This window comes from Pseudomonas sp. KBW05, from assembly GCF_003852405.1.
GTDB lineage: Bacteria > Pseudomonadota > Gammaproteobacteria > Pseudomonadales > Pseudomonadaceae > Aquipseudomonas.
Genome location: NZ_QAJM01000024.1, coordinates 1 through 56,665, shown reverse-complemented (window position 1 = coordinate 56,665; position 56,665 = coordinate 1). Strand labels below are relative to the sequence as shown.

The 56,665-nt window shown below is 61.4% G+C and carries 53 protein-coding genes (1 of these 53 cut by a window edge); 22 read left to right on the top strand and 31 right to left on the bottom strand.

Annotated features, from left to right (window positions below):
- From topA to DBR46_RS22860, 5 genes are all read right to left on the bottom strand, one after another.
- Positions 1–1,813, bottom strand: the 5' portion of a protein-coding gene (gene topA / locus DBR46_RS22885) for a type I DNA topoisomerase (RefSeq protein ID WP_124528033.1). Its footprint begins 809 nt before the window's first position; 1,813 of the gene's 2,622 nt are visible here — the first part of the coding sequence; its start codon is at positions 1,811–1,813; the stop codon falls past the left edge of the window.
- A 114-nt stretch (positions 1,814–1,927) separates the two neighbouring features.
- A complete protein-coding gene (locus DBR46_RS22880) occupies positions 1,928–2,164 on the bottom strand; it encodes a DUF1653 domain-containing protein (protein WP_124528032.1) in 237 nt (78 codons plus the stop codon).
- Positions 2,165–2,261: 97 nt separating this feature from the next.
- Positions 2,262–3,437, bottom strand: a complete 1,176-nt coding sequence (gene fadA / locus DBR46_RS22875) for an acetyl-CoA C-acyltransferase FadA (protein ID WP_026136849.1) — start codon at positions 3,435–3,437, stop codon at positions 2,262–2,264.
- A gap of 29 nt (positions 3,438–3,466) precedes the next feature.
- Positions 3,467–5,614, bottom strand: a complete 2,148-nt coding sequence (gene fadB, locus DBR46_RS22870; RefSeq protein ID WP_124528031.1) for a fatty acid oxidation complex subunit alpha FadB — start codon at positions 5,612–5,614, stop codon at positions 3,467–3,469.
- Positions 5,615–6,107: 493 nt separating this feature from the next.
- Positions 6,108–6,545: a hypothetical protein gene (locus DBR46_RS22860; protein ID WP_124528030.1), complete on the bottom strand. Its 438-nt coding sequence runs from the start codon at positions 6,543–6,545 to the stop codon at positions 6,108–6,110.
- A gap of 105 nt (positions 6,546–6,650) precedes the next feature.
- On the opposite strand from DBR46_RS22860, the gene DBR46_RS22855 reads away from it, so the two are divergent.
- The gene (locus DBR46_RS22855; protein ID WP_124528029.1) at positions 6,651–7,091 is read left to right on the top strand and encodes a universal stress protein; all 441 of its coding nucleotides are present in this window, start codon (positions 6,651–6,653) and stop codon (positions 7,089–7,091) included.
- Positions 7,092–7,215: 124 nt separating this feature from the next.
- On the opposite strand, the gene DBR46_RS22850 is transcribed toward DBR46_RS22855, so the two are convergent.
- Complete coding sequence (locus tag DBR46_RS22850) at positions 7,216–9,135, bottom strand: ATP-binding cassette domain-containing protein (protein ID WP_017737329.1); 1,920 nt, start codon at positions 9,133–9,135, stop codon at positions 7,216–7,218.
- Between the two features lie 213 nt (positions 9,136–9,348).
- On the opposite strand from DBR46_RS22850, the gene DBR46_RS22845 reads away from it, so the two are divergent.
- The gene (locus DBR46_RS22845) at positions 9,349–11,277 is read left to right on the top strand and encodes a transglycosylase SLT domain-containing protein (protein ID WP_026136848.1); all 1,929 of its coding nucleotides are present in this window, start codon (positions 9,349–9,351) and stop codon (positions 11,275–11,277) included.
- Positions 11,278–11,340: 63 nt separating this feature from the next.
- On the opposite strand, the gene DBR46_RS22840 is transcribed toward DBR46_RS22845, so the two are convergent.
- Positions 11,341–13,116 (bottom strand): ABC transporter transmembrane domain-containing protein, encoded by a 1,776-nt coding sequence (locus DBR46_RS22840; RefSeq protein ID WP_124528028.1) that lies wholly within the window; start codon positions 13,114–13,116, stop codon positions 11,341–11,343.
- Positions 13,117–13,371: 255 nt separating this feature from the next.
- Here DBR46_RS22840 and DBR46_RS22835 point away from each other — a divergent pair, with 255 nt between their 5' ends.
- The gene (locus tag DBR46_RS22835) at positions 13,372–13,551 is read left to right on the top strand and encodes a PA1571 family protein (RefSeq protein WP_017737326.1); all 180 of its coding nucleotides are present in this window, start codon (positions 13,372–13,374) and stop codon (positions 13,549–13,551) included.
- Positions 13,552–13,602: 51 nt separating this feature from the next.
- Here the strand turns inward: DBR46_RS22835 and pdxB are convergent, their stop codons facing one another.
- Positions 13,603–14,745, bottom strand: a complete 1,143-nt coding sequence (gene pdxB, locus DBR46_RS22830; RefSeq protein ID WP_124528027.1) for a 4-phosphoerythronate dehydrogenase PdxB — start codon at positions 14,743–14,745, stop codon at positions 13,603–13,605.
- A 281-nt stretch (positions 14,746–15,026) separates the two neighbouring features.
- On the opposite strand from pdxB, the gene DBR46_RS22825 reads away from it, so the two are divergent.
- On the top strand, positions 15,027–16,421 hold the full coding sequence (locus tag DBR46_RS22825) for an MATE family efflux transporter (protein WP_124528026.1): 1,395 nt from the start codon (positions 15,027–15,029) through the stop codon (positions 16,419–16,421).
- On the opposite strand, the gene tusA is transcribed toward DBR46_RS22825, so the two are convergent.
- Together tusA and rlmM are read right to left on the bottom strand one after the other, a co-directional pair.
- A complete protein-coding gene (gene tusA, locus DBR46_RS22820; protein WP_017737323.1) occupies positions 16,418–16,669 on the bottom strand; it encodes a sulfurtransferase TusA in 252 nt (83 codons plus the stop codon). The two genes, DBR46_RS22825 and tusA, sit on opposite strands and share 4 nt — an antisense overlap.
- A 159-nt stretch (positions 16,670–16,828) precedes the next feature.
- Positions 16,829–17,905, bottom strand: a complete 1,077-nt coding sequence (gene rlmM / locus DBR46_RS22815; protein WP_124528025.1) for a 23S rRNA (cytidine(2498)-2'-O)-methyltransferase RlmM — start codon at positions 17,903–17,905, stop codon at positions 16,829–16,831.
- 190 nt (positions 17,906–18,095) lie between these two features.
- Here rlmM and acnA point away from each other — a divergent pair, with 190 nt between their 5' ends.
- Positions 18,096–20,837, top strand: coding sequence for an aconitate hydratase AcnA (gene acnA, locus DBR46_RS22810; RefSeq protein WP_124528024.1), 2,742 nt, complete (start codon positions 18,096–18,098; stop codon positions 20,835–20,837).
- A gap of 132 nt (positions 20,838–20,969) precedes the next feature.
- Here acnA and DBR46_RS22805 read toward each other — a convergent pair whose 3' ends face one another.
- Together DBR46_RS22805 and cysK are read right to left on the bottom strand one after the other, a co-directional pair.
- Positions 20,970–21,905: an aspartyl/asparaginyl beta-hydroxylase domain-containing protein gene (locus DBR46_RS22805; RefSeq protein ID WP_124528023.1), complete on the bottom strand. Its 936-nt coding sequence runs from the start codon at positions 21,903–21,905 to the stop codon at positions 20,970–20,972.
- A gap of 85 nt (positions 21,906–21,990) precedes the next feature.
- The gene (cysK, locus tag DBR46_RS22800) at positions 21,991–22,965 is read right to left on the bottom strand and encodes a cysteine synthase A (RefSeq protein WP_124528022.1); all 975 of its coding nucleotides are present in this window, start codon (positions 22,963–22,965) and stop codon (positions 21,991–21,993) included.
- 124 nt (positions 22,966–23,089) lie between these two features.
- Between cysK and DBR46_RS22795 the strand changes: the two genes are divergently transcribed.
- The 3 genes from DBR46_RS22795 to DBR46_RS22785 all read left to right on the top strand — a co-directional run bounded on the left by DBR46_RS22795 (position 23,090) and on the right by DBR46_RS22785 (position 26,424).
- Complete coding sequence (locus DBR46_RS22795; RefSeq protein WP_124528021.1) at positions 23,090–24,166, top strand: DUF748 domain-containing protein; 1,077 nt, start codon at positions 23,090–23,092, stop codon at positions 24,164–24,166.
- Between the two features lie 234 nt (positions 24,167–24,400).
- Positions 24,401–25,246: a MoxR family ATPase gene (locus tag DBR46_RS22790; RefSeq protein ID WP_003210690.1), complete on the top strand. Its 846-nt coding sequence runs from the start codon at positions 24,401–24,403 to the stop codon at positions 25,244–25,246.
- Entirely contained in the window at positions 25,246–26,424 is a 1,179-nt protein-coding gene (locus tag DBR46_RS22785) for a VWA domain-containing protein (protein WP_017736274.1), read from the top strand. Before DBR46_RS22790 ends, DBR46_RS22785 begins: the two co-directional genes overlap by 1 nt.
- 150 nt (positions 26,425–26,574) lie before the next feature.
- On the opposite strand, the gene DBR46_RS22780 is transcribed toward DBR46_RS22785, so the two are convergent.
- The 3 genes from DBR46_RS22780 to DBR46_RS22770 are packed head-to-tail and all read right to left on the bottom strand — an operon-like array spanning position 26,575 to position 28,921.
- Entirely contained in the window at positions 26,575–27,483 is a 909-nt protein-coding gene (locus DBR46_RS22780) for a biotin-dependent carboxyltransferase family protein (RefSeq protein ID WP_124528020.1), read from the bottom strand.
- Complete coding sequence (pxpB, locus tag DBR46_RS22775) at positions 27,480–28,184, bottom strand: 5-oxoprolinase subunit PxpB (protein ID WP_124528019.1); 705 nt, start codon at positions 28,182–28,184, stop codon at positions 27,480–27,482. Before pxpB ends, DBR46_RS22780 begins: the two co-directional genes overlap by 4 nt.
- A complete protein-coding gene (locus tag DBR46_RS22770; RefSeq protein WP_124528018.1) occupies positions 28,181–28,921 on the bottom strand; it encodes a 5-oxoprolinase subunit PxpA in 741 nt (246 codons plus the stop codon). The genes pxpB and DBR46_RS22770 overlap by 4 nt, the downstream gene beginning before the upstream one ends.
- A gap of 175 nt (positions 28,922–29,096) precedes the next feature.
- Here DBR46_RS22770 and DBR46_RS22765 point away from each other — a divergent pair, with 175 nt between their 5' ends.
- The gene (locus tag DBR46_RS22765) at positions 29,097–30,017 is read left to right on the top strand and encodes a LysR family transcriptional regulator (RefSeq protein WP_124528017.1); all 921 of its coding nucleotides are present in this window, start codon (positions 29,097–29,099) and stop codon (positions 30,015–30,017) included.
- A gap of 111 nt (positions 30,018–30,128) precedes the next feature.
- Here DBR46_RS22765 and DBR46_RS22760 read toward each other — a convergent pair whose 3' ends face one another.
- From DBR46_RS22760 to DBR46_RS22750, 3 genes are read right to left on the bottom strand one after another with little or no spacing between them, the layout of a single operon-like run.
- Positions 30,129–30,671, bottom strand: coding sequence for a DUF2937 family protein (locus DBR46_RS22760; protein ID WP_124528016.1), 543 nt, complete (start codon positions 30,669–30,671; stop codon positions 30,129–30,131).
- 11 nt (positions 30,672–30,682) lie between these two features.
- Positions 30,683–31,459 (bottom strand): class II glutamine amidotransferase, encoded by a 777-nt coding sequence (locus tag DBR46_RS22755; RefSeq protein WP_026136743.1) that lies wholly within the window; start codon positions 31,457–31,459, stop codon positions 30,683–30,685.
- Positions 31,460–31,480: 21 nt separating this feature from the next.
- On the bottom strand, positions 31,481–32,014 hold the full coding sequence (locus DBR46_RS22750) for an MFS transporter (protein WP_124528015.1): 534 nt from the start codon (positions 32,012–32,014) through the stop codon (positions 31,481–31,483).
- 24 nt (positions 32,015–32,038) lie between these two features.
- On the opposite strand from DBR46_RS22750, the gene DBR46_RS22745 reads away from it, so the two are divergent.
- Both DBR46_RS22745 and DBR46_RS22740 read left to right on the top strand, forming a co-directional pair.
- Positions 32,039–34,081, top strand: a complete 2,043-nt coding sequence (locus DBR46_RS22745; RefSeq protein ID WP_124528014.1) for a S9 family peptidase — start codon at positions 32,039–32,041, stop codon at positions 34,079–34,081.
- A 69-nt stretch (positions 34,082–34,150) separates the two neighbouring features.
- Positions 34,151–34,624: a cyclic nucleotide-binding domain-containing protein gene (locus tag DBR46_RS22740; RefSeq protein ID WP_124528013.1), complete on the top strand. Its 474-nt coding sequence runs from the start codon at positions 34,151–34,153 to the stop codon at positions 34,622–34,624.
- Here DBR46_RS22740 and DBR46_RS22735 read toward each other — a convergent pair.
- Positions 34,621–34,905, bottom strand: coding sequence for a hypothetical protein (locus DBR46_RS22735; RefSeq protein WP_124528012.1), 285 nt, complete (start codon positions 34,903–34,905; stop codon positions 34,621–34,623). The genes DBR46_RS22740 and DBR46_RS22735 overlap by 4 nt on opposite strands.
- A gap of 78 nt (positions 34,906–34,983) precedes the next feature.
- On the opposite strand from DBR46_RS22735, the gene DBR46_RS22730 reads away from it, so the two are divergent.
- The 4 genes from DBR46_RS22730 to DBR46_RS22715 all read left to right on the top strand — a co-directional run bounded on the left by DBR46_RS22730 (position 34,984) and on the right by DBR46_RS22715 (position 37,116).
- Positions 34,984–35,670, top strand: a complete 687-nt coding sequence (locus DBR46_RS22730) for a spermidine synthase (RefSeq protein WP_122487050.1) — start codon at positions 34,984–34,986, stop codon at positions 35,668–35,670.
- A 59-nt stretch (positions 35,671–35,729) separates the two neighbouring features.
- Positions 35,730–36,104 (top strand): YajD family HNH nuclease, encoded by a 375-nt coding sequence (locus tag DBR46_RS22725; RefSeq protein ID WP_017736286.1) that lies wholly within the window; start codon positions 35,730–35,732, stop codon positions 36,102–36,104.
- Positions 36,105–36,290: 186 nt separating this feature from the next.
- Positions 36,291–36,758, top strand: a complete 468-nt coding sequence (locus DBR46_RS22720) for an RNA methyltransferase (protein ID WP_014717486.1) — start codon at positions 36,291–36,293, stop codon at positions 36,756–36,758.
- 67 nt (positions 36,759–36,825) lie between these two features.
- Positions 36,826–37,116, top strand: coding sequence for a DUF2892 domain-containing protein (locus tag DBR46_RS22715; protein ID WP_124528011.1), 291 nt, complete (start codon positions 36,826–36,828; stop codon positions 37,114–37,116).
- Positions 37,117–37,260: 144 nt separating this feature from the next.
- Here DBR46_RS22715 and DBR46_RS22710 read toward each other — a convergent pair whose 3' ends face one another.
- Both DBR46_RS22710 and DBR46_RS22705 read right to left on the bottom strand, forming a co-directional pair.
- On the bottom strand, positions 37,261–38,481 hold the full coding sequence (locus DBR46_RS22710) for a hypothetical protein (protein WP_124528010.1): 1,221 nt from the start codon (positions 38,479–38,481) through the stop codon (positions 37,261–37,263).
- A gap of 13 nt (positions 38,482–38,494) precedes the next feature.
- Positions 38,495–38,944 (bottom strand): YcgN family cysteine cluster protein, encoded by a 450-nt coding sequence (locus DBR46_RS22705; RefSeq protein WP_110624195.1) that lies wholly within the window; start codon positions 38,942–38,944, stop codon positions 38,495–38,497.
- Between the two features lie 153 nt (positions 38,945–39,097).
- Here DBR46_RS22705 and DBR46_RS22700 point away from each other — a divergent pair, with 153 nt between their 5' ends.
- On the top strand, positions 39,098–39,682 hold the full coding sequence (locus DBR46_RS22700; protein WP_124528009.1) for a nitroreductase family protein: 585 nt from the start codon (positions 39,098–39,100) through the stop codon (positions 39,680–39,682).
- A 62-nt stretch (positions 39,683–39,744) separates the two neighbouring features.
- Here the strand turns inward: DBR46_RS22700 and DBR46_RS22695 are convergent, their stop codons facing one another.
- The 7 genes from DBR46_RS22695 to cynR form a co-directional block, all read right to left on the bottom strand.
- On the bottom strand, positions 39,745–42,681 hold the full coding sequence (locus DBR46_RS22695; protein WP_256659374.1) for a hypothetical protein: 2,937 nt from the start codon (positions 42,679–42,681) through the stop codon (positions 39,745–39,747).
- A gap of 700 nt (positions 42,682–43,381) precedes the next feature.
- Positions 43,382–44,314, bottom strand: coding sequence for a D-2-hydroxyacid dehydrogenase (locus tag DBR46_RS22690; protein WP_124528008.1), 933 nt, complete (start codon positions 44,312–44,314; stop codon positions 43,382–43,384).
- Positions 44,315–44,421: 107 nt separating this feature from the next.
- Entirely contained in the window at positions 44,422–44,715 is a 294-nt protein-coding gene (locus DBR46_RS22685) for a YcgL domain-containing protein (protein WP_017736294.1), read from the bottom strand.
- Positions 44,712–45,845, bottom strand: coding sequence for a ribonuclease D (gene rnd, locus DBR46_RS22680; protein ID WP_124528007.1), 1,134 nt, complete (start codon positions 45,843–45,845; stop codon positions 44,712–44,714). Before rnd ends, DBR46_RS22685 begins: the two co-directional genes overlap by 4 nt.
- 123 nt (positions 45,846–45,968) lie before the next feature.
- The gene (locus DBR46_RS22675) at positions 45,969–46,568 is read right to left on the bottom strand and encodes a class I SAM-dependent methyltransferase (RefSeq protein ID WP_124528006.1); all 600 of its coding nucleotides are present in this window, start codon (positions 46,566–46,568) and stop codon (positions 45,969–45,971) included.
- A 101-nt stretch (positions 46,569–46,669) separates the two neighbouring features.
- On the bottom strand, positions 46,670–48,040 hold the full coding sequence (locus DBR46_RS22670; protein WP_124528005.1) for a glutamine synthetase family protein: 1,371 nt from the start codon (positions 48,038–48,040) through the stop codon (positions 46,670–46,672).
- A gap of 246 nt (positions 48,041–48,286) precedes the next feature.
- Positions 48,287–49,150 carry a transcriptional regulator CynR gene (cynR, locus tag DBR46_RS22665; protein WP_124528139.1) on the bottom strand — a complete coding sequence of 288 codons (864 nt, stop codon included), beginning with the start codon at positions 49,148–49,150 and terminating at the stop codon, positions 48,287–48,289.
- Between the two features lie 112 nt (positions 49,151–49,262).
- Here cynR and DBR46_RS22660 point away from each other — a divergent pair, with 112 nt between their 5' ends.
- Genes DBR46_RS22660 through DBR46_RS22650 form a run of 3 tightly spaced genes read left to right on the top strand, consistent with a single transcriptional unit; the run spans position 49,263 to position 51,291 of the window.
- Positions 49,263–49,895 (top strand): carbonic anhydrase, encoded by a 633-nt coding sequence (locus DBR46_RS22660; RefSeq protein ID WP_124528004.1) that lies wholly within the window; start codon positions 49,263–49,265, stop codon positions 49,893–49,895.
- Positions 49,896–49,926: 31 nt separating this feature from the next.
- The gene (gene cynS, locus DBR46_RS22655; RefSeq protein ID WP_124528003.1) at positions 49,927–50,397 is read left to right on the top strand and encodes a cyanase; all 471 of its coding nucleotides are present in this window, start codon (positions 49,927–49,929) and stop codon (positions 50,395–50,397) included.
- A gap of 54 nt (positions 50,398–50,451) precedes the next feature.
- Complete coding sequence (locus tag DBR46_RS22650) at positions 50,452–51,291, top strand: cache domain-containing protein (protein ID WP_124528002.1); 840 nt, start codon at positions 50,452–50,454, stop codon at positions 51,289–51,291.
- Between the two features lie 83 nt (positions 51,292–51,374).
- Here DBR46_RS22650 and pobA read toward each other — a convergent pair whose 3' ends face one another.
- A complete protein-coding gene (gene pobA, locus DBR46_RS22645) occupies positions 51,375–52,559 on the bottom strand; it encodes a 4-hydroxybenzoate 3-monooxygenase (RefSeq protein ID WP_177414117.1) in 1,185 nt (394 codons plus the stop codon).
- 189 nt (positions 52,560–52,748) lie between these two features.
- Between pobA and DBR46_RS22640 the strand changes: the two genes are divergently transcribed.
- Positions 52,749–53,627 carry a helix-turn-helix domain-containing protein gene (locus DBR46_RS22640; protein WP_124528000.1) on the top strand — a complete coding sequence of 293 codons (879 nt, stop codon included), beginning with the start codon at positions 52,749–52,751 and terminating at the stop codon, positions 53,625–53,627.
- 161 nt (positions 53,628–53,788) lie between these two features.
- Here DBR46_RS22640 and DBR46_RS30360 read toward each other — a convergent pair whose 3' ends face one another.
- Positions 53,789–53,965: a hypothetical protein gene (locus tag DBR46_RS30360; protein WP_177325328.1), complete on the bottom strand. Its 177-nt coding sequence runs from the start codon at positions 53,963–53,965 to the stop codon at positions 53,789–53,791.
- A 100-nt stretch (positions 53,966–54,065) separates the two neighbouring features.
- Positions 54,066–54,971: a LysR family transcriptional regulator gene (locus tag DBR46_RS22635; RefSeq protein ID WP_124527999.1), complete on the bottom strand. Its 906-nt coding sequence runs from the start codon at positions 54,969–54,971 to the stop codon at positions 54,066–54,068.
- Between the two features lie 107 nt (positions 54,972–55,078).
- On the opposite strand from DBR46_RS22635, the gene DBR46_RS22630 reads away from it, so the two are divergent.
- Together DBR46_RS22630 and DBR46_RS22625 are read left to right on the top strand one after the other, a co-directional pair.
- The gene (locus DBR46_RS22630) at positions 55,079–55,945 is read left to right on the top strand and encodes an MBL fold metallo-hydrolase (RefSeq protein ID WP_124527998.1); all 867 of its coding nucleotides are present in this window, start codon (positions 55,079–55,081) and stop codon (positions 55,943–55,945) included.
- A gap of 34 nt (positions 55,946–55,979) precedes the next feature.
- Positions 55,980–56,594, top strand: a complete 615-nt coding sequence (locus DBR46_RS22625; protein ID WP_124527997.1) for an NAD(P)-dependent oxidoreductase — start codon at positions 55,980–55,982, stop codon at positions 56,592–56,594.
- Positions 56,595–56,665: the final 71 nt, after the last annotated feature.

The window sequence follows — 56,665 nt, the reverse complement described above, 5'->3', positions numbered from 1 at the left end:
GGCACGGGATGTCCGTCATCACCGGCTGGTTGGCGCGCATACCGTGTTCTGGGCTTTCGGCCACTTCGAGCTTCTTCTTGAAGTCGCCGTAGAACTCGTCCAGCACGCTTTTCCAATCACGCTCGCCCTGGGCCACGTCATCGAGGTTCTCTTCCATGCCGGCGGTGAAGCCGTAGTCCATCAGGTTGGAGAAGCTCTCGGACAGACGCTCGGTAACGATGTCGCCCATCTTTTCCGAGTAGAAACGACGGTTATGCAGCGCCACGTAGCCACGATCCTGAATGGTCGAGATGATCGCCGCATAGGTCGAAGGACGACCGATACCGCGTTTTTCCATCTCTTTCACCAGGCTGGCTTCCGAGTAACGGGCCGGCGGCTTGGTGAAGTGCTGGGACGGATCCAGCTTGATCAGTTTCAGCGTGTCGCCCTGGGCCATGTCCGGCAGCACGTCGTCGTCGCCTGGCTTGGCGATTTGCGGCATCACGCGGGTGTAGCCGTCGAACTTGAGGATACGGCCCTTGGCACGCAGCTCGAAGTCGGAAGCCGCCACGGTCACCGTGGTGGACAGGTATTGCGCTGGCAGCATCTGGCAGGCCAGGAATTGGCGCCAGATCAGCTCGTAGAGGCGCTCAGCGTCGCGCTCCATGCCGGTCAGCTTGGCCGGCGCGGTGTTGGCGTCAGAAGGACGAATCGCTTCGTGAGCCTCTTGTGCGCCTTCCTTGCTACTGTAGACGTTCGGGTTCTCCGGCAGGTACTTCTTGCCGAACTCGCCTTCAATATAAGTACGTGCCATCGCCACCGCGTCTTGCGACAGGTTGGTGGAGTCAGTACGCATATAAGTGATGTAGCCGGCTTCGTACAAGCGCTGGGCCATCATCATGGTTTTCTTCACACCGAAGCCCAGGCGGTTGCTCGCGGCCTGTTGCAGGGTGGAGGTGATGAACGGCGCCGACGGCTTGCTGCTGGTCGGTTTGTCTTCACGCTTGACGATGTTGTAGCTGGAAGACTTGAGCTTCTCCAGCGCGGCCATGGCCTGGGCTTCGTTCAGCGGCTTGAAGGCCTCACCGTTCTCACGGGCCACTTCGAAGCGCACATTGGCGCCCTTGGCGGTGCCGAGGTCGGCGTGGACTTCCCAATATTCTTCAGGGATGAACGCACGAATCTCGCGCTCACGCTCCACCACCAGCTTCACCGCAACCGATTGCACACGGCCAGCGGACAGGCCACGGGCGATCTTCGCCCACAGCAGCGGCGAGACCATGTAGCCCACGACGCGGTCGAGGAAACGCCGGGCCTGCTGGGCGTTGACGCGGTCGATGTCCAGCTCGCCCGGCTTGGAGAAGGCTTCCTGGATGGCTTTCTTGGTGATTTCGTTGAACACCACACGCTTGTAGCGGCTGTCATCACCGCCGATGGCTTCCCGCAGGTGCCAGGCAATGGCTTCCCCTTCGCGGTCCAAGTCCGTTGCGAGATAGATGGTGTCGGCATCTTTGGCGAGCCGGCGCAGCTCTTCGATGACCTTTTCCTTGCCCGGAAGGATTTCGTACTTGGCCTTCCAGCCATGGTCCGGGTCCACACCCATGCGCGAAACCAGCTGCTTGCGCGCTTTCTCTTTAGGCGTGAGCACCGGACCTTCGCCCGCAGCAGCCTTGCCGCGCTTCGCGGCAGGCTCCTTGCTGGCGCTAGCCGAACCGCTGGTGGGCAGGTCTCGGATATGGCCGATACTCGACTTCACCACGTACTCGTTACCCAAGTACTTGTTGATGGTCTTGGCCTTAGCCGGGGATTCCACAATGACCAGCGATTTGCCCATGGATCGGAAAATTCCTGAATTCGAGAAGTGAGAGGCAGTTGGCGCCTGTCGCGGCAACGCTATATATAGTGGCAACAAGGTGAGGTCAAGCGCAGCATTCTGCGCGACCCGCCGTTATTGCCCTGAAAAAAGACTGGCTTCGGCCTGCACCAAAGCAAAGCGCGGGACCTGCTCGCCGTCAACTTCGACGGTCTCCAGGAACATGCTCAGAGGGCGCACCCAAAAGCCGTATTCGCCATACAGTGCTTGGTAGAACACCACTTCTTCTTCGGTTTCGGAGTGCCGCGCCACACTGAAAACACGGTACTGCGGACCTTTATAATGCTGGTAGAGCCCTGGTTCGACTTGCATGCTCTGGCCCTCTTACAAAATTTGTTAAAAAAAAAATACAAAACCACCCAAAAACAAAAACCGGGGCACTGGGCCCCGGCTTCCGTCAACTCAACGCTTAGACGCGTTCGAAGACGGTGGAAATGCCTTGGCCGAGACCAATGCACATGGTTGCAACCCCAAGGTTGCCGCCATTTTGCTTCATCACGTTAAGCAAAGTGCCGGAGATACGTGCACCGGAGCAACCGAATGGGTGGCCCAGGGCAATCGCACCGCCGTGCAGGTTAACCTTCTCGTTCATCTTGTCGAGTACTTTCAAATCTTTCAGCACTGGCAGGGCCTGTGCAGCGAAAGCTTCGTTGAGCTCGAAGAAGTCGATATCGGAGATGGTCAGGCCCGCGCGCTTCAAGGCTTTTTGTGTGGCCGGTACTGGACCATAGCCCATGATCGCCGGGTCCACACCCGCCACGGCCATCGAACGGATCACCGCCAGCGGCTGGATACCCAGGTCCTGGGCACGCTGCGCCGACATCACGATCATGCACGAAGCACCGTCGGTGATTTGCGACGAAGTGCCCGCCGTCACGGTGCCGCCCTTCGGATTGAACGCTGGCTTCAAGGCCGCCAGGCTTTCCAGGGTGGTGTCCGGACGAATGGTTTCGTCGTAGTCGAACAGTTTCAGGAAACCGTTCTCGTCGTAACCGTTCATCGGGATGATCTCATCCTTGAACTTGCCTTCCACGGTCGCCTTGTGGGCGAGCTGGTGGGAACGCACGCCGAACGCGTCCTGGGCTTCGCGGGTGATGCCGTGCATTTTGCCGAGCATTTCCGCGGTCAGGCCCATCATGCCCGAGGCTTTCGCCGCGTACAGCGACATGTGCGGGTTAGGATCGACGCCGTGCATCATGCTGACGTGGCCCATGTGCTCCACGCCGCCGACCACGAACACATCACCGTTACCGGTCATGATCGCTTGCGCAGCAGTGTGCAGCGCGCTCATCGACGAGCCACACAGGCGGCTGACGGTCTGGCCGGCAGCGGTGTGCGGGATCTGGGTCATCAGCGACGCCATGCGCGCGATGTTCCAGCCCTGCTCCAGGGTCTGGTTGACGCAGCCCCAGATCACGTCTTCGACTTCGTTCGGATCGACCTTGACGTTACGTTCCAGCAATTTGCTGATCAGGTGCGCCGACATGTCTTCGGCGCGGGTGTTGCGGTGCATGCCGCCCTTGGAGCGGCCCATTGGCGTGCGACCGAAGTCGACAATCACCACGTCTCTTGGATTCAAGCTCATAAATATTCTCGCTCTAGTCGTCTGGGCGCTTAACCGAAGAAGCTCTGGCCGTTCTTGGCCATCTCACGCAGCTTCGCGGTCGGGTGGTACAGCGGGCCCAAATCAGCGTATTGATCAGCCAGGGCAACGAACTCGGCCACACCGATCGAGTCGATGTAACGCAGCGCACCACCACGGAATGGAGGGAAACCAATACCGTACACCAGGCCCATATCGGCCTCGGCGGCGGTTTCGACGATGCCGTCTTCCAGGCAACGCACGGTTTCCAGGCACAGGGCGATCATCATCCAGTTGATGATGTCTTCGTCCGACACCTCACGCTGCTCATAGATGACAGGCGCGAGTACTTCGTGAACCGATGGATCGGCCACTTTCTTCTGCTTGCCCTTCTTGTCGGCCTCGTAGGCGTAGAAACCCTTGCCGTTCTTCTGGCCCAGGCGCTTGGCCTCGTATAGCGCGTCGATCGCCGAGCGGCGGTCGTCTTTCATGCGGTCCGGGAAGCCTTCAGCCATCACGTCGCGACCATGGTGGCCGGTGTCGATGCCGACCACGTCCATCAGGTACGCCGGGCCCATCGGCCAGCCGAATTTTTCCATGACTTTGTCGATGCGCACGAAGTCCACACCGGCGCTGACCAGCTTGGCGAAACCGCCGAAGTACGGGAACAGCACGCGGTTGACCAGGAAGCCCGGGCAGTCATTGACCACGATCGGGTTCTTGCCCATTTTCTTCGCGTAGGCAACGGTGGTGGCAACGGCCAGCTCGCTGGACTTCTCGCCACGGATCACTTCCACCAGCGGCATCATGTGCACCGGGTTGAAGAAGTGCATACCGACGAAGTTTTCCGGACGCTTGAGGGCCTTGGCCAGCAGCGAGATGGAAATGGTCGAGGTGTTCGACGCCAGAATGGTGTCTTCCTTCACGTGGCCTTCGACTTCAGCCAGTACGGCCTGCTTGACCTTCGGGTTCTCGACAACCGCTTCGACCACCAGGTCGACGTGGCCGAAATCGCCGTAGGACAGCGTAGGACGAATGCCGTTAAGCACCTCAGCCATCTTCGCCGCGGTCATGCGACCTTTGTCCACGCGGCCGACCAGCAGCTTGGCGGCTTCCGCCAGGCCTTGCTCGATACCGTGCTCGTTGATGTCTTTCATCAGGATCGGCGTGCCTTTGGACGCCGACTGATAGGCGATACCGCCGCCCATGATACCGGCACCGAGAACGGCAGCCTGTTTCACGTCGCGAGCGATTTCGTCGTAGGCCTTGGCCTTTTTCTTCAGTTCCTGATCGTTCAGGAACAGGCCGATCAGGCTCTGGGCTGCCGAGGTTTTCGCCAGTTTGACGAAGCCTGCCGCTTCCACTTCCAGGGCTTTGTCGCGACCGAAGTTCGCCGCCTTCTGGATGGTCTTGATCGCTTCAACCGGCGCCGGGTAGTTCGGGCCGGCCTGGCCAGCCACGAAACCTTTGGCGGTTTCGAACGACATCATTTGTTCGATGGCGTTGAGCTTGAGTTTTTCCAGCTTCGGCTGACGCTTGGCCTTGTAGTCAAATTCGCCGCTGATGGCGCCCTTGATCAGGTTCAGTGCGGCTTCGGCCAGTTTGTCCGGGGCAACCACGGCATCGACGGCACCGACTTTCAGCGCGTCTTCAGCACGGTTTTCCTTGCCGGCAGCAATCCACTCGATGGCGTTGTCGGCACCGATGATGCGCGGCAGACGGACGGTGCCGCCAAACCCTGGGTAGATGCCCAGTTTGACTTCAGGCAGGCCGATCTTGGCCGTGGCCGACATGACGCGGAAGTCCGCCGCCAGGCACATTTCCAGGCCGCCGCCCAACGCGATGCCGTTGATCGCAGCGACGGTCGGTACGTTGAGGTCTTCGAAATCGCTGAAAATCTTGTTGGCTTCGAGGTTGCCAGCCACCAGCTCGGCATCGGGCAGCTTGAAGTTGTCGACGAATTCGGTGATGTCCGCGCCGACGATAAACACGTCCTTGCCGCTGGAAACGATCACACCCTTGACCGAGGCATCTGCTTTGATGGTGTCTACGGCCTGACGCAATTCATTCAGGGTTAGACGGTTGAACTTGTTGACGGACTCACCCTTGAGGTCGAATTTCAATTCGACGATGCCACTTTCAAGAGCCTTAACCGTGATGGCTTTACCTTCGTAAATCATCAACTGATCTCCACGATATGGACGCTGAACAGTACACATTGGACGCTGGCCTATTGGTTGGACATTGAGGTTTTCGTCAACGTTCAGGCCAATCCGCCAGGCACACCCGCCAATGCGATAGTCGGGGTTCTGTATGAGCGGTCTGACAGACAAACGCTCAATTCATACGCCCGTTTGATTTGGGTACGCCACCTTCATCCAATTCCGGGCAATTGTCAATCGCTCGAAAGGCTAGGAAAAACGCGACTTTCCAGTCACTTCAGAACCCGAACCACAGGCACGCGCCTCGTCAATATTCAAATATTCAAATATTCACGAAATCAATAAGAGAAAAGTTGTGGAAAAGGGCTGTACAGAACGGGATATGCGGCTAGGCTAGCCGCAACCGTAAAGCGTCTGGATGAATATCCGACGCGTGCAACACGAAATTACCGGCCTGCCTGGCCAACTCCAGCCCGATGATGATGTCGGGCTTTTTATTGCCTGTTGTTTATCAGGCCAGGGCCTTGAGCAGCTTGTCGATGTCCTGCAACACAGTCGCCTCGCCCTTCTCGCCCCAATACAAGGCGATCATCTGCTTGTCGGCCTCGATCTTGTAGACGTTGTCCGGCAGCGTCGAAAAATACGGCAACAACTTCTCATCGATGCAGACTTCACGCCATTGGTTGACCCACACCCCCGGCTCCAACTGCCAGTAGCTCCACAGCGCCGGCGTGCTGCCCCGCCGTGGCCGACAGTACTGCGCACAGGGGCTCGGCGGTTCCTGCTTGAGCCAGTGCGGCCACTCCTGGGGCGACAACTGCATGGCCAGGCCGATGCGGCGCGCCTCCATGCGCAGGGCCATGCGCCCGCTCTGATGGCGCGACGGACGCAGCCATGCCAGAGGGCTCAACACCACCACAAGGATTGACACCACTATCCAGACCGTCATATGTGTACTCCCGAATTTCTAGATGAGCGGATTTGATCTGACGCAACCCCATCCGCTTGAAAGCAGCCATACTGAATTTATTGCAGTCCCTTGGAGGAACGCCTCATGCCCTACCAACATATTCTGGTCGCTGTCGATCTGACCGAAGAGTGCGATCCAGTGATCAAGCGCGCACAGGAATCTGCATTGGCCAATGGCGCCATTCTCTCGCTGGTGCATATCGTTGAGCCCATGGCCATGGCCTTTGGCGGCGATGTGCCGATGGACCTTTCCCAGTTGCAGCAACAACAGTTTGATCAGGCCAAAGAGCGTCTTGACCGTCTGATTCTCAAATACCCGCACTTGAAAAAGGAAGACTGCCACCTGACCTACGGCCAACCGCGCCAGGAAATCCACCACCTGGCCAAGGAAAAGGCCTGCGACCTGATCGTGGTCGGCAGCCATGGCCGTCATGGTTTGGCGTTGTTGCTGGGCTCTACCGCCAATGACGTGCTGCACGGTGCGCCGTGCGACGTGCTGGCCGTCAAGCTGGTCAAAGCCCCTTAAGCCCTACCGAGATCAACCTGTGGGAGCTGGCTTGCCAGCTCCCACATTTTTAGATCGCATTTCATATAAAAAGCCCGGCGCTCATAGGAATGAACGCCGGGCTTTTTTAGTGCAGCAAGATCACTCAGGCATCCAACTCAGCCCAACGTTCAACCAGCACTTCCAACTCCTGGTTCAACGTCTCCAGGGAAGCAATGACCTTGGCCGTCTCAGCCGCCGGACGCAGGTAGAAACCCGCGTCAGCCATGTCCGCTTCAACCGCCGCGATCTGCTGTTCCTTGGCCTCGATATCACCCGGCAAGGCTTCCAGCTCACGTTGCAGCTTGTAGCTCAGCTTCTTCTTGGCAGCCGGTGCAGCTTCGACAGCCGGCTCAGCAGCAGCCACCGGAGTGACCACCGCCGAGTTCAAGTCGGCCTTGCCGGACTTGCTCTCGGTCACGCCCAGCAGGCGCGGCGAGCCGCCCTGGCGCAACCAGTCCTGGTAACCACCGACATATTCACGCACCTTGCCTTCACCTTCAAAGACCAGGGTGCTGGTGACCACGTTGTCGAGGAATGCCCGGTCGTGACTGACCATCAGCACGGTGCCGTTGAAGGTCAGCAGGACCTCTTCCAGCAGTTCGAGGGTTTCCACGTCGAGGTCGTTGGTTGGTTCGTCGAGCACCAGCAGGTTGGCTGGTTTGCTGAACAGCTTGGCCAGCAGCAGGCGCGCACGCTCACCACCGGACAAGGCTTTCACCGGCGTACGCGCACGTTGCGGGCTGAACAGGAAGTCGCCCAGGTAGCTGAGGACGTGGCGGCTCTGGCCGTCGATGTCGATAAAGTCGCGGCCTTCGGCGACGTTGTCGATCACGGTTTTTTCCAGGTCCAACTGGTGGCGCAACTGGTCGAAGTAGGCCACGTCGATGCGCGTGCCCTCTTCCACGGTGCCGCTGGTCGGTTGCAGGCCGTTAAGCATCAGCTTGAGCAAGGTGGTCTTGCCGGTACCGTTGGCGCCAAGCAGGCCGATACGGTCGCCGCGCTGCAGGACCATCGAGAAGTCCTTGATCAGGAACGGGCCGTTCGGGTGATGGAAACTGACGTTCTCCAGCACCATCACCTGCTTGCCCGACTTGTCGGCGGTATCCAGTTGGATATTGGCCTTGCCGGTACGCTCACGACGCTCGCTGCGCTCAACACGCAGGGCTTTCAGGGCACGTACACGGCCTTCGTTACGGGTGCGACGGGCCTTGATGCCCTGGCGGATCCAGACTTCTTCCTGGGCCAGCTTTTTGTCAAACAAGGCGTTGGCGGTTTCTTCCGCCGCCAGCGTGGCTTCCTTGTGCACCAGGAAGCTGGCGTAGTCGCCGTTCCAGTCGATCAGGCCGCCACGGTCCAGTTCGAGGATGCGCGTGGCGAGGTTTTGCAGGAAGGACCGGTCGTGCGTGATGAACAGCACGGCGCCCTGGAATTCCTTGAGGGCTTCTTCCAGCCAGGCGATCGCGCCGATATCCAGGTGGTTGGTCGGTTCGTCGAGCAGCAGCAGGTCCGGCTCGGACACCAGGGCCTGGGCCAGCAGCACGCGGCGACGCCAGCCACCGGACAACTCGGCGAGGGTCTTGTCGGCCGGCAGTTGCAGGCGGCTCAGGGTGCTGTCGACCAATTGCTGCAAGCGCCAGCCGTCACGGGCTTCGAGGTCTTGCTGGACATGCATCAGCTTGTTCAGGTCGTCTTCGGTGACGCAGTTCTGTGCGAGGTGATGGTACTGAGCCAGCAACTCACCGACGCCGTCGAGGCCTTCGGCAACCACGTCGAACACTGTCCGTCCGTCGGCCACCGGCAATTCTTGCGGCAATTCGCCGATCTTGAGGCCCGGGGCACGCCAGACAGAGCCGTCATCGGGCTTCTGGTCGCCTTTGACCAGCTTCATCATGCTGGACTTGCCGGTGCCGTTGCGGCCGATGATGCACACCCGCTCACCACGGGCGATCTGCCAGGACACCTTGTCCAACAACGGCATAGCGCCGAAAGCAAGGGACACATCGCTGAATTTGAGCAGGGTCATACGCTTCTCCAAAAACTGGGCGCGCATTCTACCTGAGTTAGGGGTGGGATGCGGCTGGCATTTTCTATATAGACACGTTCTGTAGGACATTTCCGAGCAACCTGAACGAACCGGCTGGCAAAGCTTTCGCCTGCGTCGAGCAAAAGGCTAAGCTAGGGGCAATCAGTGTCGGCCGCGCCGGCGCTATTCGTGATTTCTCTGCACGGACGTCTCATGCGCAGTCGCCTTTTCAACTTTTTATCTTGTCTGCTTCTTTCCGCCACTGCCGCCCAATCTGCCCAGGCCGTGGACCTCACCACCCAACGCCAGTATTACGATGAAGCCAAGCGCGCCCTGGCCAAGGGTGATTCCGGCCCTTACATGCAATACAGCCAGGCGCTGGCCGACTATCCGCTGACGCCGTACCTGGCCTATGACGAGTTGACTGCGCGCCTGAAAACCGCGAGCAACGAGGAAATCGAACAGTTCCTCGGCAAAAACGGCGACCTGCCCCAGGCCAACTGGATGAAGTTGCGCTGGTTGCGCTGGCTGGCCGACCGTGGCGACTGGCAGACCTTTGAAAAGTACTACGACCCCAAGCTCAATTTCGTCGAGCTGGATTGCCTGCACGGCCAGTTCCAGCTCACCCATAATTTGAAGGCCGAAGGCTACAAGACCACCGAAAAGCTCTGGCTGACCGGCAAGTCCCAGCCTGCCGCCTGTGATGCCACCTTTGCCCAATGGGCCGCCGATGGCCAACTCACCGAGCAGAAGATCTGGGACCGCGCCAAGCTCGCCGCCGAAGCGCGCAACTACGCGCTGGCCAACAGCCTGGTAAAAACCCTGCCCACCTTGGGTGCCCAAGGCCGCTTGATGGTGGACGTGGCGCAAAAACCCGACATGCTCGGCGACCCGTCGCGCTTCCGGCCGGTCAACGAAGCCATGTCTGACGCCGTGGGCCTGGGCCTGCGCCGTCTGGCGCGCCAGGACCCGGACAAGGCCATGGCCCTGCTCGACGGCTACGCCAGCAGCATGCACTTCTCCCGTGACGAAAAAGTGTCGATCGCCCGCGAAATCGGCCTGACTCTGGCCCGTCGCTACGACCCGCGCGCCCTCGACGTGATGACCCAATACGACCCGGAATTGCGCGACAACACCGTGTCCGAATGGCGTCTGCGCCTGCTGTTGCGCCTGGCACGCTGGGAAGATGCCTACCAGCTCACCCGCAAGCTCCCACAGGATCTGGCGACCACCAACCGCTGGCGCTACTGGCAGGCCCGCAGCCTGGAACTGGCCGAGCCGAAAAACCCGCAAGCGCTGGTGCTCTACAAAAACGTGGCCAAGGAGCGTGATTTTTACGGCTTCCTCGCTGCCGACCGCTCCAAATCCCCGTACCAGTTGACCAACCGACCGCTGGTGATGAGCCAGGCGCTGGTCAACAAAGTGCGCAACACCCCAGGCGTACGCCGTGCCCTGGAGTTCTACGCCCGCGGCCAGATCGTCGATGGCCGCCGTGAGTGGTACCACGTCAGCCGCCACTTCAACCGCGATGAAATGGTCGCCCAGGCCAAGCTGGCCTACGACATGAAGTGGTACTTCCCGGCGATCCGCACCATCAGCCAGGCGCAGTACTGGGACGACCTGGACATCCGCTTCCCGATGGCCCACCGCGACACCCTGGTGCGCGAAGCCAAGGTGCGTGGCCTGCATTCGAGCTGGGTGTTCGCCATCACCCGCCAGGAAAGCGCCTTCATGGACGACGCGCGCTCCGGCGTCGGCGCCAGCGGCCTGATGCAACTGATGCCCGGCACGGCCAAAGAGACTGCACGCAAATTCAGCATCCCCCTGGCCTCCCCGGCCCAAGTGCTCGACCCGGACAAAAACATCCAGCTCGGCGCCGCCTACCTGAGCCAGGTGCACAGCCAGTTCAACGGCAACCGCGTGCTCGCCTCCGCCGCCTACAACGCCGGCCCCGGCCGCGTGCGCCAATGGCTGCGTGGCGCCGACCACCTGAGTTTCGACGTATGGGTAGAAAGCATCCCATTCGACGAAACCCGCCAGTATGTGCAGAACGTGCTGTCTTATTCGGTGATCTACGGGCAGAAGCTCAACTCACCGCAGCCGCTGGTGGATTGGCATGAGCGTTATTTTGATGATCAGTAAGGCGTAAAGCAGCAATGAAAATGCCCGCATTGAGAGATGCGGGCATTTTTTATGGGCTGGCGTTTAGTGTGAAACCTGTTCTTCAACCCCATCACTGAACTGCAAGGCCGCCAACCGCGCATACAACGGATTGCTCGCAATCAACTGCTGATGCGTGCCCACCGCCACCAGCTTGCCCTGGTCCATCACCGCAATCCGGTCGGCGTTCTTCACCGTCGCCAGTCGATGGGCGATCACCAGCGTGGTGCGCCCTTGCATCAGTTGCGGCAGCGCTTGCTGGATCAAATGCTCACTCTGCGCATCCAGCGCGCTGGTGGCTTCGTCCAGCAACAAGATCGGCGCATCCACCAGCAAGGCGCGGGCGATGGCCAGGCGTTGGCGCTGGCCGCCGGAAAGGCCCATGCCGCCGTCGCCCAGGTGGGTCTGGTAACCGTCGGGCATTTGCAGGATGAAATCGTGGGCGTGGGCGATGCGTGCGGCGGCTTCGACCTGTTCCTGGGTGGCGGACGGGTTGCCGTAGCGGATGTTCTCTTCGACGCTGCCGAAAAACAGCGCCGGGCTTTGGGACACCAGGGCGAAGTGACGGCGCAGGTCCATGGGGTCTAGCTCGGTCAGCGGCAGGCCTTCGATCAGGATGCGACCGTGCTGGGGGTCATAGAAGCGCAGCAACAGATCGAAGATAGTCGATTTTCCCGCGCCGGACGGGCCGACCAGCGCCAGGGTTTCACCGGGATTGATCGTCAGATTCAGGCCGTCGATGGCGTAGCTGTCGGGCCGCGACGGGTAAGAAAAGCGCAGGTCTTGCAGCTCCATACGCCCGCTGACCCGCCCCGGCAGTTGGACCGTGCCAGTGACCGGCGCCTGGATCTCGTTGCTCGACTGCAGCAATTCACCAATGCGCTCGGCCGCACCGGCGGCGCGCTGCAACTCGCCTAGCACTTCGCTGAGGGTGCCGACCGCACTGCCGACGATCAGGCTGTAGAACACGAACGCCGCCAGCTCACCGCCGGAAATGCGCCCATTGATCACGTCCATGCCGCCAACCCACAGCATCACGCCCACCGCCCCCAGCACCAGCATGATCACCAGGGTAATCAGCCACGCGCGTTGGAGGATGCGCTTGCGCGCCGTGGTAAACGCCTCTTCCACGGTCACAGCGAAGCGCTTTTCGTCCTGTACCTGGTGGTTGTAGGCCTGCACGGTCTTGATCTGGCCAAGGGTCTCGGACACGTAGCTGCCCACGTCCGCGATGCGGTCCTGGCTCTGGCGCGACAGGCTGCGCACGCGGCGGCCGAAGATCAGGATCGGCGCCAACACCAGCGGCAACGCCACCACCACGATGCTGGTGAGCTTGGGGTTGGTGACAAACAGCAACACGATGCCGCCGATCACCATCAAGGCATTGCGCAGGAACAGCGACAGCGAAGAGCCGATTACCGATTGCAGCAACGTGGTGTCGGTGGTCAGCCGTGACTGGATTTCCGAGCTGCGGTTGTTCTCGTAGAAGCCGGGATGCAGGTAGATCAGGTGGTTGAACACTTGGCGCCGGATGTCCGCCACTACCCGCTCGCCGATCCACGACACCAGGTAGAACCGCGCAAAGGTGCCCACGGCCAGGCCCAGCACCAGCAGCATGAACAAGCCGATGGACTGGTTGAGCAGGTGCGGTGACTGGGTCATGAAGCCCTGGTCCACCAGCAGGCGGATGCCCTGCCCCATGGACAAGGTGATGCCCGCCGTGACAATCAGCGCCAGCAAGGCACCCAACGCCTGCCAGCGATAGGGCGCAATAAAGCGGCTGGCCAGGCGAATCGCACGGCGTTGACGGATCGAGAACATGGAGGGCTTCACCTGCGCAAGGAGGATAGGTATCTACACAGCAACATTGGGGGAACTTGGGTAAATAACAATGAGTCAGGTTAATTATGCCCGCCGATATGGGCCCCTAGAGGCTATCGGTCTAATGCCCGGCTGGAAATTTGTAGCGGTTTCTGGTGGACTGAGGGTTCGAACCGGTGATCTTGCAAGGAGTTGTAACAGCGCGGTCACGCGGGGGAATTAGAGTAGGTACACAACCTGATGAGGAGACAGGCCATGACCTTGCACACTAGCAGCACTGACAAAGTAGAAGTCGTCCGCACAGCGCATCAGGCCAACCTGGGTTGCTCGATCATCGACGCCCAAGGCCGCGAAGTGCCGATTACCGAAGACATGATCCAGCAAGCGTGCCGCGAGCTGGAACAGCGACTGGTCACGCCTGCCAAGCAAGGCTGAAGCGCCCAAGCTCTTTCTGACCCGGCCCAGGTGGCCGGGTTTTTTATGGGATTAAATGACCGTCGCGCCCAATGCCGACACGATACTTGCCAGCGCTGCAGACTCCCCATTGATACGCACCTTCAAGCCATCGATCTCGCGGCGTGCCGGGTAATGCTTGCGCAGCAGGTCAAAAGCCTTGCGCTGCTCTTCCACGGTACCTACAAGGCTGCGGCGGAAATCCGCATCATCGCGGCGTGGGTCGTACACACTGCGGCACAAGGTCGCCAGCGCCCAGGCCGGATCGGTTTCGGCATTCAGATGCACCTCGGCCAGCCACAACGGCGGCAGCAGGTCACTCAGTTGAATGCTCGGTTCCTGCCCCAGATGTGCACAGAACGCCTGGTAGATCTGCGCCGTGCCGCGCTGGCGACCTTCCAGGCTGTAACCGGCGATATGGGGCGTGGCCAGCACGCACAGGTCAGCCAGATCGACATCCACCGCAGGCTCGCCCTCCCACACATCGAGCACCGCTTGCAGGTCTTCGCGCTCCAGCAACACCTCGCGCAGGGCCGCGTTGTCCACCACCGGGCCACGGCTGGCGTTGATCAGCCAGGTGCCGGGCTTGAGTTGATCAAGGCGCTGGCGGTCGAACAGGTGCCAGGTGGAGCCCTTGCCGGACTTGGTCAGCGGCGTGTGCAGGCTGATCACATCACACTGCTCGATGATCTGCTCCAGGCTGACGTAATCGCCCCCTTCGGCGCTCTGCCGGGGCGGATCACACACCAGCACGTTCCAGCCCAGGCCCTTGAGCACCTTGACCAGCCGCCCGCCGACTTCGCCAGCACCGACAATGCCGTAAGTGCGCTGATTGAGGTCGGCGCCTTCGATCTCGGCCAGGGTCTGCAGGCTGCCCAGCACGTAGTCCACCACGCCCCGCGCATTGCAGCCGGGGGCGCTGGACCACTGGATGCCGGCCTGCTTGAAGTAATCCAGGTCCAGGTGATCGGTGCCGATGGTGCAGGTGCCGACAAACTTAACCGACGTGCCTTCCAAGAGCGCGCGGTTGACGTTGGTCACCGAACGCACCAGCAGCACATCGGCCTGCTCGACCGTGGCGCGGTCGATGGCACGGCCGGGCACGCGGCGGATCTCGCCAAACCCTTCGAAGAAGGCGTCGAGCAGCGGAATATTTTCGTCGGCAACAATCAACATGGCAGGCTCCTTTCGCGGACCCGCAGTGTACACACATCCCATGTGGGAGGGCTTGTGTGGGAGCGGGCTTGCTCGCGAAGGCGGCGTGTCAGGCGACTGATTTGTTACTGACCCACCGCATTCGCGAGCAAGCCCGCTCCCACACAAGCCCGCTCACACAGGGGATTTGTGGTGTTTGAGACAGCGCTTACAAATCGCTAACACAGGATTTTTCCTGACCATCATGTCAAGGCGTAGAATCCGCCGTCCTTGCGCCTCCCTTTACTCCTGGACACCCGTACGTGAACACTGCCACCGCCGCCCTCACCCGCCCCGCCCGCATCAGCCGGGAAGTGCGCGACCTGCTGACGCTCGCCCTGCCGATCATGATCGGCCAGTTGGCCACGACCGCGATGAGCTTTGTCGATGCGGTGATGGCCGGGCGTGTCAGCCCGCAGGATTTGGCGGCGGTGGGCCTGGGCAATTCGATCTGGATTCCGGTGTACTTGCTGATGAGCGGCACGCTGCTGGCCACTACGCCCAAAGTCGCCCAGCGTTTCGGCGCCGGCCACTTCAGCGAGATCGGACCGTTGGTACGTCAGTCGCTGTGGCTGGCAGTCGTAGTCGGGATCATGGGGGCGCTGTTGCTGTTGTGCGCCGAACCGATCCTGCACGCCATGAAGGTCGAAGCCGACCTGATCGCGCCGTCCATGGGCTACCTGCACGGTATCGCCGCTGGCATGCCGGCCATCGCGCTGTACTACGTGCTGCGCTGTTTCAGCGATGGCCTGGGGCGCACGCGGCCGAGCATGGTCATGGGGCTGTTCGGCCTGGCGCTGAATATTCCGATGAACTACATCTTCATCTACGGTCACCTCGGCCTGCCGGCCATGGGCGGCGTAGGCTGCGGCTGGGCCACGGCCATTTCGATGTGGGCGATGGCGATTGGCCTGGCCGTATGGACACGTTTCGGGCCGGCCTACCAGAGCAGCGAACTGTTCAAGCGCTTCGACTGGCCGCAATGGGCGGTGATCAAGCGTGTACTGGGCATCGGTCTGCCGATTGGCATCGCGATCTTTGCCGAATCGAGCATTTTTGCGGTGATTGCGCTGCTATTGGGCAGCCTCGGGGCCACCGTGGTGTCCGGCCATCAAATCGCCCTGAACGTCAGCTCGCTGGTGTTCATGATCCCCTACTCCCTGAGCATGGCCGTCACCGTGCGCGTCGGCCAGGCCCTCGGGCGCGGCGAGCCGCGTGAGGCACGCTTTGCCGCCGGGGTCGGCATGGGCACCGCGGTGGCCTACGCCTGCCTGTCGTGCAGCCTGATGCTGGTGTTTCGCGAGCAGATTGCGGCGATCTATACCCCGGACCCGATCGTGATTCACCTGGCATCGACGCTGATCGTATTTTCCGCGCTGTTCCAGTTTTCCGACTCGATCCAGGTCACGGCTGCCGGCGCACTGCGCGGCTACCAGGACACCCGGGTGACCATGGTGCTGACGCTGTTTGCCTATTGGGGCGTCGGGCTGCCGGTCGGCTATGCGCTGGGGCTCACCGACTGGCTCGGCGCAGCAAGCGGCCCGAGCGGTTTGTGGCAGGGCCTGATCGTCGGCCTGAGCTGTGCGGCGGGGATGTTGCTGGTGCGCCTGGCGCGCAGTGCACGCCGACGCATTCGCGCGGCCAAGGCCGTGGGTTAAGCGGACTTCTTGCGGATCCAGTACAGGTACGTACCGGCCTGTTCCTGCTGATCCACCAGCTCGTGGTCAAGGAACACGCAGAACTTGGGGATATCGCGACGGGTCGACGGATCGGTCGCGATCACCTTGAGCAAGCCACCGGGCGGCAGGTCGCGGATGTGCTGGTGCAGCATCATCACCGGCTCGGGGCAGTTGAGGCCGGTGGCGTCGAGGATGCCGTCGACCGGCAGATCCTGGGATTGGCTCATATCTCACTCCTGAAAACGGCCCGCTCTTGTGTGGGAGCGGGCTTGTGTGGGAGCGGGCTTGCTCGCGAATGCGGTTTACCAGTCACTGATGATTTGACTGAACCACCGCTTTCGCGAGCAAGCCCGCTCCCACAGGGGTTTTGTGGTCATTTCAAGTATTCAGCGGTTCTTGGGCTTCTTGGCGGTTTCCAGGCGACGCAGGTGGCACGTCACTTCCTCGCGGTCGTGGTAAAGCTGCTTACAGCCAATCTCCACCCGAATGCCGCGCGCCTTGAAGCCTTCTTCAATGCGTTCCAGCAAACGCTTCACTTCAGCATAACGCTGCTTCATCGGCAGCTTCAGGTTCACCACCGCCTCACGGCAATGCCCCTCGCCAATCCAGGTTTCCAGCAACGCCGCGTTGCGCGCAGGTTTCTCGACGATGTCACACACCATCCAGTCCACCGGCTGCTTGGGCACGAAGGTGAAACCGTCGGCCATCAAGTGTTGCACCAGGCCGGTGTCCATCAGGCTTTCGGCCATGGGGCCGTTGTCGATGGCGGTCACCAGCATGCCACGGTTGACCAGTTGCCAGGTCCAACCGCCCGGCGCGGCGCCGAGGTCGACGCCGGTCATGTCGCCGTGCAGGCGCTCGTCCCACTGGTCGCGGGGGATGAAGTGGTGCCAGGCTTCTTCCAGCTTGAGGGTCGAACGGCTTGGCGCGTCACGCGGAAATTTGAGGCGCGGGATGCCCATCGGCCACATCGCCGAGTTGTTCGACTCGGCCAGGCCCATGAACACTTCGCGGCCGCTCTTGAAGGTCAGCAGCAGGCGCGGCTTGCTGGGGTCGTCCACCAGCTTGCCGGCGTTGAGCAACGCCTTGCGCAGGTGCACTTCGAACTTCTTGCAAAAGTTAGACAGCTCTTTGCCGTCATTGGTATCGACCATCTCCAGCCACAGGCTGCCGCACACCGGGAATTCGCGCAGGTGGGCGAGGATCACGCTGATGCGGTCGGTTTCCGGCAGGTCGATGAAAACCCCGCGCGCCCACTGCCGCGGGAAGATCAGCTCGGCAAAACGCTGGCCGTGCATCAGGCGCTGGGCGCCGTCTTCTTCGGTGCAGACAAATTCGGCGCAGGCGCTGCCGGTCTTGGCCTTGGCGTAGCCGGAAACGTTCAGGCGCGCGGCGTGTTCCGCGATCTCGGAACAGACTTCGCCTTCAAAACCCGGGCGGCAGTGCATAAAAAGGGTGTTCATCAACTCTCCTGGCAACTGGCTTGCTGTAGCGCAAGGCCTGTCATGAAAACGCGCGCATGATAACTGAGTTCGGAACCTTGGACTTAACCATAGAGTCCAGTTATTAGCCTGCTAATGAAAACAGGGCTAGCTTTAAAGCTCTGTCCGTCCCGTCAGGTCCGTAGCCGTGCGGATCATAAGGAGTCGCGTCATGTCATCGCTTGATAGCCTGAAAACCCTTAAAACCCTGGAAATAGACAACAAGACCTACCACTACTTCAGCCTGCCCGAAGCCGCCAAGCGCCTGGGCGACCTGGATAAGCTGCCGATGTCGCTCAAGGTGCTGCTGGAAAACCTGCTGCGCTGGGAGGACGACAAAACCGTCACCGGCGCCGACCTCAAGGCCATCGCTGCCTGGCTCAAGGAGCGCCAGTCCGATCGCGAGATCCAGTACCGCCCCGCCCGGGTATTGATGCAAGACTTTACCGGCGTCCCCGCCGTGGTCGACCTGGCTGCCATGCGCGCCGCCGTGGCCAAGGCCGGTGGCGACCCGCAGCGCATCAACCCGCTGTCGCCGGTGGACCTGGTGATCGACCACTCGGTGATGGTCGACAAATTCGGCAACGCCGACGCGTTCGAACAGAACGTCGATATCGAAATGCAGCGCAACGGCGAACGCTACGCCTTCCTGCGCTGGGGCCAGAGCGCCTTCGACAACTTCAGCGTGGTGCCGCCGGGCACCGGCATCTGCCATCAGGTCAACCTCGAATACCTCGGCCGCACCGTGTGGACCAAGGAGGAGGACGGCCGCACCTACGCGTTCCCCGACACACTGGTGGGCACCGACTCCCACACCACCATGATCAACGGCCTCGGCGTACTCGGCTGGGGCGTGGGCGGCATCGAAGCGGAAGCGGCAATGCTCGGTCAGCCGGTGTCGATGCTGATCCCGGAAGTCATTGGCTTCAAGCTCACCGGCAAACTGAAGGAAGGCATCACCGCCACCGACCTGGTGCTGACGGTAACGCAGATGCTGCGCAAGAAAGGCGTGGTGGGCAAATTCGTCGAGTTCTATGGCGACGGCCTGGCCGACCTGCCGTTGGCCGACCGCGCCACCATCGCCAACATGGCCCCGGAATACGGCGCTACGTGTGGCTTCTTCCCAGTGGATGAAGTGACGCTGGACTACCTGCGCCTGTCGGGCCGTCCGTCAGCCACCGTCAAACTGGTGGAGGCCTACACCAAGGCCCAGGGCCTATGGCGCAACGCCGGCCAGGAACCGGTTTTCACCGACAGCCTGGCCCTCGACATGGGCAGCGTCGAAGCCAGCCTGGCCGGGCCGAAACGCCCGCAGGACCGGGTCTCGCTGCCGAATGTCGGCCAAGCGTTCAGCGACTTCCTCGACCTGCAATTCAAACCGGCCAACAAAGAGGTCGGGCGCCTGGAAAGCGAAGGCGGTGGCGGTGTTGCTGTAGGCAATGCCGATTTGGTGGGTGAGGCCGATTACGACTACGAAGGCCAGACCTATCGCCTGAAAAACGGCGCCGTGGTCATCGCCGCGATCACTTCGTGCACCAACACTTCCAACCCGAGCGTGATGATGGCGGCCGGGCTGGTGGCGAAAAAGGCCGTGGAAAAGGGCCTCACACGCAAACCCTGGGTCAAGACTTCCCTGGCGCCGGGTTCCAAAGTGGTCACCGACTACTACAAGGCTGCGGGCCTGACCCAATACCTCGACAAGCTCGGCTTCGACCTGGTGGGTTATGGCTGCACCACCTGCATCGGCAACTCCGGCCCGCTGCCCGAGCCGATTGAAAAAGCCATCCAGAAAGCCGACCTGGCTGTGGCCTCGGTGTTATCCGGCAACCGCAACTTCGAAGGCCGCGTGCACCCGCTGGTGAAAACCAACTGGCTGGCCTCGCCGCCGCTGGTGGTCGCCTACGCGTTGGCCGGCACCGTGCGCATCGACATCAGCAGCGAGCCGCTGGGCAACGACAAGGACGGCAAGCCGGTGTACCTGAAAGACATCTGGCCAAGCAGCAAGGAGATTGCCGACGCGGTGGCTCAGGTCAGCACCGGTATGTTCCACAAGGAATACGCCGAGGTGTTTGCCGGTGATGCGCAGTGGCAAGCCATTGAAGTGCCACAGGCCGCGACTTACGTGTGGCAGAAGGACTCGACCTACATCCAGCATCCGCCGTTCTTCGATGATATTGCCGGGCCTTTGCCGGTCATCAAGGACGTCCAGGGCGCCAACGTGCTGGCCCTGCTGGGCGATTCGGTGACCACCGACCACATCTCCCCCGCTGGCAACATCAAGGCCGACAGCCCGGCCGGGCGTTACCTGCGCGAGCAAGGCGTGGAGCCGCGTGACTTCAACTCCTACGGCTCACGCCGGGGCAACCATGAAGTGATGATGCGCGGCACCTTTGCCAACATCCGCATCCGTAACGAAATGCTCGGCGGTGAGGAAGGCGGCAACACACTGTATATCCCTACCGGCGAGAAAATGGCGATCTACGACGCGTCGATGCAGTACCAGGCGGCGGGTACGCCCTTGGTGGTGATCGCGGGGCAGGAATACGGCACGGGCTCAAGCCGCGACTGGGCGGCCAAGGGTACGAACCTGCTGGGGGTGAAGGCGGTGATTGCCGAGAGTTTCGAGCGCATCCACCGTTCCAACCTGGTGGGCATGGGCGTGCTGCCGTTGCAGTTCAAGCTGGATCAGAACCGCAAGACGCTTAAGCTCAGCGGCAAGGAGCAGATCGATATTCTCGGGCTGACGGGTGCGGAGATCGTACCGCGGATGAACCTGACGCTGGTGATTACGCGGGAAGATGGCAGCAGCGAGAAGGTTGAGGTGTTGTGTCGGATTGATACGCTTAACGAAGTGGAATACTTCAAGGCGGGGGGCATCTTGCACTACGTCCTGCGCCAGCTGATCGCCAGCTAAAGAGCAGTGGAGATCAAATGTGGGAGCGGGCTTGCTCGCGAATGCGGTATGTCAGTCACAGATATTTCGACTGATCCACCGCATTCGCGAGCAAGCCCGCTCCCACATTTGGACCATATTCACAAATTCAGATCAGAACAACCACTTCCAGAGCAGCAGCAATACCACCACAGCCAACACCGGCCGCGCAATCCGGTAAGCCTTGGGATGCTTGCGCTTCCACTGCTTCACCACACCACTGAACTTGTCGCTGAAGGTCTTGCTCCAGGCATACGCCTGGTTGATCCCGCCGACGCGCTCGTCATCCAGGTTCTGCGGCGCCGTGGCGCGGCCCAGTTGCTTGCTGACCCAACGGTTGACGCGGGTCATGAAGCCATTGCTCAGCGGCCGTTCGATGTCGCAGAACAGGATCACGCGGGTCGTTTCAGTCTCGTTCTTCACCCAGTGCACGTAGGTTTCGTCGAACATCACGTCGTCGCCATCACGCCAGGCGTACTCCTGGCCGTCGACAAAGATGCGGCAGGCGTCGGAGTTCGGCGTGGACAAGCCCAGGTGATAGCGCAACGAACCGGCAAACGGATCACGGTGCGGGTTGAGGTGGCTGCCGCCCGGCAACAGCGCGAACATCGCGCCCTTGACGTTGGGAATGCTGCTCACCAGCGCCACGGTTTTCGGGCAGAGCGCCTCGGCCGAGGGCAGTGGCTTGTCGTACCACTTGAGGTAGAAACGCTTCCAACCCTTCTTGAAGAACGAACCGAAACCGGCGTCGTTGTTCTTTTCGGCGGCACGGATGTAACCCTCGTCGAACAGGTGCATGGCCTCTTCGCGGATCACTTCCCAGTTGTCCTTGAGCACATCCAGTTCCGGGAACTTGCTGCGGTCCAGGTACGGTTTGGACGGCACGGCCGAGAACAAGTACATCAAGGCGTTATACGGAGCGAACAGCGCCGAATGGTTGACGAACTGGCGCAACAGCGGCAGGCGGGCCTTGCCACGCAGGTGCACGTACAGCGTGCTGCCGATAAATAACAGCAACACCGACAGTTTGGCGGCCAAAGAAAAGGTCATGCAGCAACTCCTGGAAAAATGCGCCGGGCATCATAAACACTTGGGCCATTATGCAGAAGGCCCAAGGTACCGGCGCTGACACACATCAAGCCTGGTTTTCCTGATCGGTAAACAGATCGCTGAACAGCATGCTCGACAGGTAACGCTCACCGGAGTCCGGCAGGATCACCACGATGGTCTTGCCCTGCATCTCCGGTTTTTGCGCCAGGCGTACGGCCACGGCCATCGCCGCACCGCAGGAGATACCGCACAGAATCCCCTCTTCCTGCATCAGGCGCAGGGCCATGGCCTTGGACTCTTCATCACTGGCCAGCTCCACGCGGTCCACCATCGACAGGTCGAGGTTTTTCGGGACGAAACCGGCGCCGATGCCCTGGATCTTGTGCGGGCTCGGCTTGATTTCTTCACCGGCCAGCGCCTGGGTGATCACCGGCGACACAATCGGCTCCACGGCCACCGACAGGATCTGCTTGCCCGCGATGTTCTTGATGTAGCGCGACACGCCGGTGATGGTGCCACCGGTGCCCACGCCGGCCACCAGCACATCCACGGCGCCATCGGTGTCGTTCCAGATTTCCGGGCCAGTGGTTTTTTCGTGGATCGCCGGGTTGGCCGGGTTTTCGAACTGGCCCGGCATAAAGTATTGGGCCGGGTCGCTGGCGACGATTTCTGCGGCTTTTTCAATCGCGCCCTTCATGCCCTTGGCCGGTTCGGTCAGCACCAGTTCGGCGCCGAGGGCCTTGAGTACCTTGCGGCGCTCGATACTCATGGACGCCGGCATGGTCAGCAGCAGCTTGTAGCCACGAGCGGCGGCGACAAACGCCAGGCCGATGCCGGTGTTGCCCGACGTCGGCTCGACAATGGTCATGCCCGGCTTGAGCTTGCCGGTGCTTTCCGCGTCCCAGATCATGTTCGCGCCAATGCGGCACTTCACCGAGTAACCGGGGTTACGCCCTTCGATCTTGGCCAGGATGGTCACGCCACGCGGGGCGATACGGTTGATCTGCACCAGGGGCGTGTTACCGATGGAGTGCGCGTTGTCTGCAAAAATGCGGCTCATGACGGGTCCTATGTGGGCGGTATTCAGGAAGGCCCCAAGGGTATGCCTCGTGTCGCAACGCGTCCAGTCGAGGAACGTTGCGCGCCCCACAACAGTCCATCTCCTACAGACATGGAGAATGCCAATGAAACGTCGCTACAGCTGGCTGCTATGGACCGTTGCCGGGCTGGTGGTGCTGCTGGTCGCCCTGGACCTCGCGCTACCCTATCTGGTGCGCAACTATTTGAATGACAAGCTCGCCGACATGGGCGACTACCGTGGCCAGGTCAGCGACGTGGACGTCGCCCTGTGGCGCGGCGCCTACAAGATCAACGGCCTGGAGATCATCAAGGTCGATGGCAAGGTGCCAGTGCCGCTGCTCAAGGCGCCGTTGATCGACTTGTCAGTCAGCTGGCCAGCGCTGTGGGCCGACCATGCGGTGGTGGCCAAGGTGCGCTTTGTCAGGCCTGAGGTGAATTTCGTCGATGGCGGCGCCAACAAACAGGCATCCCAAACCGGTAAAGGCACCGACTGGCGCGCGCAACTGAGCAAACTGGCACCGATCACCCTCGACGAAGTGCGCATCGAAGACGGCAAGATTGCCTTCCACAACTTCAGCTCCAAACCACCGGTGAAGATCGACGCCACCGCGGTCAACGCCAGCTTCTACAACCTGACCAACATCGTCGACGTCAAAGGCAAGCGTGATGCGCGCTTCGAAGGCAAGGCCCTGCTGCAAGGCCAGGCGCCGCTGGAAGCCAGCGCGACCTTTGATCCGCTGAGCAATTTCGAAAACTTCGAGTTCCGTTTCCGCGCCAAGGATTTGCAACTTAAACGCATGAACGCTTTCGCCTCGGCCTACGGCAAGTTCGACTTCAAGGCCGGCACCGGTGACGTGGTGATAGAAGCCCAGGCGGAAAAAGGCCAACTCACCGGCTATATCAAGCCGCTGCTGCGGGACGTGGAAGTGTTCGATTGGCAGCAGGACGTGGAAAACAAGGACAAGAACATCTTCCGTTCGATCTGGGAAGCCGTGGTGGGTGCCAGCGAGACTGTGCTGAAGAACCAGCAGAAAAACCAGTTCGCCACGCGAGTGGAGCTGAGTGGCAGCGTGCACCAGCAGGATGTCAGCGCGTTCTCGGCTTTTTTGGCGATTTTACGTAATGGTTTTATCCAGGCGTTCAATGCGCGCTATGAGCAACCCAAACCCAGCACCGACTAAAAGGCGAGCGCGGGCTAATGTGGGAGCGGGCTTGCTCGCGAAGGCGGCGTTTCAGGCAATACATCTGTTGACTGATCCACCGTATTCGCGAGCAAGCCCGCTCCCACATTAGCCCGCGTACACCTTCAGATTTCGGCGTGACCGCCCATTCAGAGACTGAATAACCCGTCTGCGTTCACAGTCGCCGGGGCTGCGCGGTATAGTCCGGGCATTGATGAATGCGAGGAAACACCGATGAAGTTCGAAGGCACCCAGGCCTACGTTGCCACCGACGACCTGAAACTGGCCGTCAACGCCGCCATCACCCTGGAGCGGCCGCTGCTGGTCAAGGGCGAGCCCGGCACCGGCAAGACCATGCTCGCCGAGCAACTGGCCGAATCCTTCGGCGCCAAGCTGATCACCTGGCACATCAAGTCCACCACCAAGGCCCACCAGGGCCTGTACGAGTACGACGCGGTCAGCCGCCTGCGCGACTCGCAACTGGGCGTGGACAAGGTGCACGACGTGCGCAACTACCTGAAAAAGGGCAAGCTCTGGGAAGCCTTCGAGTCCGAGGAGCGGGTGATCCTGCTGATCGATGAAATCGACAAGGCCGACATCGAGTTCCCCAACGACCTGCTGCAAGAACTCGACAAGATGGAGTTCTACGTCTACGAAATCGACGAGACCATCAAGGCAAAGAAACGCCCGATCATCATCATTACCTCCAACAACGAAAAAGAACTGCCGGACGCGTTCCTGCGCCGCTGCTTCTTCCACTACATCGCCTTCCCCGACCGCACCACCCTGCAAAAGATCGTCGATGTGCACTACCCCGACATCAAGAAGGACCTGGTCAGCGAAGCGCTGGACGTGTTCTTCGACGTGCGTAAGGTGCCCGGTCTGAAGAAAAAACCGTCCACCTCCGAACTGGTGGACTGGCTCAAGCTGCTGATGGCCGACAATATCGGCGAAGCCGTGCTGCGCGAACGCGACCCGACCAAGGCCATCCCACCGCTGGCCGGTGCCTTGGTTAAGAACGAGCAAGACGTGCAGTTGCTGGAGCGTCTGGCGTTCATGAGCCGTCGCGGTAACCGCTGATGCTGCTCAACCTGTTCAATGAAATGCGCGCCGCCAAGGTGCCGGTGTCGGTGCGCGAGCTGCTGGACCTTATCAACGCGCTGAAAATGCGCGTGACCTTCGCCGACATGGACGAGTTCTACTACTTGGCCCGGGCGATCCTGGTCAAGGACGAGCGGCACTTCGACAAGTTCGACCGGGCCTTCGGCGCCTATTTCAATGGCCTGGAAAAACTCGACGACCACCTGCAGGCACTGATCCCCGAAGACTGGCTGCGCAAGGAGTTCGAACGCTCATTGAGCGATGAAGAACGCGCGCAAATCCAATCCCTCGGCGGCCTCGACAAACTGATCGAAGAATTCAAGAAGCGCCTGGAAGAACAGAAAGAACGCCACGCCGGTGGCAACAAGTGGATCGGCACCGGCGGCACCAGCCCGTTCGGTTCCGGTGGCTACAACCCGGAGGGCATTCGCGTCGGCGACGCGGGCAAGCGCCAGGGCAAGGCGGTGAAAGTCTGGGACCAGCGCGAGTACAAGAACCTCGACGACCAAGTGGAACTGGGCACGCGCAACATCAAGATCGCCCTGCGCCGCCTGCGCAAATTCGCGCGCCAGGGTGCGGCCGAAGAACTGGACATCGACGGCACCATCGACCACACCGCCCGCGATGCCGGCTTGCTGAATATCCAGATGCGCCCGGAGCGGCGCAACACCATCAAGCTGCTGCTGTTGTTCGACATCGGCGGCTCGATGGATGCCCACGTGAAAATCTGCGAAGAACTGTTCTCGGCGTGCAAGACCGAGTTCAAGCACCTGGAGTACTTCTACTTCCATAACTTCGTGTACGAGTCGGTGTGGAAGAACAACCAGCGCCGCACCTCGGAACGCACGTCCACCCAGGACCTGCTGCATAAGTACGGCGCGGATTACAAAGTGATCTTTATCGGCGATGCGTCAATGGCGCCGTACGAGATTACCCAGGCCGGCGGCAGCGTCGAGCATTGGAATGAAGAGCCGGGGTACGTGTGGATGCAGCGCTTCATGGCCAAGTACAAGAAGCTGATCTGGATTAATCCGTATCCGAAGGACACCTGGGGGTATACGGCGTCGACGGGGATTGTGCGGGAGTTGGTGGAGGATCAGATGTATCCGCTGACGTTGCGGGGGTTGGAAGAAGGGATGCGTTTTCTCTCCAAGTAGATGGAGATCCAAATGTGGGAGCGAGCTTGTGTGGGAGCGGGCTTGCTCGCGAATACGGTGTGTCAGCCACCTGATAAGCCGACTGAACCACCGCTTTCGCGAGCAAGCCCGCTCCCACACAAGCTCGCTCCCACATTTCGGATTGCAGCGTTACTTAAAGCGCTGCAAGAAGTCGATATGCTGCCGATGCGCAGTCTCCTGCACCACTGGCGCCAACCGCACCTTCTCCCCCGGCAAACACTGCGCCAGCCGCGCCAGCGCCAACGGCGTCAGCGCGCCCAGGCGCGGGTAACCACCTATCGTCTGCCGATCATTGAGCAACACAATCGGCTGCCCATCCGGCGGCACCTGGATCGCTCCCAACGGAATCCCTTCGGAAATCAGCGACGCCCCCTGGTACTGCAACGGCGTGCCCAGCAGACGCATGCCCATGCGGTCGGCGCGGCTGTCGAGGGACCACTCGGTGTTGAACGCATCAAACAGACTTTGCCCGCTGAACTGGCCGATCTGCGCGCCGACGATCACGTCCAGCGCGGCCTTGGCGGGCAGGTTGGGATCGTTCAGCACTTTCATCGCACCACCGGCACCGCAATAGGCCAGGCGCCCGCCTTCGACCAACGCCTTGCCAAAACCGTCCACACCGCCCAGTTCCTCACGCACAACCGTGGCGCAACTGCCCAGCACAGCCGGCGCATCAAACCCGCCCGGCGCCGCCAGGTAGGCCCGTGCGCCATTGAATGGCTGGGTGAAACGCAAACGCTGGCCCTTTTGCAGGATAAAACTGCGGCCGGGGCTGATGGCGCGTTCGTCGATGTACGCCCCCAGGTCCGCGCCGGCCAACGCCAACAAGCAATACTCCTCGGCCTGCACGGTGAAGCCGCCCAAAGTGATCTCCACCACCGGCGCGTCCAACGGGTTGTCCAGCAGCCAGTTGGCCCAGGACATCGACACCCAATCCAGCGCGCCGCCCTGGGTTACGCCCAGGTGGCGCACGCCAAAGCGCCCGGCGTCCTGCAGCAGGCACAGCGGTGTGCTGGCCTCGATGATCAAGCGGCTCATGCGTGCGCCTCCAACGGTGTGTCGTCACCACCCAGCTTGATGAATTCGGCGTGGTCAACGGACTCGAAGCGCACCGTGTCACCGGGTTGCATCAGGCTGTAGCCGTCGCGATCGCGGTCGAACAACTTGGCCGGGGTGCGGCCGATCAGGTTCCAGCCGCCGGGCGACACCACCGGATAGGCGGCGGTTTGCCGTTCGGCGATGCCAACACTGCCGGCCGCCACGCGTTTGCGCGGCGTACTCAGGCGCGGGGTGGCAAGGATTTCATCCACCAACCCCATAAAGGCAAAACCGGGGGCGAAGCCGAGGGCAAACACTTGGTATTCATGGGCGCTGTGCTGGCGGATCACGGCATCGACACTCAAGCCGCTGCGTTGGCTGAGCAAGGTCAACTCGGGGCCGACACTCAGGTCGTACCACACCGGCAGCACATGGCACTGGCCGCTGCCCTGGGCCTGTGGTTGCAGGTCGGTCAGGGCTTGGTCGATCAATGCCCGCGCCTGGGCCGGGCTCAACGCGGTGAGGTCGTAATGCACCATCAAGGTGGTGTAGGACGGTACAAGGTCCACCAACGCCGGGCCAAAGCCATCGCGCAAGCGCTGGGTGGCGGCAAGCATCCACGGCATGTTGGCTTCGGCGATGGCATCAAACAGACGCACCATCAGGCAGTCGATGGCCACTACTTCAATGCGTGGCTTCATGCGCTCTTCAATGCCTCGCGGATGCGCTGCACGGCGGCGACCGAGCTGGCGTTGTCGCCGTGGACGCACAGGGTGTTGGCCTGCAACACCAGCGGGCTGCCGTCGCTGGCGATCAGCAGCTCACCACGGGAAATGGTCAGGGCTTGGCCGACGATAACGTCGGCGTCGTGGTGCACAGCGCCGGGCAACTGGCGCGAGACCAGATGGCCGTTTTTGTCGTAGGCACGGTCGGCGAAGGCTTCGAACCACAGGGTGACGCCATATTCATCGCCCAAGGCCTGCGCGGCGCTGTTGTCGCGAGTCGCCAGCAACATCAGCGGCAGATCGCCGTACGCCGCGATGGCCTGGATCACGGCGCGCAATTGGGTCGGGTTGGCCATCATGTCGTTGTACATCGCGCCGTGGGGTTTGACGTAGCTCACCCGCCCGCCCTGGGCCCGGCAGATGCCGTCGAGGGCGCCGATCTGGTAGTGCAGCAGGTCCTGGATTTCCTGCGGCGTGTAGGCCATGGAACGGCGGCCGAAACCTTGCAAATCCTGATAAGCGGGGTGGGCGCCCACTTGCACGCCGTGCTTGAGCGCCAAGCTGACGGTCTTGCGCATGATGCTCGGGTCGCCGGCATGGAAGCCGCAGGCCACGTTGGCGCAATCGATGAACGGCATGACCTCGGCGTCCAGACCCATGGTCCAGTTGCCAAAGCTTTCGCCGATGTCGCAATTCAGTAGCAGGCGGCTCACTGTGGTCGCTCCTGTAGGTTTTGTTTTTTTGTAGTGTGGGATTGTTTACACAGAACTCGCAACTTGTCCTGACACCCCCACGACGCTTATCGTGGAATAGCTCGATTTTTGGCGCTGGCCCGGTGCGGCGTCCAACTAATAAAAACCGATCCATGCATAAGAAAAAGTTGATCCCATGAATTTGAAGTTCCTCGAAACCTTCGTCTGGGTGGCCAAGCTCAAGAGCTTTCGCCTGACCGCCGAGAAGTTGTTCACCACCCAGGCCTCGATCTCCAGCCGCATCGCGGTGCTGGAAAGCGAGCTGGGGGTGAAGTTGTTTCTGCGCGATTCACGCGGCGTGAGCCTGACCCCGGAAGGCGTGAAGGTGCTCGACTACGCCGAGCAGATGATGGTGACCATGCAGGGCTTGAAGCAGTCCCTGGAGACCACCAGCAGCAAGGTCGGGCGCATCCGCATCGGGGCGATGGACACGGTGATCCACACCTGGCTGAGCCCATTGGTGGCGGAACTGATGGACCATTTCCCGCTGGTGGAAATCGAATTGGTCGCCGATACCGCATTGAACCTCAGCGATCAGCTGCAAAAAGGCTTCCTCGACCTGATCCTGCAAACCGACCTGCTGCGCCTCGAAACCGTGCGCAGCCTGGAGCTGTGCAGCCACCCCATGGCCTGGATCGTCGCCAGCCAATCGATCTACCACCGCGACTACGCGTCCCTCGCCGAACTGGCCCAGGAGCGCATCATCACCTACTCGAAAAACTCCCACCCACACCAGGACGTGCTGCGCCTGATGCAAGCCAACGGCGTGGCCGCGCCACGGATGAACTGTGTGAATTCGGTGTCGGCGATTACCCGCTTGTTGCGCGATGGCTTCGGGGTCGGCGCGCTGCCGCCGGTGCTGGTGATGGAGGAGCTGGCGCGGGGGGAATTGGTGATGTTGCCGATGGCGCAGAAACTGCCGAACTTGCAGGTGGTGGTGTCGTGGCGCGTGGGAGTGGAGTTGGTGGAGGAGATTGTCGGGTTGTGCCAGAAGGTGGTGGCCCGCTATGCCGAAGAAGTCGGCCCAGAGCGGATGCTACTGACAAAACCGGATTAAAAACTGTGGGAGCTGGCTTGCCTGCGATGGCGGTGGGTCAGCTAGCACATCTGCTGCTGATACACCGCTATCGCAGGCAAGCCAGCTCCCACATTTTGAACTGTGTTTGACTTACAAACCTTTCAGGTCACGCTCTTCGATAGGCCGGCTCTGGCGCAAACGCTTGCCGCCCAGCACCACCCAATCGATCAGGCGGAACAGGCATTCCAAGCCGAACGACAACAGCATCGCCCCACCCAACCCCCAGCCCATGGCCTCTGGCGTCAGCAGGATCTGGTAGCTGTAGCCGTTCCAGGTCTCCTGGCGGATATCCGGGTCAGCCGCCACCGCCACTTGCAGCGCGCGGATGTACCACGGTCCTTGCATCGCCTGGAACTGCTTGTCCAATGCCACCTGGCGGTCAAGCATCGCGCCCAGGCTGTTGGCGTCGCTCTGGAACACCGGGTCATCACTGGCGCGGTAATGCGCGACCAGGGCCTGCAGGTCACCCTTGAAGAACTGCTGCGCGGTCGCGTCAAACCCGCGCAAGCCGGTCTGGGCCTCGATCAGGTGGGCTTCGACGCGCTTGGCGTAGTCGTTGATAAACCCCGGCACTTGCACGCCCACCAACAAACCCATGGCAAACAACACCAACCGCAGATAGCTGAGCAACATGGTCGATATCCTTACTCGGTGATGCCCTGGCTGACGCATTCACCGCGTCGCCACAGGCTCCATTGGCCCGGTTCGTAGCGGGTCCAGTTTTCGTTGTCGGTGAGTGGCTCGGTGGCGATCACCGTGACCACATCATTGGGCGTGGTTTCGGCCTGAAAATCGACGATCACGTCGACATCTTTCAAGCGCGCCGGGCCAAACGGCGCGCGACGGGTGATTTGCGCCAACTTGGTCGAGCAATAGCAAAACAGCCAGTCGCCGTCGCTGAGCAGGCAGTTGAACACGCCCTTGCTGCGGTATTCGGCGCAGGCGGCGATCAGGTCCGGCAGCACCTGCTCGATGTCCACCGGCTCGGGGAAGGCTTCGCGCACGCGGTTGAGCAGATCGCAGAAGGCCGCTTCGCTGTCGGTATCGCCCACGGGCCGATAGAACGTGGCACGGGGGTTGAAGTCCGCCAGCTGGCCGTTGTGGGCGAAACACCAGTTGCGCCCCCACAGTTCACGCACGAACGGGTGGGTGTTGGACAGGCACACCTTGCCCACGTTGGCCTGGCGGATATGGCCGATCACCACTTCACTTTTGATGGGGTAACGCTGCACCAGCAGCGCGACTTCCGACTCACTGCTCGCCGCCGGGTCCTGGAACAGACGCAGGCCACGGCCTTCATAGAAGGCGATGCCCCAACCGTCGCGATGGGGGCCGGTGCGGCCACCGCGCTGCATCAGCCCGGTAAAGCTGAACACGATGTCGGTGGGGACGTTGGCACTCATGCCCAATAATTCACACATGCCAGGGCTCTCGCTACAACGTTAAAGGCGCGGTTCGACGCGCATGCCGCTCACAGGTGCCGGGCGGCGGAAAGGTTCGTCATCATCATCGGCCGGCTCGGCGGCCAGGGCGGCATCGGCGGCGGCCTTGCGCTCGCGGCGGGCCTTGGCGCCGCGCTCGATGGGCCAGCGGATCAACACGATCACCAGGTACACGGCAAAGGCGATCATCGTGTACATGAACAAGTCGGAAATGGCCCGCCAGGCGTTGTTGCCGACCTTGAGCACCAGGTCCAGCGCGGTGATGGCCACGGCTGGCGCAAATTGGGTCTTGACCGGGTCGACGATGGTCGGGCTGAACAGCAACACGGCCATCAGCAATTGCAACGGCTCGCGCAGCCAGCGCCAGATCCAGCGGGTCATGCGCCACCACACCAACAGGCAGCCCAAAGCGGCGAAGGCGTAGAGGCCCCAAGCGGTCAGATAGTCGTTCTCGGTCATGGTGTCCATGGCAAGGCTGGCAAAGAGGCGGCTATGATAACGGCTTTTGCGTGTCGCGGCTGCAAAGCCTGCCACCGTCCGCCAGATAGAGAATAATCCATGCCTACATCGCCCGCTCCGATTGCCCGCAAGGCCCCAGGCCAGGATCCTTACGCCTGGTTGCAGGAACGCGACAGCACCGAAGTCCTCGATTACCTCAAGGCCGAAAACGCCTGGCAGGAAGCCCAGCTCGCCGACCAGCAGGCCCTGCGTGAAACCCTGTTCGAAGAGATCAAAGGCCGCATCCTCGAAACCGACCTGTCCCTGCCCTCCCCGTGGGGCCCGTACCTGTATTACACGCGCACCACCGCCGGTGACGAATACGCCCGTCACTACCGCTGCCGGCGCCCGGCGGACGACAGCAACCAGGTGGACGACAGCAGCGAAGAGCTGCTGCTGGACCCGAACGTGCTGGCCAACGGCGGCTTCTTCTCCCTGGGCGCGTTCAGCATCAGCCCCGACCATCAGCGCCTGGCCTACAGCCTGGATACCAGCGGTGAAGAGATTTTCACCCTGTACGTGAAGGAATTGGCCAGCGGCAAGGTCAGCGAACTGGAATTCGCGGACTGCGACGGCAGCATGACCTGGGCCAATGACAGCCTGACCCTGTTCTTTGGCGAGCTGGACGACACCCACCGCCCGCACAAGCTGTATCGCTATCGCCTGGATGGCACGGCGGCGCAGGAAGTGTTCCACGAGCCCGACGGACGTTTCTTCCTGCATTGCTACCGTTCCAGCTCCGAACGGCAGTTGCTGCTGGCGTTGGGCAGCAAGACCACCAGCGAAATCTGGGCCCTAGACGCCGAGCAGCCGCACCTCGACTTCACCTGCCTGGCACCTCGGGTCGAAGACCATGAATACGATGTCGACCACGGCCAACTGAATGGTGCCTGGACCTGGTTTATCCGCAGCAACCGTGACGGCATCAACTATGCCTTGTTCACCGCGACCGACATTGGCGACGTGCCAACCGAGGCCGAGTGGCAGAACCTGATCCCCCACAGTGACGACGTGATGCTCGACGGCGTGAGCCTCAACGCCAGCGCCATGACCTTGAGCCTGCGCATCGGCGGCCTGCCGGTGATCGAAGTGCATCCAGAAGGTCTGCCCGCCTATCGCGTGGAATTGCCCGACGCCGCCTACAGCCTCTACGTACAAAACAGCCTGGAATTTCCCAGCGACAAGATTCGCCTGCGCTACGAAGCCCTGAACCGCCCGGCCCAGGTGCGCCAGTTGGAACTGGCCAGTGGCACGCAAGTCGTGCTCAAGGAAACCCCGGTACTGGGCGTGTTCAACGCCGACGACTACGTCAGCCAACGCCTGTGGGCGACTTCCGCCGACGGCACCCAGGTGCCCATCAGCCTGGTGGTCAAGCGTGACCAGCTGGGTAAACCTACGCCGCTGTACCTGTACGGCTACGGCGCCTACGGCTCGAGCCTCGACCCGTGGTTCTCCCACGCGCGCCTGAGCCTGCTGGACCGCGGCGTGGCGTTTGCCATTGCGCATGTGCGCGGCGGCGGCGAGCTGGGTGAGGCCTGGTACCGCAACGGCAAGCAGGAACACAAACAGAACACCTTCAGCGACTTTATCGCCTGCGCCGAACACCTGATCGCCGAGGGTTTGACCACCTCCAAGCAATTGGCCATCAGCGGCGGCAGCGCCGGCGGCCTGTTGATCGGTGCGGTGCTCAACCAGCGCCCGGAGCTGTTTCAGGCGGCGATTGCCGAAGTGCCGTTCGTCGACGTGCTCAACACCATGCTCGACCCGGACCTGCCGCTGACCATCACCGAGTACGACGAGTGGGGCAACCCAGAAGAACCGGAAGTGTACGACCGGATAAAGGCCTACGCGCCGTACGAAAACGTCCGCGCCCAGGCTTATCCGCATCTGCTGGTGATCGCCGGCTACAACGACAGCCGCGTGCAGTACTGGGAAGCGGCCAAGTGGGTGGCCAAGCTGCGCGATACCAAAACAGACGACAACCTGCTGCTGCTCAAGACCGAACTCGGCGCCGGCCACGGTGGCATGAGCGGGCGTTACCAGGGATTACGTGACGTAGCACTCGAATATGCATTTGTGTTCAAGGCCCTGGCACTGATTTAGGAACTATGCGCGGCGGTTCTGTCTGAACACAGAACCGCCCTACACGATTGACGGACCAAGATTGCCGCTATGCCAGAACCGACCTCACTCAATAACGAAATCCGCGACATGCTCATGGACTGCGGCTTGTTCGATCCTCTGCTGCCGGAAGATTTTCACATCGCCGCCGGCTACTTCAACATCAGCAGCATGGCCCGGGACGAGGTGATCTTCCTGGAAGGCGATGCAGGCACCTTCATGTGCATCCTCCACAGCGGCCAGGTGGCAGTGCAGAAAGCCAACCCCAGCGGCCAGCGCTTGACCATCGCCACCCTGCGCAGCGGGCGGGCGTTTGGCGAAATGGCCGTGCTCGATGGCGAGCGGCGCTCCGCCAGTTGCGTGGCCGCTTCGGAGTGTGTGCTGTTGAACCTGGGCAAGGATTCCCTGGAGAAAATGCTCAATGACGCGCCCAGGGTCGCGGCGAAGATTATCCGTGCCATCGCCATTGCCCTCTCCAAGCGCCTGCGCATGGCCGACGGGCAATTGCTCTCCCAGCAGTTTTAACCGCCCGGGGTCTTCGGTTTGCTGTCGTTCTGCTGCAAACCGGGCACCGTCTGGTCTTTTGGCGGCGTCGGCAACACGATCGGTACCAGCGCAGGGGACCCGTTAGCCGTGGCCTTGGGCGCGATCGGCGGGGTGACTTGCGGATACAACGTCGGCGTGGGCGTGCCCGGTGCGCCTGGGGTGGGTGCCGGCGCAACCGGTACGGTTTGCAACTCCTGAGCCTGCGCCGCACCCAATGTGAGCGCGCTCAACACAATGACCGTTAGAATGCTGCACTTCATCGATGGCTCCATGGCCTGACCGGAATGTCGTAAGGCTACTCCCAACCGCGCAAGAATGCCCTTCCCAATGAGATTTCCATGAAACGTTTCGTTCTGCTGGACACCACCCCGATCCCCGACAACGGCGGTGCCTTGTGCCTGTTCGAATACGGCGAGGATTTTGTGATCAAGATCCAGGGCGGTGACGGCGGCCAGTTGATGAACACGCGCATGCACGGCTCCGAAGACGCGCTGGCAGAGATCCCTTGCCGCAAGGTCGCCGGGCGCCCGGATTCACGGGTGCTGATCGGTGGCCTGGGCATGGGCTTTACCCTGGCCTCGGCGCTCAAGCATTTGGGCAAGTCCGCCGAAGTGGTGGTCGCTGAGTTGGTGCCCGGCGTGGTGGAGTGGAACCGCGGCCCGCTGGGGGAGAAATCCGGCCGCCCGCTGCTGGACCCGCGCACAGTGATCCGCATGGAAGACGTGGCCAAGGTGCTGCAAGCCGAGCCCCAGGGGTTTGACGCGATCATGCTCGACGTCGACAACGGCCCCGAAGGCCTCACGCAAAAAGCCAACAGCTGGCTGTACTCCGCCGGTGGCCTCGCTGCCTGCGCCAAGGCCCTGCGGCCCAAGGGCGTGCTGGCGGTGTGGTCAGCGAGTGCCGACAAGCTGTTCAGCGACAAACTGCGCAAGGCCGGCTTCAAGGCCGAAGAAGTGCAGGTGTTCGCCCACGGCAACAAAGGCACCCGCCATACCATCTGGATTGCCGAAAAGCTCAAGGGCTAACTGCGCCGAGAACGGCTAGAATCAAGCCTTACCGTGACCACCAAAATATAGGAGCCATGATGAGCTCAACCAACCCGCCCTCCCACACCGCCAAGCTGGACCGCATCCTCGCCGATGCCCAGCGCGACCGGGAAATGGGCTACCGCGACAAAGCGCTGAAGATGTACCCCCACGTGTGCGGCCGCTGCACCCGTGAGTTTTCCGGCAAGCGCTTGAGCGAACTGACCGTGCACCACCGCAACCATAACCATGATGACAATCCCCAGGATGGCTCCAACTGGGAGTTGCTGTGCCTGTATTGCCATGACAACGAGCACTCGCGGTATACCGACCAGCAGTATTTCAGCGAAGGATCGACCAGCAGCCCGACGATTGCCAAGGCCACGCATAACCCGTTTGCGGCGTTGGCGGGGTTGATGAAGAAGGACGACTGATAGTCCTTTGTTGTTTGTACTGGCCTCTTCGCGAGCAAGCCCGCTCCCACATTGGATTGGGTTCACAAATAGATATCTGTGAACCCAATCCAATGTGGGAGCGGGATTGCTCGCGAAAGCAATGGCCCAAGCACCACAACCCTCAGCACCGTATAATCGCGTTTTTTCTCCAAGGCACCCTTCCCCGTGGGCAATAAACGCTACAGCTGCATCGGTCTGTACAACCCCAAATCCCCCGAAAACGTCGGCTCGGTGATGCGCGCCGCCGGCTGCTACGGCGTGGCCTCGGTGTTCTACACCGGCGTGCGCTACGAGCGTGCGCGGGATTTCATCACCGACACCAAGAAGGTCCACCACGACATTCCGCTGATCGGCATCGATGACCTGAAGAAGATCCTGCCCCTGGGCTGCATCCCGGTCGCCGTGGAGCTGGTGGACGGCGCCCGCCCGCTGCCCGAATACACCCACCCCGACCGCGCGCTGTACATCTTCGGCCCCGAAGACGGCTCCCTCGACAAAGAGATCCGCGACTGGTGTGAAGACGTGGTCTACATCCCCACCACCGGCTGCATGAACCTCGCCGCCACCGTAAACGTGGTGCTCTACGACCGCCTGGCCAAGGGCAACAACACCCGCTCGGGCCCCAAGTACTGAGTTTGCGGGAACATCCGACGCCTGCGGGCGGTCAGCTACGTATCACTCGCCTTGTTGGAGACACATCATGAACGACAGCAAAAACGTGCACGGCTTGGAACGCCTCGGCTCCGTGGCCGGTGGCGTGATGATGGTGGGCAAAGGCCTGCGCCGTGGCGGGATTTTCGGCTTGATCCAGGTGGCGATTGGCGGCGTGGTACTGGCCCGTGGGATCACGGGGCACAGCTCGCTCAAGGACAAGCTGGAGCAGGGGCGCCAGGAGATGAACACGGTTCGCACGAAGATCGAGCGCGTGGGGGCCGAGTTGAAAAACCTGAAGACCTCGGCTGAAGTGGCGTCGGAAAAATCCACTGTCTGAACACGATCTATCAGACATTGGAAATCCCAATGTGGGAGCGGGCTTGCTCGCGAATGCGGTGGATCAGTCAACTCATGTGTTGACTGACAGACTGCATTCGCGAGCAAGCCCGCTCCCACAGTTGGTTTTGTGCATGACCCGAAATCAACGCAGTAATTTACTATCCAGCACCACCGCCCCTTCACCGATCACGCTTTCCGCGAGCTGCACGAACTCAGCAGTCGTGATGCTATTGGCCCGCATCACCGCCTGCGTCAAATCATCCAGCGAGCGCTTGTTGTGGGTTTTCACGCGAATCTCGCGATCCAGTTCCTGCAACACCACCACCGCCCGCGACACCGTGGCGCCGCTGACGTGTTCGCCGCGCAAGGTAGTCACGTCCTTGCCTTCCCTGGTCAGCCGCGCCTGGATCGCCTGATAGCGCTCATCGCTAATGCCCCCGGCACGCCGCACCAGCTCGATGGCGTAATACTCCGCCAGGCCTTCGCTGATCCAGTCGCTGGTGTCGTGGTCATTGAAGCGCCCAATCGCCTGCACCACTTCACGGATCAACGGGCTGCTGCCGTTTTCGCTGACCAACGGCGTGCGGCTGTTGAGGTAGATCGAGTCGCGGGCCGAAAACGCTCCACGGCGCATCGGGTCGCTGGCGCCGACGATCAGCAACTTGGCCGGATGCCGTGGGAACGCGGCTTCCACCTGCGGCCAGACGAAGGTCAGCAGCGTCAACACGTCCATACGGCGCATGGCCTGGCCCTTGGGCGAGGCCACGGTGACTTCGGTTTCGCCCAGGCGCACGCGGCGGCTGCCGAGGGTGCCGGCGAGCATCCAGCCGGTGGGCCGGTCGAACAGGCGTGAGACGTTGTCGATGCGGAACTTGTTTTTGCCGATGCGCGGCCAGGCGGTCTCGATGCTTTTCCAACCGGCAGGCAATTCGAACACCAGGCGCGAGACCAACTCGACACCGTCCTGCTGGTCCAGTCGCGCGGCGGGCACCAGGTCTTCGCCGCGAAACAGCGCCCAGCTCGGCGTCATGCGTGCTTCGTAGAGGCCTGCCTTGCGCGCGTGGGTGAGGCGTACGCGGTAGGTCAGGCTGGCCTTGTCGGCGCTGGGTTGCCACACGCCACGGCTGTCGCTGACCTTCCACTGGCCGTCGGCCTTGAAGTCGCTGTAGTCACCGTCGCCGCCCAAATCGAAATCCAGGCTGCGCACCGCAGAACCCTGGGACAGGCTCACCCGCACTTCGGCCTGATCGCTCTGGGGCATCAACTTGACGTGATAATCCAGATCGACTTTCTTCGCGCACCAACCCGGCCCGCTCAGCGCCAGCAACGCCAGGGTGGCGGCCAGCTTGACTGCGATCGTCATGGCGACTCCTTTATCAGCCTGCGCGGAAGATCAGGTAATCCTCCCAGTCGTCTTCGGGCACGCTGCCTTCGGCGAGCATGCGCCCGGACTGGGAAATACGTTCGTGGTGCACCGCGTCGCGGTCGCCGCAGACCAGGTGGTGCCACAGGGGCAGGTCCTTGCGCTCGCTGACCAGGCGGTAGCCGCAGGTCGGCGGCAGCCATTTGAACTGGTCGGCCTGGCCGGGCGTGAGCTGGATGCAGTCGGGCACCGAGGCGCGGCGGTTGGGGTAGTCCGTGCACTGGCAGGTTTTCAGGTCGAGCAGTTTGCAGGCGATGCGCGTGTAATAGACGCTGTTGTCGTCTTCATCCTCGAGCTTTTGCAGGCAGCACAGGCCACAGCCGTCGCACAACGACTCCCACTCCTCCTGATCGAGGTGTTCAAGGGTTTTGCGTATCCAGAAAGGTTCGACTTTGGCGGCCATGGCTCTACATCAGTATCGGTAGGTGAAAAGGCCGCCAGTCTAGTGCCCAAGCCCCCGGGAACCAAGCGCTTACGACTGGCGGTGTAACAACACTTGTCAGTCTAGTGGCCGCGCAGTAGCTTTGAACGCCGAATTGACCCTCAGGAACCGCCCATGACACGTGTTGCCGATTACCCGATCCACCCCCAGTTCACCGACCGCTGGTCGCCCCGCGCCTTTACTGGCGAGAGCATCCCGCAAGAAACCCTGCTGAGCTTCTTCGAAGCCGCGCGCTGGGCGCCGTCGGCCTACAACTCGCAGCCATGGCGTTTTCTCTACGCGCGCCGCGACACGCCGAACTGGGAACGCTTCCTCGGCCTGCTCAATGAATTCAACCGTGGCTGGGCGCAACACGCCTCGGCGCTGGTGATCATCGCCTCGAAGACCGACTTCACCGCCCCCGGCGCCAGCGAAGAAACCCCGGCGCTGTGGCACACCTTCGACACCGGTTCGGCCTGGGGCCACCTGGCGTTGCAAGCCAGCCTCAGCGGTTATCACACCCACGGCATGGCCGGCTTCGATCAGGAACTGACCCGCAAAGAACTGAAAATCCCGGAAGGTTATGCACTGCATGCCGCCGTGGCGGTGGGCAAGCTGGGGGACAAGTCGACCTTGCCGGAGTACCTGCAAGGTCGTGAGGTACCGAGCCCGCGTCGGCCGTTGAGCGAGCTGGTATCAGAAGGTGAATTCAGCCTCTAAGGGCCTGACAGCCTGCCGACGGCGAATCAATCCTGAATCACCGTCGGCGCGTCACCGAGGAATTACGCCGGCATCAACAGCTTGTTTAAATCGTTATACAAGTCCGCCTTAAACAGTTCGTAGTCATCCATAAGATCCTCCGGGAGAGGGTCGCCTACATTGAGGTCGCTACGCGAGTTAGGGCTGATATCCACCGGATAAATTTTCTTGTCTCGCGCAGAGTACAAAAAATTCCCCAGATGCAGATCACCCTGGAAGATATTTTTCTCTTCAAGTGATCTGAACACATCATCCAAAAGACCGCGTACTTCCACCGGTAAGCTCTCGGCTTGAAAACTTGCAAGGCTGACACCATCAAGTTTTTTCATCTTGATATAAACGCTGCCCATGCTATTAACCGCCTCTGCAAAACCCTCGCCGTAGTATAAATTCAGGGCATCGGCCTGATTAAAGACAGCATTGATATCAAATGACTCGATGTCGGTGTCAAAACATTTGTACACACTGGCGCCATCGCGACTCTCATACAGTACAGCCTGCACGCCCGAACCAATCTCGCGCCCACAATCACTGTTCACTCGAGACGGATAGCCGCCCCTGGCGCCCAGACGTTGCCACTGGTCACCCTGGACATGCTGCACCAGCAACTCGGTTTGTCGATTGTTGTGATAAATCCGCGCCTGGATCATCCCGTCTTCACTGCGGGTGATCTGCCGAACCTCGTAGACAGCCTGCTGCCCCCGTTGATCGGTGTGGCGTATGAACGATTGATGCCCGTTCGCCGCGGTATACACGCCTTGGCTGTTGCGCGACAGCCCAGTGATCGTCGACTCCGGCACCTTGAAGGCGGTATGCAACGTATTGTCCAACTGAGCGCCCTGCGGGATTTCCTTCGCGCGGATCACGCCTTTCATTGCATGGGTGTTAGGTACAAACGCTTCAAGCGGACTGCCATAGGGCTGCAGTTTTTCCGCATCCAGCGCATACCACTGGCCCTTGTGTAAAACCGCCCCACCGTCAACGATTTCTCCCGCCACCTTGAAGGTGCCTATTGCAGCGGCGCCATGTTGCTGGCTTGCGGCTTTGAGCAAGTCGTAGCTAGCGCTTGCCCCCCTGAGCCGGTTGACCCCATCAATGCTTTTGGAAATCAAGCGGCTGGCGCCTTTTTTGATAAGCCTGCCAACACCCTGGGCCAGGTCACCGGCACCGCTCAAGGGGTTGAATACCTCGATGGCCGCTGCGCCGACAAATCGCGCGGCCTTGGCTGCCCCGCGCACGCTGGAAATACCCTTTGAAAAGGCCTTGCCCGCCTGCGCCGCCTTGCCCGCGCCCAACGTGACCAGGCCAATAAAATCCAGGCTCAGATCAAACAGCCCGGCGCCAATATCCCCATTGGAAAAGTTGACGATGGCGGATCGCAAGGGAATCAGGTTCAGGAAAAACTCACCGACCGCCTTGAGGCTGGCCGCCTCCTTGTCGAAGGACGTCACCCCCCGGGCCTGGTCCGACAAGTCCTGGTTGCGCAAATCCAGGGACTCGGCAAACACCCTGCCGATGTATTCACTGCGCGCCGAGCCAAAGGCTGGCAGCTTGTCACCCGCACTGGGCTGCGCCTTGGCCAGGTCCGGCTGCTCATCCTTGAAAGGCTTGAACAGCACCGTTTTGCTGATCAAATCGCCGTCTACCCGGTGCAGGTTCTTATCCGTGTAGGGCGGCGTGTAGCGCCTTATCCGGAAGTTCTGTTTTTCAACCGTGCCTGCCTTGGTGTCGATCTCATAAATATTCACCTCGCCGCCCAACGTGGTTTTGACCCGCAGGGTGTGGCCCCTCTTTTTCAAGGTTTGCGACGGCGCAATGACCATGCCAAAGCCCATTTTGTACTCGTTGGTATGAAAGAACTCCAACTCACCGTACTCAAGGTTCTTGCGGTCTTGCGGGGGCAACGTCGCCAGTAGGGCTTGGGCCAGGCCCTGGTGACCTTTTTTGGCCGCCGTGATTGCCTGGTCATATTCGCTTTCAAAGGGCTCGGCGACCTCCAACTTGCCGCTTTCGCGCAACACGCAAAACGCGGCGGCGGGAAGGCGTTTGTCCGCAGATTCCCAATGCTCATGCTCACCCAGCTTTTTGCCGTGCATGACAATGTCCAGCATCGAGCGTGGCCCATCGACCCTGCCGGTTCTTCCGGGGACTCGAAACACGCCAATCATTCCCTCCACTTCGAACAGCGCGGGGTCAAGGTCGGGAAACGCCGCCTTGAGCGCGTCCAGCGCCATCTCCCGGCGACTGGGGATCGGCGTCTTCGCCAGGCTGCTGGCGGTGGTCAGGGCGAGCATCTGGCGGTTGTACTCGACCCGGACGGTTTCCAGCTCGGTGTCTGTGGGCGTGGCGTGGGTGAGCAAGCCGTTCGCGACGGCCCAGTCCGTCATGGCTTTTTTCTGAATGTCCTGCAGTACCGCGCTGCCGGTATTGAGCTCGGCGGCACACGCCAGCACTTCGGCATAGTTCATCGAGAGCGAACGGCCGGGCGTGTCCGCTTCGATCCTGGCGGCGGCAATCGCCAGTTGGGCCCAGGTGAGGCTGCCGTAGGTGACACTGCGCGGAATGTCTTTGACCAGAAACTCCGGAGCTGCTTTGGCCAGCAGCAGGCGCGCGCCCAGGCAGGCTGTTTGTGCCGTGACCCGGCCTTTATCCAGCAAGTGCTGGGCGAGGTTGTCGACGATTGTCTTCGCCCCTTGCCCTCTGTGGGCTTCACGCGCCAGGTCGAAGCCAGCGACCGTACCCGGCGCCGGGGCATCCAGCGACTCCGGGTCCAGCCCCAGGTGGATAGCCGCCAGCAGGTATTCATTGCGGCTACTGTCCGTGGCATAACCGCCCAGTTGCGTCTGTATCGCCTGCCCCAGCGCCTGGGCCTTGGCCGAACCGAGCAGTTTTTCGATGGCGACTGTGGGCTTTTTCAAGTCGGCTTCCGACACAGCACTGCCACTGAGCAGATAACCCAAGGTGCCTTTTTGCTCATCCGCCAATGGCAGGCCAGGCAATTGCGTGGTGGTGCCTTGCAGCAGCGTCACAATCGAACGCTGATCCTGGGTGCCGGGCGGCGCAGGCCAGGACAGCGCGCCGCTGAAATTGCCCAATGGCGGCGTCTGCGCCCGCTTGACCACCTGGCCGTTGAGCGTGATCAATTCCTCCAGGGTCCTCGGCACGTTTAGCCCGCTGTCGCGAATAAAGGCTTCCACGCTGACTTTGTCGGCAATGCCCAGCGCGTGTTGGCGGAAATAGGTGGAATCTTCACACACCACCATTAAGGTGTTTTTCAAGCGCGAGGCTAGGTTGCTGTCGCCAATGTCCAGCGTCTGAATGATCGCCTTCAGATGTTTGGCCAGGGTTTGCCAGTCGCAGCTGTCACCGAAGGCGGTTTTCAAGGCTGCCGGGTTGTCGAGCCGGTTCGGCGTGGGGGGCGGGGTCGAAACAGATGCCTGCTCGGTCGGCTTGGGTGACTGTGCGACCAATAACGGCGGGATTGAAGGCGTGAAACGAGAGTGCGCAATGGGCGTCATGGGGTACCTGTCCATAGCTGGGAGTTGTCCAATGGGAGGCGCTTGTCGGCGCCTCCCGGGCTCACTGGGTGTCAAAACCCTGGGACGTGGTTCCAGCTTGAATGTCAGGCTTTATGTCAATGGAGAAATGCTGAAGCTTGGCTCAGTAACCCCGCTCGAAGCTGACTTCGCCGCGCAACGCTTGCTTGGCCTTGTACGCTTGCACATTCTGCAAGAACAACTCCACCATCATTGGCGGCGACGTCGGTGCAGAACTGTGCCCGGTCAACAGCAACCCCCACGCAGTCCAGAACGGATGGCGTTGCGGCAACGGCTCCTGGCGGCACACATCAATCACCGCGCCGGCCAGATGCCCTTCTTTCAACGCCTCGACCAGATCGGCATCCACCACCGAAACCCCGCGCCCGACGTTGATAAACAACCCGGTCGGCTTGAATTGCTTGAACAGCGCCGCGTCATAAAGGTCATGGGTAGCTGGGGTGTTGGGCAGCAGGTTGATCACGTAGTCCACCTCCCCCACCAAGCGGCCCAACTGGTCCAGGCCAGCCACTTCGACGAACGGCGCCTGCTCCCGCGCCGTGCTGGCGATGCCATACAGCTTGACGCCAAACGGCACCAGGAACTCGGCGACGCTCTGGCCGATATCGCCGGTGCCAACGATCAACACCTTGCGCCCCGCCAGGCTCTGGCCCATGCGGCTGTCCCACTTGCGCTCCACCTGGCTGACCAGCCGCGCCAGCACTTCGCGCTCGTGGCCGAGCATGTAGGTGAGGACAAATTCGGCCATGACCTGGCCATAAATACCCACCGCGCGAGTCAGGCGATAGTTGCGCAGCAAACCGTCGGCCAGCAGCGGCGTGATGCCCGCCCAGGTCGATTGCAGCCACTGCGGCTGATGGCCTTGGCGCAACAGGGTGGCCAGTAGGTCGGGTTGGCCCAGCCAGACCGGGCAATCGGCGGCCAGGCGTGACAGTTCGGCCGAGTCGCCGCTGGTCAACACCTCAAGGTCCGGTGCCGCTTCGCCCAGCAATTGAGCGTAGAGCGGGTGATCCTGTTCAGCAATCAGAACACGCATGCTTAAAACCTTTCAAAAACAGTGCAGACGGCCGCCCGTATCCTTACGGCCACCGCCCACCAATACGATTGCATTGAAAAATGTGCCCCGAATGGGGCACTGACCGATCACATCGGGTCGTTGCGGCGCAGCAGTTCTTCGGGCAAGTGCTCGATGTACTCGTCCTCGGGCGGCGGCATTTGCAGGTGGTAGCCCTGCTTGTCGAGGTTTTCCAGGACTTGCGCGATGTCTTCCTGTTGCAGCTTGCGCTCAGGCGTCAGCACCAGGTTGAACGCGAGCAGCGGTTTGCCGAATACAGCAAGCAGGCCTTCGGGCACCCGTTCCAGCTCGTCGCTTTTCAGCACGTAGAGGTACATGCCGGCGCGTTTGGAGCTGCGGTAGATGGAGCAAATACGTTTCAAGGCTGTTCTCCGGCAGTGGCCAGGCTGTCGAGCAGCATCTGGCCCATCAACTCGCGGCGCCAGCCACGCAGCGAGTCTGGCAATTTATAAGGCCCATCGGGGTAGCCACTTTTGACCAGGGCTTCGAGGGTTTTCTTGCGCAGCATCAGTTCCGGGGCCATGTCCAGGCGCTCGGCTTCGGCCTGGCCCAGGGCACGCAGCTGCTTGATCAGCGTGGCGGCGTCCACCGGCAACGGCTCGGCCACTGCCGGCGGCCATTGGTCGATGGACACACTGCCGACACGCTTGATCAGGTCCAGCAGGAACTGGCCATCCTGACGCACGGTGCGCGGGTGCATGTCTTCGATCTTGCCCAGGGCGGCGAGGTTATCCGGCTGGGTCTTGGCCAGGGGCCACAACGAATGCTCGCGAATGATGCGGTTGCGCGGCAGGTCACGGGCACGGGCTTGCTGCTCGCGCCAGGCGCACAGTTCACGCAATACGGCGAGCTGGGCGCGGGACAGTTTCCACGCCAGCTTGGCGTCGCGGTACACCTCGTACGGATCGGTTTCGCGGCGCAGGTTGGCCACCAGCTCCGCACCGTCTTCCAGCACCCAGGCATATTTGTCATCGGACAGCTGCGGGCGCAGGCGCACGTAGACTTCGGCCAGGTGCACCGCGTCTTCGGCGGCGTAGCTGATCTGCGTCTCCGACAACGGTCGCTGCAGCCAGTCCGAGCGGGTCTCGCCCTTGGGCAGTTCGATATCCAGCACCGCTTGCACCAGGCGCGAATAGCCCATGGAGAAGCCGAGGTTCAGATAGGCGGCAGCCAATTGGGTGTCGAACAACGGCACCGGCAGGCTACCAGTCAGGCGTAGCAACACTTCCAGGTCTTCGCTGCAGGCGTGCACCACCTTGATCACCGCCGGGTTCTCCAGCAATGCGGCCAAGGGTTGCCAGTTGTCGATGGTCAGGGGATCGATCAGGTAAGCGCGTACGCCATCACCAATCTGGATCAGCCCGGCAATGGGATAAAAGGTGTCGACCCGCATGAATTCGGTGTCGAGGGCGACGAATGGCAACTGCTGCCATTCGGCGCAATGCTGGCCGAGGCTATCGTTGTCGCAGATCCAGTGAATATCGATGGCCACACGGCTCTCCCTTGAAGAATGGCGCGCAGTATATATCGCGAAAGGGCCTCGCGAGCACCCGCAGAACACCCGCCATCATGAAAACTCCGACAAGAGACGAAAGAATAGTCCGACAGGCGGCAGTTATCCTCTCTTACGCAGCACATAGACCCGCCACAGCTTGGAGCCGGGCATGAATTCCTGGTGATTGAGCACGCTGAAACCGGCCTGACGAAATTCGTCTTCCACGGCCACGGCCGAATTGACCGAGACGATCACCGTGTCGCGGCTGACCCGATGAAACTCGCGCAGCAAGGCCAGGCGCCCTTCGCTGCTCGGCACATGGCGAAACAGTTCCAGGCAGAAAATGCAGTCCACCGCATTCGCCGACAAGCCGATGGAAAACGCCGAGCCCTGGAACGTCTTGATCCGCTTGAGCAGCGCCGCCGGATGGTGGGTGCGGGCGTGGTCGAGCATGTCCTGGGAATTGTCCGAGGCCAGGATCACCCGGTTGACGTGCTCGGCCAACACCGGCCAGAAGCGCCCGGAGCCGCAGGCCAGATCAAGGATCAACCCCGGCTCGCCCGCCACCTTGAGCGCGTGGCGCACCAACCGTTCATCACGCCATGCCGTCAGGCGCTGCAACAGGCCAGGCGGACGCGTGTCGCCGCAGACCCGCGCGTGCTCACGATCACAGCGCTCGGCGTATTCGATCTCGATGGAGGATGGAGGTTGTGACGACATCACGGGCCCATATGAATGAAACGGTAGTGAACGACCTTATGCCGCAGCTTAACCACTGCAACGTGAAAAAAAGGTCGAAGCCTTCACTGCCGCCAACCCGTTCAGGCTTGATGCAGATACCAGCGCCAATCCTGCTCGCCGACCTCGCCCATGAACTGCCGGTACTCGGCGCGTTTTACCGCGAGGTACACGTTTAGGAACTCGCTGCCAAACGCGTCCCGCGCCCAGCTGGAACCTTCCAGCGCGCGCAAGGTGGTCAGCCAGTCGGTGGGCAACAATTCCTTGGCCTGGGCGTAACCGTTGCCTTCCACCGGCGCGCCGGGGTCGCGCTGTTCGCGGATGCCGCGATGGATGCCGGCGAGGATCGCGGCGGCGGCCAGGTAGGGGTTGGCGTCGGCGCCGCAGATGCGGTGTTCGATGTGCCGGGAGTTGGCCGGGCCGCCGGGCACGCGCAGGCTGACGGTGCGGTTGTCCACGCCCCAGGTGGCGGCCAGCGGCGCGTAGCTGTTGGTCTGGAAGCGCCGATAGGAGTTGGCGTTGGGGCAGAACAGCAGCAGCGAGTCGAGCAAGGTGCTGAGCATGCCGCCCACCGCCTGGCGCAGCAGCGGCGTGCCATCGGCGGCCTCGCTGGCGAACAGGTTGCGGCCCGCGGCGTCCGCCAGGCTGACGTGCATGTGCATGCCGGTGCCGGCCAGGTCGTCGAACGGTTTGGCCATGAAGCAGGCGGTCATCCCGTGTTTGTGCGCCACGCCCTTGACCAGGCGCTTGTAGCGCACGGCTTCGTCCATCGCTTGCAGGGCGTCGGTGCGGTGCTCCAGGGTGATTTCCACCTGGCCCGGGGCGTATTCGGAAATCGCCGTGCGCGCCGGGATGCCTTGCAGTTTGCAGGCGCTATAGAGGTCGGCGAGGAACGGTTCGATCTGCTCCAGCTCACGCAGGCCGTAGACCTGGGTGGAGCGCGGGCGCCCGCCGTCCACGTCGCGCGCCGGTTGCGGGCGGCCATGGCTGTCGGGCTTCTGGTCCAGCAGGTAGAACTCCAGCTCGGCCGCCATCACCGGGTAATAACCGTCGGCCTTGAGCCCGTCGATCACCTTGGCCAGCAAATGCCGGGGATCGGCCACGGTGGCGGGCAACCCTTCTGTCGGATGCATACTGACTTGCACCGCCGCCGTCGGTATCAGCCGCCACGGCATGCGCTGCAGACTGCCGCTGATCGGGTAGGCACGGCAGTCGATATCGCCTACGTCCCAGACCAGCCCGGAGTTTTCCACGTCATCACCATTGATGGTCAGGCCGAGGATGGTGCTGGGCAACGGCCGGCCGCTTTCGTATACCGCCAACAGTTCATCGCGGTGCAGCAGTTTGCCCCGTGGCACGCCGTTGTTGTCGAGGATAAACAGCTCGAACATCTCGATGTCCGGGTGTTGCGCAAGGAAGGTGTGGGCTTCGTGCAGGCAGGCAAAGTCACTCATGGGAATTCTCATACGTGTGCGTCAGACAGGCGCGCAAGTGCACGCCCTACGGGGGGCGGATCAACGTAGGAGAACGGCGTCTGGTGGGCGCGCGTGCCGGCAGTGGAACAGTGCCCAGAAAGCCAGCTCGGGAAGCGTGTCGGGGGAACCGTCCATGGGGGATCACAGTAAGGTCGATGCCCGGCAGCGTCACACGCCCGGATAGTTGGATAAATTCAGGGTTGACGGAGTTTGGTTGCAGCTTGGCTAAACATTCGGCTTCGCCTTGATCAATTCGACAAACGCCGTACAGGCCGCGCTGCGATAGGCGCCCTGGCGACTCAACAGCGCCACCGTACGCTGCGGCAACGCCGGGCTGATCGCCACCGCGCGCAAACCCGAATGGGCCGTGGCAATCGCACTGGGCAGGATGGTGGCCAGCGCGGTGTGGCGCACGATTTCAATGATCGCGCTGATGGAATTGGCCTCCATGGCGATGTGCGGTTTCACCCCCTGCTGGCGGCAATAATCGTCGATATAGCGCCGGGTCGCGAAGCCGGGGTTCAACAGCACCATGGGCTGTTCCAGCCACGACGGCGCATCCATCGCCGGTTGGCTGGCGCTGACGACCACGCTGAGCGTTTCCGCAAACAGCGCTTCACACGCGATATCCGGCAGGTGCTCGCCGGTAAAGCCGATGCCGATGTCCAGCAGGTCCTCGGTCAGTGCGGCTTCCATGCGGTCCTGGGTCAACTCTTCCACACTGACCGTGATGCCCGGGTACAAGGCGTTGAAACGCGCCAGCAGCGGGCCGATCAGGTACGCGGTAAACGTCGGCGTCATCGCCAGGCGCAGGCTGCCACGGCTCAGGTCTTGCACGTCATGCATGGCGCGGGTGCCGGCCTGCAAGTCCTGCAAGGCCAGGCGCGCAAAACGCACATAGGCCTGCCCCGCGTCGGTCAGGCTGACGCTGCGCCCGGAGCGGTCCAGCAGCGGCGCGCCGAGGGTTTCTTCGAGCTGCTTGATCTGTTGCGACAAGGTCGGCTGCGACACGTGCAGCGCCTCGGCAGCCCGGGTGAAGTTGCGATGCTCGGCAACGGCCAGCAGGTAACGGATATGGCGCAGCAACATCAGCAGCACTCCAACTATAGGCATGACTTATTGAAACCATAATAAGCCGGTCTTGGACGCTATAGCTGAAAACTTCCATCCTTGCCCCATCAGCGACGCAAGGAGAACCACCATGCAGCACCTCATCGACGGCTTCCGCAAATTCCAGAGCGAAGCCTTTGCCCAACGCAGCGACCTATTCAAACACCTGGCGACCACCCAAAACCCCGGCACCTTGTTTGTGTCCTGCTCCGACAGCCGTGTAGTCCCGGAGCTGCTGACCCAACAGGAACCTGGCGACCTGTTTGTAATCCGCAACGCCGGCAACATTGTGCCGTCCTACGGCCCGGAGCCTGGCGGCGTGTCGGCCACTGTCGAATACGCGGTGGCGGTGCTGGGGGTCAGTGACATAGTGATCTGCGGCCATTCCGACTGCGGCGCGATGACCGCCATCTCCACCTGCAAGTGCCTGGATCACCTGCCGGCTGTGGCCAATTGGCTGCGCCATGCCGAATCGGCCAAGGTGATCAACGCCGCCCGTGACCATGCCTCGGACGCCGCACGCCTGAACTCATTGGTGCGCGAAAACGTGGTGGCGCAACTGGCCAACCTCAAGACCCATCCCTCGGTCGCCCTGGCGCTTGAACAAGGCCGGCTGACCCTGCACGGCTGGGTCTATGACATCGAAACCGGCGCCATCGACGCCCTGGACCACCGCAGCGGGCGCTTCGTTTCGCTGCTGGATCAACCCCAGGTTCACGCCTGACACCCCCTTTCCAAACCCAGAGGACATCACCATGTTGCAAGCTCAATTCGCGCAAACCCCACGCCTGGCCCTGGCCGATACCGTTATCGACCTGAAGGCGCGCAAGAACCTGTCCTGGCAGGACCTCACCGACGGCACCGGCTTGAGCCTGGCGTTTGTCACCGCCGCCCTGCTCGGCCAGCATCCGTTGCCCAAGGACGCCGCCGACGTGGTCTGCGACAAGCTCGGCCTGGACCAGGACGCCAGCCGCCTGCTGCAAAGCGTGCCCCTGCGCGGCAGCTTTCCCGGTGGCGTGCCGACCGACCCGACGATGTACCGTTTCTACGAAATGCTGCAGGTCTACGGTTCCACCCTCAAAGCCCTGGTGCATGAGCAATTTGGCGACGGCATCATCAGCGCCATCAACTTCAAGCTGGACATCAAGAAAGTCGAAGATCCGGACGGTGGCTCCCGCGCGGTGATCACCCTGGATGGCAAGTACCTGCCCACCAAACCCTTCTGAATCGGCAACGACCGTCTACGCTCTTGGCACACCAACAAGAACGAGGGACGGACCATGAAGGCAATGCTGCGCATCATCTGGCTGCTGCTGTTGTGTTGCAGCCAGGTACACGCCGCAACCGTTGAGGAAGCGGACGCGCAAGCCGCCAAGGCTTTGCTGGAAAAAGCCTTGGCGTATTACCAGACCCAAGGCGACAAGGCCTTCGCCGCCTTCAGTCGCCAGGGCGAATTCATCGACCAGGACCGCTACGTGTTCGTGGTCGATACCCAGGGCGTGCTGCTGGCCAGCGGCGGGCCCTCTTCCGCCTTGATCGGTCGCGACGTGAGCGAAGTGCTCGGGCCGGATCTGCGCCAGTCGTTCAAGGACGCACTCAAGGTGCCGGAAGGCCAAGGCATCCAGCAGGCCGACTACCGTTGGCAGAACTGGAACGACGGCAAGGTCGAGCACAAGCATGTGTTCTACCAGCGTGTCGGCGAACGCATCCTCGCGGTGGGTTACTACCTGCCCCGGGCCACCCCGGAACAGGCGCGTGCGCTGCGCAACAAGGCGGTAGACGCACTGGTCAAGGACGAGGCCGGCACACTCAAGGCGATCAATTCATTGCAGGGTGGTTTCCTGCAGGATGACCTGTATGTGTTTGTGGTCGATCTCAACACCAAGCGCTACGTGGCCCATGGCACCAACCTGCGGCTGATCAACACCGATTTCAGCAAGATCAAGGACCCCGACGGGAAGCCGGTGGGCGAACCGATCCTCAAGCTGATGAGCGAGCAGGACCAGGGGGAATACAAGTACCGCTGGAAGAATCCGGTGACTGGCAAGGTTGAGAACAAGCATGCGTATTTGCGCAAGAGTGGGCATTACATGGTGGCGGTTGGGTATTACAGCCCTTAAGCAAGATTGGAGTGCAGTCAAAAACTGTGGGAGCCAGCTCCCACAGGGGCCATGTTCCTACAGTTGAATCTTCGTTATGTCTGCTATTCGATGGCCTCGTAGGGAAGCCCGACGTAATTCTCGGCAATGGTCCTACGCCCAGCTTCGGAATGAATGAAGTACTCCAACTCACTCTCTGCAATCCGTTGGCTGAACCCATCCGCCTCGGGAAACTGATGCAACATCGAAGTCATCCACCAGGAAAACCGCTCCGCCTTCCACACCCGCCGCAGGCAGATTGCCGAATATTTCTCCAAGAGATCCACACGCCCCTCGCCATACACTCTGAGCAAAATGCGGTACAAGGTGCTCACATCACTCGCGGCCAGGTTCAAGCCCTTGGCCCCGGTGGGCGGCACGATGTGCGCCGCATCGCCGAGCAGGAACAGGCGCCCATACTGCATCGGTTCCACCACGAAGCTGCGCAAGGGCGCGATACTTTTCTCGATGGACGGCCCGGTCACCAGTTGCTCGGCCAATTCGCCGGGCAGGCGGGTTTTCAATTCATCCCAGAAGCGTGCGTCTGACCATTCATCCAGCGGTTCCTCCACCGGCACTTGCAGGTAATAGCGGCTGCGGGTCGGGGAACGCATGCTGCACAGGGCAAAGCCTCGCGGGTGCTTGGCGTAGACCAGTTCAGCGTGCACCGGCGGCGTGTCGGCGAGGATGCCGAGCCAGCCGAAGGGGTACACGCGTTCGAAGATTTTCAGCGACTCTTGCGGAATCGACTGACGGGCAACGCCGTGAAATCCATCGCAACCGGCGATGTAATCGCACTCCAGGCGAAAGGCTTCGCCCTGATGTTCAAAGGTGAGCCACGGCCGATCACTTTTCACATCATGGGGCTGCACGTTGCGCGCTTCGTAGAGGGTGCTGGCGCCTGCGGCGGCGCGGGCGTGCATCAGGTCGCGGGTGACTTCGGTCTGGCCGTAGATCATCACCGACTGGCCGCCGGTCAAGGCCTTGAGGTCGATGTGGGTGAGCTGGCCGTTCAGGGCCAGTTCAAAACCATCGTGCACCAGCCCTTCACGATCCATGCGCTGGCTCACGCCCGCTTCGCGCAGCAGATCGACCATGCCTTGCTCCAGAACCCCGGCACGGATGCGGCCTTGTACATACTCGGCGCTCTGGCGTTCCAGGATCAGGGTCTGGATGCCGGCGTTATGCAGCAGCTGGCCAAGCAACAGTCCAGAGGGACCGGCGCCAATAATGGCGACTTGGGTTTTCAGGATTTTCATTATTGTTATCGCCTGTAGATTCCACCCGAACGGATTGAGTGAAAGCGTTGTCATTGGTCTTGTGGCTGACATTTTTCACTTGAGTCGCCGGTATAAGAAGGTGAAAACTGAGCCAAAGCCTGCGCTTTTTGCCAATCGGGGCGATTACCGCACCACTCTCCTGGGTATCGGATTGAAACCATGACCAAAACCGCGATTCCGGTCTTCAAGCTTTACGGGGAGGACCAGCAATGGCCGACCCCCGATTTGTTGCACTGCGAAACCATTTCCCGGCGCAGTCGGGAATACCAGTGGGAAATCCAGCCCCACCGGCACGCGGATCTGTGCCAATTGTTGTACGTGCACAAAGGCCAGGCCCACCTGGAAATCGAAGGCCAGCGCACCACGATCAACGAAGCGACGCTGCAAGTGCTGCCGCCGCTGTGTGTACATGGGTTTCGGTTTGCCGAAGACGTCGAAGGCTATGTGGTGACACTGGCGGCGCCACTGGTCAGCCACTTGCAGGCGCAACTGGGAGGTACCGTAGACGGACTGCAAGCCTTGGGGAATTATCCGGCAGGCAAGGACAGCGATTACCTGAACCACCAGTTCGCCCGCCTGCAGGACGAATACGCCGATGAACAACCGGCACGGGACATGATGATGCACGCCCTGGTCAGCGTGCTGCTGGTGTGGATCAGCCGCCAGGCGATCCAGCGCCGTCACCCACGGGCGCCGCGCGGGCGCGAGTATTTCCGGCGGTTTACCCAACTGGTGGAGCAGCACTACCGCGAGCATCCGAAGATCGAGGACCTGGCCCACAAGCTGGGGATCTCGGTCTCACACCTGAACGGCACGTGTCGGGAGTTGGGTGGGCAACCGGCGTTGCAGATCATGCATGACCGCCAGTTGCTGGAAGCCAAGCGCCTGCTGACTTACACCAGCATGAGCATCAATGAGATGTCGGAGGTGCTGGGGTTCTCGGACCCGACCAACTTCTCGCGGTTGTTTCGCCGACGGGTGGGGTTTTCGCCGAAGGCGTTTCGTGAGCAGCTCAAGGCTGAGACAACACCGAGCTAACGGTGGAAACGGTTTTATGTGGATGTGGGCTTGTGTGGGAGCGGGCTTGCTCGCGAATGCGGTGGTTCAGTCAACTCATTGGGTGGCTGACACACCGTATTCGCGAGCAAGCCCGCTCCCACACAAGCCCGCTCCCACATTAAATTTCCAGCAGGCCGGACTTAGCGCAACGCGCTGAAACTGCCGGTATGCGGAACACATTGGTCCTGATGACAGCTGATCGCAAAACTCGGCTGCATGCGGGTTTGCTCGACGCGGTAGGCGGCAGTGCCGTACAGCGCGCTGGCAACCGCGCAGAGGGAGAAAATCATCAGGTACTTTCTGGTTTTGATGCTCATGGCACAGACCTCTGAGCGGGACTACAAGGTGCTGTTTAAAGCATAGGCCAGCCAGGGCGAGTTGCCATTATTGGGCGACATTCAAACGGTTTATATCGGCCTACAAACCGACGTCCCATGCCGGCTCCTGCGGAAACCTCACCACCAGAAAATCCAACAAGCTGCGCAACGCCGACGGCATGTGCTTGCGCGAGGCATACACCGCGTAGATGTTCATCTGCCGGGGCTCGGCCTCGGGCAGCAGGCGCACCAGTTCGCCACGGCGGATGTGATCGCCCGCCTGATAGCTGGGCAGCATGCCCACACCGGCCCCGGCCAGCGTCACGCGCAACAGGGTGCTGGCCTCGTTGGCGGTGATATTGCCGTGCACCGGCACCGACACGTGCTCACCGCCCTCTTCGAAATGCCACAGGCTTTTGCCGAAGTAGGAATGGGTGAGGCAGTTGTGCCGCGCGAGGTCTTCGACTTTCTGTGGCGCCGGATGCGCCAGCAGGTACGCGGGGCTGGCGCACACCACGGAGCGACAGACGGTCAAACGCCGGGCGATCAGGTTGGGGTCCAGGTCCGTACTGGTGCGAATAGCCAGGTCGATCCGTTCATCCACCAGGTTCACCGTGCGGTCGAGCATTTGCATGTCCACCGTCACCAGCGGGTAGCGCTGCACGTACTCGGCGATTGCATCGGCCAACTGCGCTTGGCCGAACGAGGTGCTCACGCTCAGGCGCAACAGGCCACGGGGCGCGTCATCGGGTTCGCTGACGGCGGCCTGCATGTCGCAACTCAGCTCCAGCAGTTGCCGGCAACGCGGCAGGGTTTCGCTGCCAGCGGCGGTCAGGCTGAGCTTGCGCGTGGTGCGGTGCAGCAGGCGTGCGCCGACCCAGTCTTCCAGCTCCGCCAGGTAGCGCGAGACCACCGGGCGCGACAGGTCCAGATGATCGGCGGCGGCGGACTGGCTGCCCAGGTCCACCACGGTGACAAACACGCGCATTGCTTGAAGACGATCCATGATCTGCCCGATTTTAGAAACAAACTATGTTCCAGCATCGCATTTTTAGTTGCGTTTGGTGCAACTAAGCTCTGTGCATCCTTTGAATCGACTGCTGGAGCTGCCCGATGCTGTCCACCCTCAAGCGCTTGACCCTGGCCACCGCCGCCCTGGCCTTCGCCGCCCATGCGGCCGCGGCCGACCTGACCCTCGACGTGTACAACCCAGGCGAAGCCGCGATCTTCCCGGTCAGCTCGGTGCTGGTCAGCGGCGCAAAAGACGCGATCCTGGTGGACGCGCAATTCGGCAAGGCCCAGGCCGAACAGCTGGTGCAAAAGATCCGCGCCAGCGGCAAGCACCTGACCACCATCTACATCAGCCACGGTGACCCGGATTACTACTTCGGCCTCGACACCCTCACCGCCGCGTTCCCCGACGCCAAGGTGCTGGCGCCACAACCGGTGGTCGATCACATCAAGGCCACCGTCGCCGGAAAACTGGAATTCTGGGGCCCGAAAATGGGCGCCGACAAGCCGGCTAAAACCATCGTGCCGGACGTGCTGCCAGGCCACAGCCTGACCCTGGAAGGCCAGCAACTGGAGGTCATCGGCCTCGACGGCGCGCAGCCGGACCGCAGCTTTGTGTGGATTCCGTCGATCAAGGCCGTGGTCGGTGGCGTGGTCGTCGCCGAGAACATCCACCTGTGGATGGCCGACACCCAGAGCCCGCAGTCCCATAAAGACTGGCTGGCGACACTGCAGCGCATCCAACAGCTGAAACCGCAGACGGTGATCCCGGGTCACTACCTCGGCACACCGACGCTGCAATCAGTGACCTTTACTGCCGACTACATCAAGGCCTTCGACATCGAGACCGCCAAGGCCAAGGATTCTGCGGCCCTGATCGCGGCCATGAAAAAGCGTTACCCGACCCTCGCCGACGAAAGCTCGCTGGAACTCAGCGCCAAAGTCGCCAAGGGCGAAATGAAGTGGTGAATGGTTTCAAAACCCTATCGAACTGGAGAACGTCATGAGCAAGATTGCAATCATTGGTGCCACCGGCCGTGCCGGTAGCCAACTGCTGGAAGAAGCGCTGCGTCGTGGTCATACCGTCACCGCCATTGCGCGCAATACCGACAAGCTCGCCCCACGCCCGGGCGTCACCGTCAAACAGGTCGACGCGCTGGACGCCGAGGCCCTGCAACACGCCGTCAGTGGCAACGATGTGGTAATCAGTGCCGCACACTTCGCCACCCTGCCCGCCAGTGCCGTGATCGGCCCGGTGAAAAAGGCCGGTGTGAAACGCCTGCTGGTGGTGGGCGGTGCGGGCTCGCTGTTGCTGCCGGATGGCAGCCGTGTGATTGACAGCCCGGGTTTCCCAGCGGAGTACAAGACTGAAGCCAGTGCGGGCGCTGATTTCCTCGCGGCACTGCGTCAGGAGCAGGAACTGGATTGGACCTTCCTGTCGCCGTCGGCGGAGTTTGTGGAGACCGAGCGCACGGGTAAATTCCGCGTGGGCCAGGATGATTTGCTGGTGAGCAGTGAAGGTCGCAGCTGGATCAGCTTTGCGGACTATGCGATTGCGTTGATCGATGAAGTGGAATCGCCGAAGCACTCGCGCCAGCGTTTCACCGTGGGCTACTGACACAACTGGATCAAAACTGTGGGAGCGGGCTTGCTCGCGAAAGCGGTGGGTCAGTTAGAACATCTTTGACT

Coding starts and splice junctions, on each gene's coding strand:
- tusA (WP_017737323.1), bottom strand. CDS start 16,669: ATGAGCCAATCCCAGGATCTGCCGGTCGACGGCATCCTCGACGCCACC.
- DBR46_RS22650 (WP_124528002.1), top strand. CDS start 50,452: ATGAAGGCAATGCTGCGCATCATCTGGCTGCTGCTGTTGTGTTGCAGC.
- cysK (WP_124528022.1), bottom strand. CDS start 22,965: ATGAGCCGCATTTTTGCAGACAACGCGCACTCCATCGGTAACACGCCC.
- pxpB (WP_124528019.1), bottom strand. CDS start 28,184: ATGAAGCCACGCATTGAAGTAGTGGCCATCGACTGCCTGATGGTGCGT.
- DBR46_RS22690 (WP_124528008.1), bottom strand. CDS start 44,314: ATGCGTGTTCTGATTGCTGAACAGGATCACCCGCTCTACGCTCAATTG.
- DBR46_RS22780 (WP_124528020.1), bottom strand. CDS start 27,483: ATGAGCCGCTTGATCATCGAGGCCAGCACACCGCTGTGCCTGCTGCAG.
- DBR46_RS22880 (WP_124528032.1), bottom strand. CDS start 2,164: ATGCAAGTCGAACCAGGGCTCTACCAGCATTATAAAGGTCCGCAGTAC.
- DBR46_RS30360 (WP_177325328.1), bottom strand. CDS start 53,965: ATGAGCATCAAAACCAGAAAGTACCTGATGATTTTCTCCCTCTGCGCG.
- DBR46_RS22840 (WP_124528028.1), bottom strand. CDS start 13,116: ATGTTCTCGATCCGTCAACGCCGTGCGATTCGCCTGGCCAGCCGCTTT.
- DBR46_RS22660 (WP_124528004.1), top strand. CDS start 49,263: ATGCAGCACCTCATCGACGGCTTCCGCAAATTCCAGAGCGAAGCCTTT.
- DBR46_RS22625 (WP_124527997.1), top strand. CDS start 55,980: ATGAGCAAGATTGCAATCATTGGTGCCACCGGCCGTGCCGGTAGCCAA.
- DBR46_RS22735 (WP_124528012.1), bottom strand. CDS start 34,905: ATGAAGTGCAGCATTCTAACGGTCATTGTGTTGAGCGCGCTCACATTG.
- DBR46_RS22760 (WP_124528016.1), bottom strand. CDS start 30,671: ATGTTGCTCAGCTATCTGCGGTTGGTGTTGTTTGCCATGGGTTTGTTG.
- acnA (WP_124528024.1), top strand. CDS start 18,096: ATGTCATCGCTTGATAGCCTGAAAACCCTTAAAACCCTGGAAATAGAC.
- DBR46_RS22725 (WP_017736286.1), top strand. CDS start 35,730: ATGAGCTCAACCAACCCGCCCTCCCACACCGCCAAGCTGGACCGCATC.
- DBR46_RS22835 (WP_017737326.1), top strand. CDS start 13,372: ATGACCTTGCACACTAGCAGCACTGACAAAGTAGAAGTCGTCCGCACA.
- cynR (WP_124528139.1), bottom strand. CDS start 49,150: ATGTTGCTGCGCCATATCCGTTACCTGCTGGCCGTTGCCGAGCATCGC.
- DBR46_RS22740 (WP_124528013.1), top strand. CDS start 34,151: ATGCCAGAACCGACCTCACTCAATAACGAAATCCGCGACATGCTCATG.
- DBR46_RS22715 (WP_124528011.1), top strand. CDS start 36,826: ATGAACGACAGCAAAAACGTGCACGGCTTGGAACGCCTCGGCTCCGTG.
- DBR46_RS22630 (WP_124527998.1), top strand. CDS start 55,079: ATGCTGTCCACCCTCAAGCGCTTGACCCTGGCCACCGCCGCCCTGGCC.
- DBR46_RS22670 (WP_124528005.1), bottom strand. CDS start 48,040: ATGAGTGACTTTGCCTGCCTGCACGAAGCCCACACCTTCCTTGCGCAA.
- DBR46_RS22755 (WP_026136743.1), bottom strand. CDS start 31,459: ATGTGTGAATTATTGGGCATGAGTGCCAACGTCCCCACCGACATCGTG.
- DBR46_RS22675 (WP_124528006.1), bottom strand. CDS start 46,568: ATGTCGTCACAACCTCCATCCTCCATCGAGATCGAATACGCCGAGCGC.
- pdxB (WP_124528027.1), bottom strand. CDS start 14,745: ATGTTGATTGTTGCCGACGAAAATATTCCGCTGCTCGACGCCTTCTTC.
- DBR46_RS22785 (WP_017736274.1), top strand. CDS start 25,246: ATGCTGCTCAACCTGTTCAATGAAATGCGCGCCGCCAAGGTGCCGGTG.
- DBR46_RS22855 (WP_124528029.1), top strand. CDS start 6,651: ATGCCCTACCAACATATTCTGGTCGCTGTCGATCTGACCGAAGAGTGC.
- fadB (WP_124528031.1), bottom strand. CDS start 5,614: ATGATTTACGAAGGTAAAGCCATCACGGTTAAGGCTCTTGAAAGTGGC.
- DBR46_RS22790 (WP_003210690.1), top strand. CDS start 24,401: ATGAAGTTCGAAGGCACCCAGGCCTACGTTGCCACCGACGACCTGAAA.
- DBR46_RS22640 (WP_124528000.1), top strand. CDS start 52,749: ATGACCAAAACCGCGATTCCGGTCTTCAAGCTTTACGGGGAGGACCAG.
- DBR46_RS22745 (WP_124528014.1), top strand. CDS start 32,039: ATGCCTACATCGCCCGCTCCGATTGCCCGCAAGGCCCCAGGCCAGGAT.
- rlmM (WP_124528025.1), bottom strand. CDS start 17,905: ATGAACACCCTTTTTATGCACTGCCGCCCGGGTTTTGAAGGCGAAGTC.
- cynS (WP_124528003.1), top strand. CDS start 49,927: ATGTTGCAAGCTCAATTCGCGCAAACCCCACGCCTGGCCCTGGCCGAT.
- DBR46_RS22850 (WP_017737329.1), bottom strand. CDS start 9,135: ATGACCCTGCTCAAATTCAGCGATGTGTCCCTTGCTTTCGGCGCTATG.
- DBR46_RS22805 (WP_124528023.1), bottom strand. CDS start 21,905: ATGACCTTTTCTTTGGCCGCCAAACTGTCGGTGTTGCTGTTATTTATC.
- DBR46_RS22860 (WP_124528030.1), bottom strand. CDS start 6,545: ATGACGGTCTGGATAGTGGTGTCAATCCTTGTGGTGGTGTTGAGCCCT.
- DBR46_RS22700 (WP_124528009.1), top strand. CDS start 39,098: ATGACACGTGTTGCCGATTACCCGATCCACCCCCAGTTCACCGACCGC.
- DBR46_RS22845 (WP_026136848.1), top strand. CDS start 9,349: ATGCGCAGTCGCCTTTTCAACTTTTTATCTTGTCTGCTTCTTTCCGCC.
- DBR46_RS22795 (WP_124528021.1), top strand. CDS start 23,090: ATGAAACGTCGCTACAGCTGGCTGCTATGGACCGTTGCCGGGCTGGTG.
- DBR46_RS22635 (WP_124527999.1), bottom strand. CDS start 54,971: ATGGATCGTCTTCAAGCAATGCGCGTGTTTGTCACCGTGGTGGACCTG.
- DBR46_RS22730 (WP_122487050.1), top strand. CDS start 34,984: ATGAAACGTTTCGTTCTGCTGGACACCACCCCGATCCCCGACAACGGC.
- fadA (WP_026136849.1), bottom strand. CDS start 3,437: ATGAGCTTGAATCCAAGAGACGTGGTGATTGTCGACTTCGGTCGCACG.
- DBR46_RS22710 (WP_124528010.1), bottom strand. CDS start 38,481: ATGACGATCGCAGTCAAGCTGGCCGCCACCCTGGCGTTGCTGGCGCTG.
- DBR46_RS22765 (WP_124528017.1), top strand. CDS start 29,097: ATGAATTTGAAGTTCCTCGAAACCTTCGTCTGGGTGGCCAAGCTCAAG.
- DBR46_RS22705 (WP_110624195.1), bottom strand. CDS start 38,944: ATGGCCGCCAAAGTCGAACCTTTCTGGATACGCAAAACCCTTGAACAC.